Raw genomic sequence first — 57,671 nt, forward strand, 5'->3', positions numbered from 1 at the left:
AAGAAAATCCCCCAGAAAGAAATTAATATAGAAGAAATAAATCCAACAAAAATTAATATTTTTTTTGTCTGTTCTTTTTTAATAAAATTAACTTCCTCAATGAAAAAGAAAAAATATGGAATTGAAATAATGGCAATTATCATGAGAAACCTGTATTGCGGATTAGCATTTACCTTTATTGATTCGTAAATAAAAAAAGACAGATATCCAACAAATAGGACTCCAAGCTCATAACGTTTTCTCTGCAGAAAAGAGAGGAAAATGCCAAAGAACGAACCAACTGCAATAATCGGCCCTACTAATTTTATAAATTTAACAGGATAAATAAAAAACTTTTCCCAGAATCCTCCTATTTTATATCTTTCAGAGGCTACATTAAGCGAATAGTAAGGAAGGATGTCCCCCATTTGCACGAAGGTGCTGATCATCCATAAGGACGGAAGCAAAAGTGTTGAAAAACTGTAAACAAGAGATTTTTTGATGCCAGTTTCCAGCACGCGCAGCACGATAAGCAGCGGGACAAAAACCCAAAATTCTATTCTTATCATTGAAGAAAGGCCAATAAAAAGACCTGCGGATATGGACGTTAAAGTATTCAATCTTTTTTCACATAGCGAAAGGGAAAATCCTGTTATGAGAAAAAATAATGCCGGAGCTTCAGACCATGACTGTGCAGAATAAGAAATATGCACGCCTAATAATGAAAAAAGAATACAGGAGAATAAAGCGTTGGTTCTGCCAAAAATATGTTTTAATAAAAGATATAGCGGGATTACGGTTAATGATCCAAACAATAAGCTTAAAACCCTTGGAGCTATTAGAGGATTATTCCATAACAGGAGCATTCCGGAAATTAGATATGTATGAAGCGGAAGCCAGTAACTGCTTAAAATAAAATGAGGATTTTCAAGCCATTCAAGAGAATTAATAATGCGTTCCCAGGGGTCCCCCGGCCTGTTATCTGTGAATATTAAAAAAATACATCTTGTCAGAAAACAGATTAAAAAAAGGAAAAATAAATCTATGGTTTTTTTGTTTTTAAAAAAAGGTAATTGTTTTGTCACATTAACAGAAAGTACGGGTTGATTATCATAATAAGTTTATTGGGTTAATCAGTGTTAACATTTTTCAACAGGCTTTTCTTTCTCAAAATCAGATTTATATAACGGAGTATTGTATATATGAATTTCATTTTTGAGCTGCCTTTCTTCATATCATATCTTAATACAAGAGGGACCTCATCAATTGATGCACCCAAAGATGATAATTTTATAAGGATCTCGCTCATGCAAACAAAACTTGACTCACTTACCAGATTGTCTCCGTAAATATCAAAAGCTTTTCTTAAAAATGATGGTTTGTAAGCTCTAAACCCGCATGTACAATCTTTTGCAGCGCCTACATTGAATCCTGACTTAATTATTATACTTGCTGTCCTGCTTAAGACTTTGCGAATAGGTGAGAGTCCGACTTCTCTGCCGCCTTTGGCATATCTCGATGCAATAACTATATCAAAGCCTTCATTAATCTTATTAATCATTGGTATGAACAGAGACGGAGGATGAGTATTGTCGGCGTCGAGGGTTATTATTATGTCTCCATTTTCCTTTTTCTTTAAAGCGTGCTTAAGGCCATTGAGAATGGCTTTACCAAGGCCCATATTTTTGCCATGGTCGAATATCTCAAGCGGCATATTATTTTCATATTTATGTGCAACATCGAGTGTTTTGTCAGTACTGCCGTCATTAACAACTAATACTTTGTAGTGGTAATCTTTATCCTGAAATGTTTCTTTTATTGTATTTAAAAGAAGCGGCAAAGACTCTTCTTCATTATAAGCAGGTAATATTATCCAGATCATAATCAGACGGTTAAGGTAACTTACTAATATGTTTAATTGAATATGCCATAGTCATTATGGCTCTGCAATGTTTTTTATAAATAAAATATGACTGACATTATATACATTTCTTAATTCTTTCTATCTCCTTGACATAATAAAAAAAATCATTTTTTATAGGCGGAGTTTCTTTATAAAAAAACTACTGACGAGGAGGTTGTCCGGTGGAGCCGAAGATAAAAGAAAAGATTCCGCTTAAAGGCATACGCGCCCGTATTGCAACCAAGATGACGCAGAGCTGGACAAATGCCCCGAGGGTCGCAGAGATTGTCCTTATCAACATGGAAAATGCCAAAAAAGCAGCCGATGCGCAAAAGCAGGATGGTGTTACGATAAATGACCTTATAATAAAATCCTGTGCCTTAGCACTTAAAAAACAGCCCCTTATGAACTCCGCTATAATCGGCGAGGAAATCCTTGTGTTCGAAAGTATAAATGTTGCCTTTGCGGTAGCACTTGATGAAGGGCTTATAACACCGGTAATACCTGACGCAGATGCACTTGACCTTAAAAGCCTTGCGGCAAAGCGTGAAGATGTTGCAAACCGAGTACGTGCAGGGCAAAGGTCTGCTGACATATTAACAGGCGGCACCTTTACCATTACAAATCTCGGTGGATTTGGTATTGAAATATTTACTCCAATCATAAATTACCCGCAGTGCGGGATATTAGGTGTCGGCAAGGCATTACAGCGCCCTGTTGTGGAAGACGGCAAAGTAGTTCCACAGCTTAACATGTATGCCTCCCTTGTTTTCGACCACAGAATAATAGACGGAGCACCGGCAGCAAAGTTTTTAAATGAAATAAAGACAGGGCTTGAGAAGCCTGAGACACTAATTTAATTGGGGATAATTGAGTCATAAAAATAGAACCACAGAACAGAGATTATAGAACAGGAGTGATTCCTTCTGTGTACTCTGTGGTTAATTCTTTTAAAGGGTGTTTCTATGAGCAAAGAGATTTTTGATCTTGAAGGTAAGGTTGCAATAGTAACAGGCGCAGGGAAGGGTATCGGCAGGGCGCTGTCAATAGGCCTGGCAGAGTTTGGCTGCGATCTTGTCCTTGTTGCGCGCACTCTCTCTGACCTTGAGAGCGTTGCGGCAGAGATTGAAAAGAAAGGTAAGAGGGCACTTGCCTGTCCCACTGATGTCACAAATGAAGACCAGGTAAATGACATGGTAAAAAAAGCCGTGGAAAAATTCGGCAAGATAGACATCCTCGTAAATAACTCAGGTATAAGCGGAGACAAGCCGGTTCTCAAGATGGAAGCAAGCTACTGGGACTGGATAATGTCTGTGAACCTTCGCGGCCCGTTTTTGTGCGCAAAGGCGGCAGGTGCACAGATGGCAAAACAGAAAAGCGGTAAGGTCGTAAATGTTTCTTCGATAACTTTCCAGATGGCAATACCCAACATGACATCATACAGCGCCTCAAAAGCAGGACTCGTTCAGTTTACCAAAGTGCTCGCCCTTGAATGGGTAAAATATAATATACAGGTAAACGCTGTGTGTCCCGGCTATTTCAGGACACCCATGAATGAAGCGTTCTTTTCAAGCGAGGCAGGGAAAAAAGTCATTGAGCAGACGCTTCCTATGAAAAGACTTGGCGAGCCTGAAGAGATTCTTGGCGCTGTCGTGTTCTTTGCATCAAAGGCTTCTGATTTTACGACAGGGGCAGTCCTTGTCGTTGACGGCGGTCAGATCTTAGGTAAATAGTTTTTTTGATGAGGTTATTGAAAAAAGTTTTTACCACAGAGTTCACAGAGAAAAAATACTCTGAGTCCTCTGTGGTTGAAATCATTTTGTAAAATGTTCTAATTGTAAAAAATAACAAATAGCGGAGGCAGGAGATGAGCATCATTATCGGGAGAAATAAGAACCTCAGAAGGCTTCTCGAATTTCAGGCAGAGGTGCGTCCAAACCAGATTTTCATCATATTCATAGATAAAGATGAAAATGTAGAAACCTTGACTTACAGGGAATTCAACCTAAAGGTAAACCAGTTTGCCAATTATCTTCTGGGCATCGGGATAAAGAAGGGGGATTTCGTTACATGCAACCTTCCTAATTCCACGGGTTTCTGCCTTACATGGTTTGCCACATCCAAGATAGGCGCCATAATGATCCCGACCAATACAATGTCGCGCGCTGATGAGATGCAGTATATGCTCGAACATTCCGGTTCAACTACGCTGGTCACAGACCCTGAATTTATGGAGATGATTAACAGCATAAAGCCGCAATGTCCAAAGCTTAGGAATATCATCCTTTACCGCGCAGAAGAAGCGGCACCGGGAACAGTCCTTTTAAACGATATACTGAAGGACCAGCCTGCGGAGCTGAAAAAAATAGTTGATGTCGGTCCCATGGATGTTTCCAACATGCTCTATACATCAGGGACAACAGCAAGACCGAAGGGAGTTCTTTTAACTCACGGCAACTCACTCTGGATAGGGGAGAGCATGGCATGCGAGCAGAAGCTTACGCACGAAGACAGGCACATCTGCGTGCTTCCTCTCTTTCATGTCAATGCCCAGTACATCTCGTTTATGCCGACCATAACAGCCGGGGCAAGCATAATAGTATGCGAACGTTTCAGCGCATCAAGGTATTACAGGCATGTCCGCGAATACGGGGCCACAATCACAAGCTTAGTCGCTACCAACGTAAGGCAGCTCTTAGCCCAGCCGCGCCATCCCCACGATGCAGAAAACAAAATGAGAAGGATATGTTTTGCCATTGCCATCACAGATGAACAGTGGGATGAGTTTGAGGCAAGATTTAACTGCACGCTTCATGACCTTTACGGGCTCACTGAAACGCTCGCTCCCTGCACGTTCACTGCAATGCATGCAAAGAGGAAAAGAGGCTCTGTCGGGCTTCCTGCCTTTGGCATTGAGATAAAGATAGTTGATGATGAAAGAAAAGAAATTCCCATCGGCGAGGTTGGCGAGATTGCGGTTTGCGGAACCCCGGGGATTCAGCTCATGAAGGGCTATTATAAGAACCCGGAAGCCACGGCCGCAGTTCTGGATGAGAACAACTGGTTTTATACCGGCGATTTTGGGAAGATGGACGACGAAGGGTATGTCTATTTCGTTGACAGGAAGAAAGATGTAATAAAACGGGCAGGCGAGAACATTGCCGCATGCGAGGTCGAAAGGGTGCTGAACGAACACCCTGCAATATCTGAAACAGCCGTTATTGGTGTCCCTGATGAAATGAGGGATGAAGCGGTAAAGGCATTTATAATTTTAAAAGAAGGGCACAACCCTACTGAAGAGGAGCTCAAGGCGTACTGCGGAGAAAAACTTGCGAAATTCAAGATACCGCAGTACATAGAAGTTGTTGCTTCCTTCCCAAAGACTTCTATTGGGAAGATCCAGAAAAATATTCTTAAAAAAGCAGAGCTTGAAAAGTTAAACAGAAAGGGTTAATTAGTCATCCGTATGGATTATAAATTTGACCTTCGCGTCCACCGCGTAGAAAAGAAAAATCTTGGCAACAGGGAAGAGCTTGCAAGACTGCTCTCTTCATTGAAGTCAAAAAAAGGAGACTCAACCTGGCCGGAGAAGTTTATAAAGGCAGGGGAAAATCTTTATTTTGGCGGTAAAGTTGAGATTGACACTGACAAGTGTATCGCCTGCGGAGCTTGCGCCGAGATATGTCCCACAGGAGCCATTGAGGTTGTTGACAGGGATGGGAAGCGTTTCATCTCTCACAACCTTCAAATCTGCGTTGGCTGCCGCAAATGTGAGGGAAGCTGCGATGACAAGGCGATAAAAGCTGTTCCCGGATTAGAGCTTAAAGCTTTTTTTGAAGGAAGGTCCGAACCCAAAAAAGAAGCAGACCTCATAGCATGCAAGCAGTGCGGAAGACCAGTAGGTCCTGCCCAGGCAATAGAGAAAATAAAGAAAACCCTTGAAAAAGAATCACACCTCCACAGCGAGCTTGACTTTTGCCAGAAGTGCCGCAAATGGCGTGCCGCGTACGAGGCTGTGCCGCGTCTTTCCATGCTTCTTGGCAGGACGCATTCTGATATAACCGGAAATGAAAGCAGTGACCCGAAATGAAATCAGTAAAAAGACAAGAGAAACAGGAAACGGAAAATAAAGCCGGAGCAGCTCTGCCTCAGAATGCTGTTTTTCTGTGCAGTTGCGCCGGAGAAATAGATAAAGTCATAAACCCGGAACGGGTTCTTAAAGCGCTCGAATCTTCCGGCAAATTCGCGAATATATACCGCCATGATTCCCTTTGCCAGCCCAACGGGATCCGCGCCATAGCAGACAGTGTAAAAGATAGTGGCACGGAAAAATTCCTCATTGCCGCATGTTCACCGCAGAGCATCGGAAAAATATTCAAAGAAGGGCTTGAGCGCGCAGGCATAGATACAAGCCGTTATTCCATAGTTAACATAAGGGAAGGCTGTGCCTGGCCTCATGCGAATGAGCCTGAGCTTGCAACTGAAAAATCGATTTCAATGATAAAGACAGCATGGATGGGGCTTAAATCATCCGTAGAAAAAGACACCGAAGTAAGAGGGATAAATGAGAGCGCCATTGTAATAGGCGGCGGTCCTGCCGGAATATCAGCAGCCTTTGAACTTGCAGAGTCGGGAATAAAGACTACGATAATCGAGAAAAAGCATGTACTTGGCGGATTTGCAAACAAGCTCGGCATTGTGGCGCCTACGAATGACTGTGCCCTTTGTACCGCATTTCTGGATACCGGCAACCTCGAGGTTTGTAGAAAATGTATTTACAGGAGCCGCATAGATTCACAGTCTAATCTGAAAATAGTCACAAAGGGAAAAGTCACAGGGATAAGCGGAGAGCCGGGGAATTTCACCGTAAAAGTTGCAAAAGAGCCGCGTTATGTTGATGTGGATAAATGTATTCTCTGCGGAAAGTGCGAAGATGTCTGCCCTGTGACAGGAATAAAAAGCAAACCCTATTCAACGGTCACAAGGAAAGCTGCATTTCTTCCTTATCCGCAGGCAATCCCCAGAGCCTATGTGATAGACCGCGAAGCCTGCAAAGAAGGATGTACTGAATGTGAAAAAATATGTCCCACCAGGGCGATAGACCTTAATGAACAAAAAACAGAGCAAACCCTGAACGCAGGGGCTGTTGTCATTGCAACGGGAATAAAAGAATATAAGCCAAATGAGATAACGGAACTCGGCTACGGCAGGTACCCTAATGTCATAACACAGCATCAGCTCGGCAATATGTTAAATCCCGAAGGACACACGGCTGGTGAGGTAATAAGACCCTCGGACGGCAGGAAGCCAAAAAACATCGTCATGATGCAGTGCGTCGGTTCAAGGGATAAATATCATCCCTATTGTTCAGAAGTGTGCTGTCTATTTGCCACAAAACATGCGATCCTTTTGAGGGAGCGGGCAGGCGCTGAAGTCACCATTTGTTATATAGATATCAGGACACCCGGATTTTTTGAGAAATATTATGTCGAGGCGCGTGACAAATGGGTAAACTTCATAAAGGGAAGGCCTTCCAGCATTGAAGAAGACCCGGATACGAAAAATCTTTATGTCACGGTTGAAGACATGGCCATTAATTCTGATGTTGTGCTGAATGCAGACCTCATGGTGCTTTCAAGCGCACTTATACCTTCTGAAGATACCGAAGAGCTGTCAAAAGTTTCAGGGATAGAGCTTAATGAATACGGGTTCATAAAAGAGTATTACGGAAAGAACAGGGCTAACGAGACATCCTTAAAAGGAATATATGTTGCCGGTTCTGCAACAGGTCCAAAGAATATTCCTCTTTCAGTATCACAGGGAAGCGCTGCCGCGGCAAAGGCAATATCCCAGATAAAGAGGTTAAAGGCTAAGAAAGAGATCCTTTGTGCTTCCATAGACGAAGAGCTTTGCATCAAATGCGGGATATGCGTGAAGATCTGTCCGGTAAAAGCAATCGAAACCGAGGAATCTCTGACCGCTCTTGATATACTCGAGACCCCCGAAGTAAACAGGATAAAATGCCTTAACTGCGGGCAATGCTCTGCATATTGTCCGACAGGCGCGATCTGGGCGGGAAATTACAGCGGCGAAAATTTCTTCCCGCAGATCGAAGAGATACTTGCCGGCAATACGATAAAACCAAAGATTCTCACTTTCCTCTGCCTTGAATGTGCCTATGCTGCTGTTGACCTTGCAGGGTTGAAAAAAATATCTTATCCAGCTAATATCATTCCTCTCGGAGTGCCCTGTGCAGGGAAGGTTTCACTTGTTGATATACTTAAAGCCTTTGAGTGCGGGGCAGAAGGGGTGTTGCTTGGAGGGTGCGTTACATGCCATTTTAAAAACGGCAAGGATTTCATGGTCTCTCAGGCGGTTTTTGGAAAAGAACTTTTAGCGAGCATAGGAATAGAGCCTGAGCGGTTGGATTACTTTACGGCTGCAATCTCCGACCATGCAAAATTTCTTGACATAGCAAGAGGAATGACTCAAAAGTTGAAAAAATTATGACACAATGTTCCATGTTTATTTTAAGGTTTATTTTAAAGCTCGAAATATGGAAGGGGGTGGGAGTAATTTAAGAAGTTTTGACAATGCAATTTAAGACTAAAATACGTGGACAGTTTTTAGTATCAGGATAGTTAAAATCGAAGGGGGAGACATATGGAACATCAACGTTTTATAATGATTAACCCGGATAAGTGTACCGGTTGCAGGACCTGCGAAATGGCATGTTCTCTTTACAATGAGAAAGAGTGCAGCCCCTCGCTTTCGAGGATTCGCGTGGTTAGAAACGAAGCAATCGGCGACAGTTTCCCGGTAGGTTGTGCCCTTTGCTCAAAGCCGGTCTGTGTTGAAGTTTGCCCTACAGGCGCAAACTCAATAGACCCGGTAATGGGCACCGGTATCATCAACGAAGAGATATGCGTAGGATGCAAGGCATGCGTAAGAGCCTGCCCGTTTGGAGCTGCCGGTATAAGCTATAGGACCGGCAAGGCTTTCAAGTGCAATCTCTGTAACGGCGACCCGCAGTGCGTAAAACACTGTCCGTCAAACTGCCTTGAATATGCACCTGTTGAGCTTACAGTAAGGCACCGCCGCAGGGCGCTTGCTGATGATGTAATCTCTAAGTTGAAAGGGGAGGGCTGATACATGTCAATAAATGGATGGAGAGGTAAAAGGATTCGTTTCAACCTTACAAAAGGGACCTGGGATGTAGAAGAGACTCCTTATGAATACAGGAGAAAATGGCTGGGCGGCAGGGGATATAACTCTGAAGTGCTTTACAATAATGTCCCTGTTGATGTTGACCCGCTTTCACCTGAAAACGTAGTATGTCTTGGCGTTGGTCCGCTTTCAGGAACATTCGGACCTTCAACAGGCCGAGTGACAGTAACCGCAAAGTCACCTTTGACCGGCGGGTTTGGTGATTCCAATATGGGCGGTCACTGGGGCGCAGAGTTAAAATATGCAGGCTACGAGCAGATAATATTGACCGGCAAGGCTCCAAAGCCGTCATACATCTGGATAGACGATGACAAGATAGAAATAAGGGATGGCTCTCACATCTGGGGGAAATTCCCTCGTGATGCTGATGCCATAATTAAAGAAGAGCTTGGCGACAAAGATATCCATATCGTTACAATAGGACCAGCCGGAGAAAATCTTGTACGTTTTGCATGCACCTTCAATGACTGTTACAGGGCGGCAGGAAGAACAGGACACGGCGCGGTAATAGGCTCAAAGAACATAAAGGCAATCGCTGTGCGCGGAACAAGCGGAGTAAAGATTGCAAAGCCTGAAGAATATTACAAGATATGCAGTGACTGGCGCGAGACAATGCGTACAGATCCGATGGCACAGGGGTTGTTCAACTTCGGCAGTCTCATCCTCATCATGCCCTGCAACTATGAGATGGGCTGGTTCCCGTGGAAGAACCTTAAATACGGATATCATCCGGATGCAAGGAACATATCCGGAGAGGTATGGGCAAAGAAACACTTAAGGCACAAGGAAGGTTGTTTCTCCTGCGCAATCTGCTGCGGAATAGTTTCCGAAGTAAGAGAAGGAAAATATGCCGGCGACTACACAGGCGGACCGGAATACGAGGCAGCGGTTCCGACAGGACCGAGGGTCGGTATCATTGATTCTGAAACAACATTGCACAATGCCATGCTTACAAACAACTACGGCATGGATGCAATCGAAGCCGGAGCTTCAATAAGCTGGGCTATGGAATGCTGGGAACACGGGTTGCTCACATCAAAAGACACCGGCGGCATAGATCTTACATGGGGTAATCAGGAAGCCGTTGAACAGCTCCTCCATGACATGACATACAGGAAAGGCTTCGGCGACATACTTGCCGACGGTCCATGGAGAGCTTCAATGAAGCTGGGTCTTGGCGAGGAATACCTCACCGTGACAAGAGGAATGAGTCTTCCCGGCGATGACCCAAGGGGACTTGGTTTCGGTTACGGATTGAGCTTTGCAGTTGGAACAAGGGGCGGCTGCGACCACCTTCGTTCACTCTGCTGCCTTGAGCTCTCAGGCTACCTCTATCCGGGACTCAACATGAAGATAGTAGGGACAGAGGAATGTTCGAAGCCTCTTACCACAATAGGCAAACCCAAGATGGTTTACTGGGAAGAAAACCAGAAGGCCTTTGTTGACTGCCTGCAGGTATGCTGCTTCAACACCCACTGGTCATATGGGTGCAGAAATGAGCACCTTATCCCAATGATAAATGCAGTTACGGGTCTTGATTTTACAGAAGAAGAGCTGATGACCATAGGCGAAAGGATATACAACCTTGAGCGCGCATACTGGTCAAAGATGCTTAGCGGAAAACATGAGGACACTGTTCCGAAGCGCTTTACCCATGAGCCGATGCCTGAAAACCCGGCAGCAAGCTCTGGCAAAGTTCTTCCTTTAGACGAGATGCTTCCGGAATATTACAGGCTGCGCCAGTATGAGCCTGAGACAGGATTCCCGGGAGACAAGAGGTTGAGAGAACTCGGCCTCGAGGATATCGCAGAAGAACTGAAACCTTACAGGAAGAAATACATAGATCTTCATGAAGGGAAAAAGGGAGCGAAACCTCAGCAGCAGCCAAAAAAAGGTAAATAAGATATTTACAAATTTCCCCTTTCCCCCCTTTGTCATTTATCAAAGGGGGGGTGGGGATTTTTAATCAGCTCAAAGAACCAATGATAAAAATCAAATGCCGTTATTATAATCTTACCCTTGATGTTACGAAGAAGATTGATGAGGAAATAGTGCTTCCTGACGGTTCAACTGTTAAACAGGCAGTTGATTTTCTCATTAAAAAATATGGCTACAAATTCCAGCAAAGGGCAATTCTCACAATGGATTCCATGCAGGGTACCGTACAAAGGGCCAATGTATATCTAAACAACCACCCTGCTGACTATGAGTACGATTATCCAGACAAACTTGAAACAAAACTAAAAAACGGCGACACCATCTCATTCGGCTCCCTCATTGGCGGTGGACAGAAAAGGGGGACGCAACCCTTTTAATCTTCATCATTTTGCACCTTTTTGGGGCGGCCCGGTGGACGGAAGGTTAGAGTACGTTTTAATACTTTTTCCAACCCAGAAATAAAAGTTAAATCCCCACAGGGTAAACCTTTTTGGGTGTTCAGTTTCAAAATATCTGTATCTTCCTGTTTATCAGATTCGCGTAACCATTCAGACCAGTTTTCTATTATTCCAGATGGAGGGAAATCAGATGACATAACATTGTCTTTCTTTATTCCGCAATGACTCGCAGCGCTTGACCATTTATAATCCTCCGCAAGTTTTGTAATATGGGAACGAACTGGATTGCGCTCTACATAACGTACTGCTGCCCATAGATAACTTTCATCAAGAGCAGACGAAAAAAATCTACCTTGCCATAAATGACCTGACCATCCTTTTCTCTTGTTAATGTATTGTGCATAGCGCATATGCAAAGGGTGCAATACATTCTCCAATGAATTTCTGTTCATGGGAACGACTACCAGATGGACATGGTTAGTCATCAGGCAGTATGCCCATATCTTTAATCCGTATTTTTCTGAGTATTCCCGGAGCCACTCCAAATATCTCTTGCGGCATTCATCAGTAAAAAAAACATCTTCCCTTCTATTCCCTCGTTGCGTTACATGATAGGGAACTCCTTCAAATACAGCTCGTGAAATCCTTGGCATATGAATTATTTATATTCCCACTAAGCAAGAATTGTCAATAAAAAGCAAATATTATCAACAAAAAGGGTTGCGTCCCCTTTTTGTCGATGCTGCCTTCTTTTTATTGTCTTACGGAAATACTTAGTATTGTTTTCATATAAGGAAAAAGTTATATGAATAATTAATATTGATACAAAAGAAGGGAGTGTTATAAGCGCTTTATGTCTGTTAATGACGGGGGAAAAGGCGTCATTTTTAAACTTGGAACAGCTTCGAAGGCGAGAAATTATCTTATCATAATTTCATCTCTGCTTTTTCTGGTTACCTGTGTTTCTCTTTACACCAATTTGAGGAAAGCCGGAGCAGAGTACGAAGCGCTGGCAACTATGACAGGACGCACATTTTTCAAGTCTATTGTGGCAATGAGGCAATGGAATTCTGACCATGGAGGGGTCTATGTCGTGATTGATGAGAAGGCACAGCCTAACCCCTACCTTGAAGACCCGCTTAGAGATATTACGACTGTGGATGGAATGAAACTCACCAAGGTAAATCCGGCATATATGACAAGGTTCATTTCCCAATATCTTGAAAAAAACGAGGGGATAGAGCTTCATATTACCAGCTTGAAGCCACTCAACCCTTCAAACAAAGCAGATTTCTGGGAAGAAGAAGCTTTGAGAAAATTTGAAAAGGGAAATAGCGAAGAATCAGGAAAAGTGCTTTATGAGGGGACAGAGTTTTTCCGCTACATGGCACCGCTTGTAACAAAAGAATCATGTTTACAATGCCATGCAAAGCAAGGGTATAAAATTGGGGAAGTCAGGGGAGGGATAAGCGTTTCCTTTCCATATTCTCCCTATAAAAATGCGATTACCCTTCGTGATAAAAAAATTGTTATTAACCACACTTTGTTCTTTTTTATAGCTTTGATAATAATCTGGATTTTAGGCAGAAGGCTGGTAAATAACATCTCTCAACTTCAGGAAAGCCTTGTGCGTATAAACAAGCTTGAGGGGATTCTGCCAATATGTTCTTCCTGCAAGAAAATCCGCGATAATAAAGGCGAATGGAACCAGCTTGAAATATACATAAAAGATCATTCAGAAGCTGAATTCAGCCACGGGATTTGTCCTCAATGCGCAGAAAAACTCTATCCTGATTACTACAAACCTAAAAAAAATCAGTAATTGTTCTAAAATTTTATTTCTGTAAAATCATTTGTAGGTTTATAATCTTATTTATAGTTTTTTATTGGTTAACCGGGAACAAGACATGAAGACTTACGATACAATGACAAGAGAAGAACTTGAGGATTTACTGAAATTCTATAAGGATCTCTACGATTTTTCACCATTAAGCTATGCCAGCCTTGATGAGAATGGATATATTAAAGAGATTAACTGGGTTGGTTCTGCGATGCTCGGAATTGACAGGGAACATCTTAACGAACATCCTTTTTCCCAGCATATATGTGAAAGTGACAACGAGAAATTTAATGATGCGCTGGAAGAATGCTTCAGAAAAGGAGAAAAAATTACGGTTGAAATCGAACTCCCCATAAAAGGAGGGGAATCAATCAATGCCCAGATTCTCATGGTGCCGGTTCAGGATATTGATGGAAAGACTCTCTGCAGGACAGCAATTACAGATATCACCGAGCGCAAAATAGCAGAAGCTCACAACGCCAAGAGGTTAAAACTTGCCCATTTGGGTGCTGAGATCGGGGTTGCGCTGAATCATGGGTCTTCTCTTCAGAAAATGCTGCAAAAGTGTACGGAAACGATAGTCTATTACCTTGAAGCAGCGTTCGCGCGTATCTGGACATTTAATGAAGACGAAAACATGCTCGAATTGCAGGCAAGCGCCGGAATGTACACGCATATAGATGGAGAGCACAGCAGAATACCTGTAAACAGCAGATATAAACTCGGATTTATAGCGCTTTCCCGCGAACCGCATCTAACTAACAATGTGATCGGGGATCCGCAGATCAAAGATCAGGAATGGGCAAAAATAGAAGGTATGGTCGCATTTGCAGGTTATCCTCTAATAGTTGATAATTCCCTTGTAGGCGTTATGGCGATGTTTTCCCGCAGACCTTTTGAGGATTTTGCCCTTAAGGCACTTGGCTCTATTGCGAACAACGTAGCCCTCGGGATTAAGAGAAAGCAGGCTGATGAAGAGTTGAAAAAAGTCTTTATTGAACTAAGTGATTCACTCCAGCATTTAAACACATTGAGCGGTATGCTTCCTGTATGTCAGTCCTGTAAAAAAATACGCGATCAAAATGGAAAATGGAATGAACTTGAAACATACGTGAAAGAAAAAATGAAATCAGATCTTGCTCCTGTTCTTTGTCCTGAATGTGAAAAAAACTGGCAATCTGATTAATTTTAAGAGCTGATTAAAAGTGTTATAATTTTAATGTACTCCTTATCCAGAGTGCTATAGTTAAACTCGGTTTCTCGTATTTGATGAAATGATTGGATAAAATGGAAAAAGAGAAAGACGCGGCGGAATATCGAAGAAGTGAAAATAATATACCTCTCCGTATCATTATCATTTTCTTGATTTTTGCTCTATGTGTCATTTCAGGCGGCTATATTTATTACAGCGCACAGAAAGCGAATGTCGTAAGAGAAAAACATAATGAGCTTACCGCGATTGCTGATTTAAAAACAAAACAAATAGTGAACTGGCGGAATGAAAGGATTGCTGATGCCAAAGTTACCTTAAGAAGTCCTCTGATTTACAACCAAATTATAGAGTTTTTGCGAAATCAAAAAGAAGGTGAAACAAAAGAAAATATCCTCTCATGGATAGCTTCTTTTAAAGAAGCCTACAATTACAAGAATATATATTTGCTTGATTTAAAAGGGAACATAGTTCTTCCGGAGAATAGTAAAAAAACAATTGGGAAAGACGACCGTGAAAAGGCTGAAAAAGCTCTAAAAACAAGAGAGATATTTTTTTCTGACATTCAAAGGGACAATGTTTCAAATGCCATCCATTTGGATTTGATTATACCGGTAATAAACCATCCTGAAAAGAATGGAGCAGTCGAAGGTTTTATTCTGCTTGAGATTGCCCCTTATGATTTCTTATATCCTTTGATCCAGCAATGGCCAACGCCAAGCAAAACCGCTGAGACTCTCCTGGTTCGGCGTGAAGGGGATGAAGTCCTTTATCTCAATGAACTGCGTCACAGGAAGAATACGGCAATGACTCTGAGGTTTTCTCTTTCATTGAAAAATTTACCTGCAGCAAGAGCAGTGCTCGGTAAAGAAGGAGTTTATGAAGGGGTTGATTACCGCGGAAAACCGGTAGTTGCTGCAACACACTCCGTACCGGGCACGCCATGGTTTATTGTTTCTAAGGAGGATAGTTCTGAAGTATATGCATCAATGCAAAGGCTTTTCTGGTTTGCTGCAATTGTTGTCATAGTTTTAATTATCGCTGCTGGTTCGGGAGTTGGTTTAATGTGGCGTGGGCAGAGACTACAGTATTTCAGGAAACAGTATGAAACTGAGATGGAAAAGTTGAAAATTGAGGAGCGATATTCAGAAGAATTAAAGAAGAGCAATGAACAACTAAAAAGGTTTGCCTATATCGCTTCCCATGATCTTCAGGAACCTCTGCGGATGATATCAAGCTATTTGCAATTAATAGAAAGACGTTACAAGGGAAAGCTTGATAAGGATGCGGATGAGTTTATTGCGTTTGCCGTAAACGGCGCTGATTCATTGCAGAAAATGATTGAAGGACTTCTTGTTTATTCACGCCTTGATGCACCGGTTTCTTTAAACACTGTTGACTGCGAAGAGGTGCTTCAAAGAGTTATTGCGAATCTCAAACTTGCGATTGAGCAGAGCGGTGCGGAGATTACACATAGCCCTCTTCCAGTTATCATGTCAGACCAGTCGCAGCTTGTCCAGTTATTCCAGAACCTTATCAACAATTCCATTAAGTTTAAAAGGGAAGAACCTTTAAAGATTCACATCTCAGCCAAAAAAAGCGGAGACGAATGGTTTTTTTCAGTAAAAGATAATGCAGAAGGAATTGACCCGCAGTATAAAGACAAAATCTTTCTTCTTTTTCAGCGCCTTCACGGCAGAGAGTATACAGGTGTTGGAATCGGGCTTTCAATATGTAAAAAAATAGTAGAACGGTTCGGAGGAAGGATTTGGGTTGAATCGGAAATTGGGGAAGGCTCTATTTTTTATTTTACAATTTTAGACAAAAGGAGTTAGTATAATGGAAAATGGTAACAATATGATAAAACCGATTGAAATACTTTTAGTCGAAGACAGTCCGGGTGATGTGCGTCTAACACAGGAATGTCTAAGGGAGGCAAAGGTCAACAATCGCCTCAGTATTGTAGGTGATGGTGTTGAGGCTATGGCATTCCTTCGAAATGAGGGAAAGTATGTTAATTCCCCGAGACCTGAACTCATACTGCTTGATTTGAACCTGCCAAAAAAGGATGGCAGGGAAGTTCTCTCTGAAATAAAGGGTGATGCTAATCTAAAACGCATCCCTGTAGTTGTTCTTACTGTTTCAAAGTCAGAAGAGGATATTCTTAAAACCTATGATCTCCATGCAAATTGTTACATAACAAAACCTATAGATTTTGCGCAATTTTTAAATGTTGTAAAATGTATAGAGGAATTCTGGCTTACAGTTGTTAAACTTCCAAAAAATGGGAAACATGAATAATAGCGTAATAAAGATTTTGCTCATTGAAGATAATCCCGGAGATGTAAGGCTTATAGAGGAAATGTTGACGGAGTCAAAGAGTTCTGGTTTTGCTCTTGAATCAACAGATAGGCTTTCGGCGGGTCTTAATCTTCTCGAGAAAAAAAGATTCGATATCGTACTTTTAGACCTCGGTCTTCCTGACAGCCAGGGGATATATGCTGTATTAAGGATAATCGAAAGCTTCCCGGCGATGCCTGTGATTGTCCTTACAGGTCTCTCTGACGAGGTTGTCGGTTTAGAGGCAATTTCAAAAGGCGCACAGGACTATCTTGTAAAAGGTCATATTGAAAGCAATCTGCTTGTTCGTTCTCTCCGCTATTCGCTGGAACGCAAACGTATAGAAGAAGAAAAGGAAAAACTCATTAAAGACCTAAGGGATGCCCTTGGAAAGATCAAGACCTTAAGCGGCATGCTCCCAATTTGTGCCTCCTGCAAGAAAATCAGGGATGACAAAGGCTACTGGAATCAGATTGAATCTTATCTCAGGGACCATTCTGAAGCAGAGTTCAGTCATGGTATTTGTCCTGAATGCGCAGAAAAGTTTTACCCCGACTATTATAAAGGTGAGAAAAAATAAATTTTTCCGCCATTGTAATCAATATTGAAATAAATCAGGAAAAGTTAACAACAAAGAGAATCTTAAATATTCCAATCAGGATCTTTATGTAAAAGAAGAAAGCATGAATAAAATTGATGAGAATGTAATAAAGATTCTGATAATAGAAGATAATCCGGGAGATATCAGGCTTATAGTAGAGATGTTAAAGGAAGCAAATACTTTTCTCTTTGAGATAGAGTCAGCGGACAAGCTTTCGGCAGGGTTTCAACTTCTTGGGGAAAAAGAATTTGATATCGTGCTTCTCGACCTCGGTCTTCCAGACAGCCAGGGGATGAATACTGTCACAAAAACTGTAGAACAATTTCCCGCCATTCCTTTAATAGTCCTGACAGGACTTTTCAACGAGGCTTTGGGTTTAGAAGCAATCTCAAAAGGAGCACAGGACTACCTTGTAAAAGGCCATATTGAAAGCAAACTGCTTGCGCGTTGTATCCGTTATGCCATAGAGCGGAAACGTATAGAAGAATCACAGAAGAAAACAGAAGCATTTGTAAAGAACATATTTGAAAGCATGGGAGAAGGGCTTGCTGTCATAAATCATGATTTAAATATCCTTACTGCCAATAAGGCTTACGGCGAACAGCTTTATATTCCTGTAAAAGAGATTATAGGCAGACATTGTTATGAAGCAACGCATGGCAGGCATTCCCCCTGCTATGAAACCGGAGAAAAATGTGCGGCTATCTCTACCTTCAAAACCGGCATGGCTCATTCATCTATACACAAACATTTAAGAAGCGATGGGAGCAGCTTTGATGTTGAGACAAATACATATCCTGTAAAAGACGCATCGGGGAAAGTAATCTCAATCATTGAAAATGTAAAAGATATTTCAGAAAAAATTAAACTTGAAGATGAGCTAAGGCATTCACAGAAAATGGAAGCCATAGGACAGCTTTCCGGGGGAGTAGCTCATGACTTTAACAATATCCTTACTGCCATTATAGGATATGCGACCATATTGAACGCCAATATTAAAGATAATGATAAAATGAATTATTGCATCGAGCAGATATTGGCGTCATCCGAAAGAGCAACAAATTTGACCCAGAGCCTTCTTGCATTGAGCAGGAAACAGATTATGACCCCAAAAGTTATTAACCTTAATGATATAATCCAGAGAGTTCAAAAATTACTGTTAAGACTGATTGGCGAGAATATAGAGAATAAGTCATTTTTTAAAGATGAAGAGTTATTCATAATCGCTGATGAAGGACAATTAGAGCAGATATTGATCAACCTTGCAGTGAATGCAAAAGATGCCATGCCCAGAGGTGGATTGCTTACCATAAACACAGAAATGGTGAAGCTTGACAGAAAATTTATAAATATTCATGGATACGGCAGGATTGGAAGCTATGCCCTTCTATCGGTTTCTGATACAGGCATTGGAATGGATGAAGAAACAAAAAAGCGGATTTTTGAACCTTTTTTTACAACCAAAGAGGTTGGCAAAGGAACAGGCCTGGGGCTCTCAATAGTTTACGGAATAGTTAAACAGCATGACGGATATATAAATGTTTACAGCGAGCCCGGCAAAGGCACTACTTTCAAAATATACCTTCCATTGATCGAGGCAGAAAAAAAGGAAGAGCAGGAGATTCCTGTATCTGTTCCGCTTGAAGGAGGGAGCGAAGTAATACTTGTTGGTGAAGATGATCAAAGTGTAAGGAACATTGTCGTAAAGTTACTTGAAGAATTCGGATATAAGGTTATTGAAGCTCAAAATGGCAAAGATGCAGTAGAAAAATTTCTTGAGAATAAGGAAAGCATAAAACTTGTTCTTCTGGACGTAATAATGCCGCAGAAAAATGGTGTGGAGGCATGCGAAGAAATAAGAGAAGCAGGCTATTATCCTGAATGTATTTTTATGAGCGGGTATAGTTCAGACATAGTTAGGAAGGCAGGTCTCTTTGATGAAAACATGAGTTTTATTTCAAAGCCTATAAGACCGGATAATCTGTTGAGAACTGTGAGAAGAGCCCTTAACTGTGTTAAGCCCCAACAGACCTGATAGTAAAATAAAAAATAGAGCCTTTCCCCATCTCTGCTTCAACCCAGATCCTGCCGCCATGACGTTCTGCAATCTTTTTGCATATTGCAAGCCCTATCCCTGTGCCCGGATATTTGGATGTGCTGTGGAGGCGCTGAAATATCTCGAATATCCGGTCAACATCATCCGGTGCTATTCCTATGCCATTGTCGCTTACTGAGAATATCCACTCGTTCTCTTTCTGTTCAGCAGAGATGTGAATATGCGGGGAATTATCATTACAAAATTTAATGGCATTGCCAATGAGGTTCTGGAACAATTGAACAAGCTGGGCCTGGTCTGCTGTAATTGTCGGCAGGCAATCGTATGTTATCAAAGCTCCGCTTTTTTCAATTGTGACCTGAAGATTTGATATTGCCTGTTTGATAATGGATCCTGAATCCACGATTCTTAAATCTGACTCCTTTGAACCTATGCGTGCATAAGCGAGAAGATCGCTTATAAGTGTCTGCATTCTTGTTGTTCCGTCTATGACATATTTTATAAGTTCGTTTGCTTTATCATCGAGTTTTTCACCATGAGTGCGCTGTAAACGGCGTATGAAGCTTTCAATTACTATTACCGGTTCTTTCAGGTCATGGGCTGCGGCAAAAGCAAATCTTTCCAGTTCAGTATTTGAACGTGCAAGCTCGTTTGCCTTTTGTTCCAGTTCGTGTTTGGCAGAGTTTAATTCTTTAATAAGGTTTTCCTTTTCTTCTTCTATCTGTTTACGCCCTATGGCATGGCGTATACAGCGCGCAAGAATGCTGCAATTCAAATTCCCTTTTACAAGGTAGTCCTGCGCTCCCTTTGAGATGGATTCAACCCCTGCAGCTTCGTCAGATAATCCGGTAAGAACCACAACAGGAATCCTGGGGAATCTTTCTACAGCTCTTATAATAGTATTCGTCCCCTGGCTGTCGGGAAGGCCGAGGTCTAAAAGCACAATGTCGAATCTTTTTTTTTCAAGAAGTTTAAGACCTGCTGAAAGCCTGTCTGCTGTTTCCAGTTCAAATTGAAAAGCATTAGACTCCCGTAACATTTCCTGAATAAGCCTCACATCTCCGGCGTTGTCTTCTATAATAAGAATCTTTAGAGATGACATAATTTTAAGAGGGTAGTCATATTATATAGTGATTTTATTCTTTTTTATCAGGAATAGTAAAATAAAAAGTAGAACCTTTTCCCATCTCTGCTTCAACCCATATCCTGCCGCCGTGGCGGTCTACAATCTTTTTGCATATTGCAAGCCCTATCCCTGTGCCGGGGTATTTGGATGTGCTGTGGAGGCGCTGAAATATCTCAAATATCCGTTCAGTATCATCCGGTGCTATTCCTATCCCGTTATCGCTTACTGAGAATAACCACTCGTTCTCTTTCTGTTCGGATGAGATGTGAATATGCGGCGAGCTATCAGTGCAAAATTTAATGGCATTGCCAATGAGGTTCTGGAACAATTGAACAAACTGAACCTGGTCTACTGTAATTGTTGGTTGGCTATCGTGTGTTATTACAGCCCCGCTATTTTCAATGGAAATCTGAAGATTTGATATTGCATGTTTGATAATGGCTTCTGAGTCAACAGGTTTTAAGTCGGCTTCTTTTGAGCCTATCCGTGCATAAGCGAGAAGATCGCTTATAAGTGACTGCATCCTTGTTGTTCCATCGATGGCATAAATTAAGAGATCGTTGGCCTTGTCATCGAGTTTTCCGCCATAGATGCGCTGTAAACGGCGTATGAAGCTTTCAATTACGATTACCGGTTCTTTCAGGTCATGGGCTGCCGCAAAAGCAAATCTTTCAAGTTCTGTATTTGAACGGACAAGCTCATTTGCCTTCTGCTCCAGTTCCTCTTTTGTCTTGTTGAGCTTGTCAAGTGTATCCCTTAGCTGGAGGATGACTTTTTCACGTTCATCTTCTGCTTTTTTTCTTTCAATTGTTGCGCGGTCAATCTCTCCTCCTATGGACTGGGCAAGTCTTGTTACGATTATTCCTACTATAATAATTGACAATATTGCCAGTACAGACATTATAAGTGTAGGATTTGACATCTCCCTGGTGATAAAAAGATCAAGCATATCATGAAGCAAAATAACAATGACAGTGATTGGAAGAAATGTGCGCATCAGCCGGGCCCTTACACTTGAGCCGATGAGTAATTTTATGGGCCATAAATCAGGTCCCGCAGAGGTAATAAGTGCAATGCCAAGCAAGATAAAAGCAACAGAAGATGGAAAAGCTATGGGCTTTATTTTCCCGCCATATAAAAATGGTGTTTTGTAAAGATAACCAAGCATAGATACTGTTCCAACGGAAAAAATAAAAGTGGCAATACCGGAAGAAAGAGTTTTCCGGATAGATTTCTCAGCCGGCCATGTAATCATCAGCAGAAGTGAAATACTGGCAAGAAGAAAATTGACAGCAGAAATATAAGACATGTGCTTTAGAGGAACGGGACCTGGCTCTTCCGGAATACCGAGCATAATATGTTCAATATCAGATTTCCTGCCGGTTAAATATTCCATGAGAATTATTGTTACAAAAATTAAAACCACAAATGTAAAAGCTTTAGAAAATCTCCGCACTAAAAGGCTTTGAGGTTGGAGAGTATAAACAAACAATGCTGTGTTTATGATAAGAAAACATAAAGCTGAAGCATTAGACATGAGGATATGACCGCTGCTTATGTTATCAATGATGTTGATTTTAAGCAGTCTGGCAAATAATGAGAACACACTTAAGCATGAAGAAAATGCAATACTCCAGAATGTTATAGCTTTTAACTTTGCTTCTGTGCGGTTTATAATTTCCATGGTTTCAGTAATTTTATACATTTTTAATCAACTTCTGGCAAACGTGGTTATATTTCAATCATTATTTTGCGGCTCAGAACAACTGGTTAATCAAAATTCCATTAATTCATTAAGAAGTTAATGCTTGCATTTTTCCACTGATTTTATAGAAAAGCTGTAGTATTTAATTTTTCTAATACCATAAGCGGAGAGCCTCTATGGATATAAAGTTTGATGAGCTTGATCCGGGTTTTAAATATGAAGTGGCAAAAAGGCCCGGGGGTGACAAGATAAAATACTGTTATTCCTGCGGCACATGCACCGCAAGCTGTCCGGTTCGTAAAATAGACGAGAGATTCAATCCGAGACAGATAATAAGGATGGCGCTTCTCGGGATGAAAGAGAAGGTTTACAAAAGCGAATTCATATGGCTTTGCACTGCCTGCTACAGCTGTCAGGAGAAATGTCCGCAGGATGTTAAGATCACTGATTTAATGACGGTGTTTAAAAACCTTGCCACTGAGGCAGGTTATGTTCATCCGTCTTATCTTCAGATCGGGGATTTCATAAAATCAAGCGGAAGGGTATATGTGCTTGAAGATTTTGACAATAAAAAAAGGGAAAAGGCAGGATTGCCCGCACTTCCCCTAAAGATTGACGAGGTTGAGAAAGTTTTTGAGATTACCGGGTTCAGCAAGTTGATACCGGCAAAACAGGAAGCCGCGCCGGAAGAGGTTAAAACAGGAGATACACAGTGAAGGCAGCGCTATTTCTTGGATGTACGATCCCTGCAAGGGTAAGGCAGTATGAAATCTCAACGCGCCGCGTTGCACGCGAGCTGGGCATTGAATTTGTAGATATACCGGAATTCTCATGCTGCGGATTTCCGCTCAAGGCTGCAAGCTTTGATACGGCAATGCTCCTTGCAGCAAGGAATCTAAGCCTTGTCGAAGAAAAAGGGCTTACCAATATTTGTTCAATATGCAGCGCCTGTACTGAGAACCTCACCGAATTTTCAAAGGAGCTAAACCACGACGAGGAGCTTAGAAACCGGGTCAATGAAAAGTTAAAACCGATAGGCAGGTCATATAAAGGAACAGTTACAGTAAAGCATATAGGCAGGATTTTGAAGGAAGACATTGGCGTAGAGAAGATAAAGGGAACAGTTGTTAAGAGTTTAAACAACCTCAAGGTTACGGCGCATTTCGGGTGCCATTATGTGAGGCCTTCTGCGATATACGGGAAATTTGATGACCCTGAGCTTCCAACATCTTTAAAGGATTTGATCAGGGCAACAGGAGCGGAGTATGTCGAGCACAGCAATGAGATGCAGTGCTGCGGCGGAGGTATTCTTGCCGTGGCAGAGAAGGTCTCCATCGCTATGTCGAAAGACAAGCTTGACCGCATGAAAAAGGCAGGGGCAGAGGTAATATGCCTTATATGTCCATTCTGCGGTGTCATGTATGACGCCAATCAGCGCTCCATCGAAGAGCAGTACCAGACGGAGTACAAAATCCCTGTGCTCTTCTATCCTCAGCTTCTCGGTCTTGCCATGGGTATTCCTTCAAAAGAGCTTGGGCTTAACCTCAATGTTGTTAAGACCAAGGATCTTCTCGAGAGATTAGGCGCAGACGCTTAAAGGCAGGAAGGGGAAAATCCATTCGTGAAATCTTTTGTAGCCATAATAGGCGGAGGGATTGCAGGCATTTCTGCAGCAAATGAGTTGTCGCGTGAAAAGGTCCCTTTTGCACTTATTGAAAAGGAATTCTATGCAGGAGGGAAAAGCTCGCTCCTTTGCTGCAAAGCCTCCGAGAAATGCAACCGCTGCTCTGCCTGTGTCGCAGACCACAGGATAAAGGATTTTTTTTCAGGGAGAGAATCTCCTCTTCATGTAGGTTCATATTTAACCGGCATTGAAAAGGATGAAAAAGGTTTCAATATAAATTTTAAAAAATCTGCTCGAAGCGTAATAGAAGAAAAATGCACTTCCTGCGGGAAATGCGAAGAGGCTTGTCCGGTTGCCGGGAAAGCCATCAAATTGCCGCCTCCTGGAACATTTCCAAAGACAGCTTACATAGATAAATCTCTCTGCCTTCGCTCCAAAGGGGAAAATTGTGAGATTTGCGCAAAGGTCTGTCCTGAGAATGCTGTTGATTACAGTCAAAACCCTGTTAATGAGAAAATTTACGCCTCATCTGTTATTCTTGCCGTAGGATTTGAGCATTTTAATCCGCGCGATAAATCATCATTCCACTATGGCATTTTTAAAAATGTAATAAGCGGGCAGGAGCTTGAAGAGGCTTTAAGGATAAAGGGGAAAGTGGTCAGACCCTCTGACGGCAAAGTCCCTTCTTCGATTGCCTATATACAGTGTGCCGGAAGCCGGGACCCTAAGAATACAAATCCTTACTGCTCTCAGGTCTGCTGCCTTTATGCTATGCGGACTGCATTACATATAAAAGAAGAATCTCCGGACACGAAGATAAAGATTTTCTATATGGATATCCAGAGCGACTGCAAGAAAGAAATGGAGTTTTACAATGATTGCCTCGCAAGGATAGAAATGGAAAGGTCAATGCCGGGAAACATCGAAGAGCTGGATAGCGGAGGCATACTCGTTACATACGAGTCAATAGAAAAGGGCAAAAACATCGCCGAAGAATTTGACATGGTGGTTCTTTCAACAGGAATTGCGGCGACACCGGCGAATAAAATGGTAACTCAAATGTTCGGACTTAAAACTGACAGCTCTGGCTTTATCGAGTCCGGCGATGAGAGCGAGAGAACCAAAACCAAAGACCGCAGGATATTTATTGCAGGATGCTGCCAGTCGCCAAAAAACATAAGCTCAAGCATGGCGCAGGGGGTAGCTGCTGCAAGGAATGCAATAGAGATAGGGTATGGGGAATAATTAAGGTCTGGCAGTCCTGCTCTGGCACTAAACAGCAGGTGCCTTCCGCAGGAACTACCAGACCTTAAAAAAAATGTTAAACAGGTGCAATGCTTCTCTTTCCCCTTTTCATAAAGGGGGATAGAGGGGGATTATTTAATTGAAAAATATGAAAACTGAGAAGACAGATGTTTTGATTGTGGGAGGGGGGCTTGCGGGGATGTCATGCGCAATCAAGCTTTCACGCGCAGGGCTTAGCGTCACTATTATCGAAAAACAGGACAGGCTTGGCGGCAAGCTGAATGAGATAACCTCTTTTTATAATTCAGAGATTAAACCTCAAGAACTATTAAAGGGAAAAATATTACCCCTCCAATCTTCAGATAAGACAGAGGTTCTTTTAAATACAACCTTGTCACAGTTAAGCGGAGAGCCTGGGAATTTTATGGTTCTTTTAAATTCTTCTGATGAAAGCAAGGAAGTGAATTGCGGCGCAGTAATCATTTCAACGGGTGCAGAGCTTGGAATATCTGATAGAGAAAAAGCGAATCTTCCGGCAGATGAAAGAATAGTGAGTCTTTCAGGCTTTGAAAAAGAACGTAAAAAATATTTGGAGTCTGTTAAGAATGGTAATAAAGCCATACTCTTTTTAGGAAGCTACTCAGGCTCATATCTTCCTGTGCTTTCAGCCTCCATGTTTTACAATGCTTCAATCGCCTTAGAGGCTCTTAATGTTCCTGTTATACTTGCAATTCCCAATGCAGAGGTTGCAAGAGAAGGGGTTGAAGAACTTTATAGAGATGCCCGCGAAAAAGGAGTAGTCCTCTTTAAAACCACATCTAAGATGCCGCAGATTACAAAAGAGGCGGGCAATATTATTGCTTATATAGATGACCCCTATCTTAAAGAGGGTGATGCTGATTCTCCAAGAGTGATTGTTGAATGCGGACTTATAGTTTTAGAGGATTCAGTCCTTCCTTCAGCAGAGATTTGTGAATTATCTCAAACGCTCAGAATAAAAACGCACAGCCACGGAAGCTTACAACCTGACAATCCGAATCTTTCAACCGTTGACACAAACAGGTGCGGTATTTTTATTTGCGGCTCCTGCAGGCAGGTCTCTGAAATACAGGAAGTGGAAAGGGATGCAGGAAACGCAGTCGCCGAAGTACTCCGTCTTTTAAAGGGAGAATTGAGGTATTCTGAAGAAAAGATAAAAGTTGATAAAGGGAAGTGTACGCTTTGTCTTACATGCTACAGGGTTTGTCCCCACAGCGCCATAACATGGTCGCGGGCAGCGGAGATATCGCAGTCAACATGTATGGCATGCGGGACTTGCACGAGCGAATGTCCCAACAGGGCTATAACGCTTTCCGGTTACAGCGACGAGGATTTGTACGATGCGATTGAGAGGGTTTTATGAGCAGCACAGGAGCTGAAAAACAGGCAGATGTCCGCAGCATTGTGGCTTTCTGCTGCAATCACTCAGGCTTTGAGGCTTATGAGTCTGCATGCAGGGAATTGAAATTCAGCGATGATTTTTTAAAGATTGTAAAAGTTCCTTGTTCAGGCAAAGTTGATATCCAGCACATTCTGCGTGTATTTGAAAAGGGAGCAGCGGCTGTCATGGTTTTTGCCTGTTACAGGGACAATTGCAAATACATACATGGCAATGTGCGTGCTGAAAAAAGAATGGAAGATGTGAAACTGCTGCTTGGCGAGATTGGGATAGACGCTGAGAGGGTTGCTTTTTGCAATGTGGCATCTAATACACCTCACAGGGTAACCCAGGCTGTAATAAAAATGAGGGAAACCATCAACAGACTTGGTCCATTAACGGTGTAAATATTTAACATGCTGTTAATATGTGTAGGTCAGGCTTGGCTGTTCCTGCTCTGGCACTAAACAGCAGGTGCCTGCCGCAGGAACAGCCAAGCCTTGCAATGACTACACTTTGTCTTTGCGAGCGAAGCGAAGCAATCTCATAATTATATAGATAAAAAGTTATGGAAAAGAAAAATAGTGACAACAAAATCGGCTCAGTGCTCGTAGTCGGAGGAGGAGTCGGAGGTATGCAAGCTGCGATAGACCTTGCTGATTCAGGCTATAAGGTCTATCTTGCCGAGCAGACGCCTTTTATTGGCGGCAAGATGGCTCAGCTTGACAAGACCTTCCCCACCAATGACTGCGCCCTGTGCACCATTTCTCCAAGGCTTGTGGGAGTGAGCCGTCATCTTAATATTGATATTGTTGCCGGCGCAGACATTGTCCGCGTTGATGGCAAAGCGGGAAATTTCAAGGCAATTGTCCGGCAGCAGGAGCGGCTGGTAGACCTTGCGAAATGCACTGCCTGCGGAGACTGTAAAAAAGTCTGTCCGGTAGAGATTGACAGCGAATTCGATTTAGGGCTTTCCAAAAGGACGGCTGTTTATAAAAGCTATTCGCAGGCTGTCCCCAATGCATGGGCAATAGATAAGCGCGGGCTTTCAGCATGCAAGATAACATGCCCGGCAGGAATAAGCGTGCAGGGTTACATTGCCTTGATCGCCAAAGGGAAGTACCGCGAAGCTTATGACCTTATAATGAAGAACAATCCCCTTCCCGGAGTTTGCGGGAGGATGTGCCACCACCCATGCGAGACAGAGTGCAGAAGGCGCGACGTTGACGATCCAATTTCAATCAGGAACCTGCGCCGCTTCCTTGCTGATAAAATATACGGCGATCCTGAGTCTCATGCGCCGGAAAAAATTGAACCCCAGAATCCGGAAAAAATCGCCATAGTCGGAGCAGGGCCCTCCGGGCTCTCATGCGCCTATTACCTTGCAAGGGCAGGCTACACGGTGGAGATATTCGAGCAGCTTCCTGTGAAAGGCGGTATGCTCGCAGTCGGCATACCTGAGTACAGAGTTCCAGCGGACTCGCTTTCAAAGGAGATCTCAAACATCGAAGCCCTTGGTGTAAAAATCCATCTTAATACAAAGATAGGCAAAGACATAAAACTTGCTGATATAAAAAAGCAGTTCAATGCTGTTTATGTGGCAACAGGAGCCCATCTTGCGAACCGCCTTAACATACCTGGCATAGATACGCAGGGCGTGCTCGATGGCGTGGAATTTTTAAGAAACGTGAGCCTTAAGGAAAAAGTTACACTCGGTAAAAAAGGGATTGTGATCGGAGGCGGAAATGTCGCCATGGACGTAGCCCGTACAGCTCTCAGGATGGGACTTGAAGTAGAGGTTATGTGTCTTGAATCCGACACAGAGATGCCATGCCATCCATGGGAAAGGGATGAGGCGATTGAAGAAGGTGTTAAAGTAAACTGCTCGGTTGGTCCCAAAGAAGTAATCGTAAAGAATGGGAGAGTGGCAGGTATAAAGACAATAAAAGTCAAATCGGTTTTTGATGAGAGCGGGGAATTTAATCCTAAATTTATTGACGGCGCTGAAGGCGCTATCGAGGGCGACACTGTCTTCGTTGCCATAGGACAAAGACCGGATATAAGTATATTTGAAGGAGACGGACTTAATGTAAGCATAGGAGAAGGAAACAGGATAACTGTTAGCTCGTCCCTTCTTTTAACAACAGCAGAAGGAATCTATGCAGGAGGCGATGCAGTGCGTGGCCCTGCATCTGCGATCGAAGCCATTGCCGACGGCAGGCGCGCCGCTTTTGTAATAGATGCAAAGCTAAGAGGAAAGCCTGTTCCGGAAGATGTAAGGCCAGAGCCGATAGAGCCTGAGATAAAAGGGAAAAAAATAAAAAAAGAATGGCGCGAGATGCCGCAAATTGTGGAAGCAAGCGAGAGAAAGAAAGATTTCAGGGAAGTAGAAAAGGCATTCACAGAGGAGCAGGCAGTACGGGAGGCGTTAAGATGCCTTAACTGTTCAATATGCTCTGACTGCCGTCTATGCGAAGAAGCCTGCCTTCCTAAAGCCATAAGCCATGACAGACCATTTGAGACAGTACGGGAACTTGACGTGGGTTCAATAATACTGGCACCGGGCTTTGATTATTTTGATGTTAATTTAAAAGAAGAATTCGGGCACAGGCGTTATAAGAATGTGCTTTCAAGCCTGGAGTTTGAGAGGATTTTAAGCGCAAGCGGCCCATTCATGGGAGAGATAAAAAGACTTTCCGACGGGAAGCATCCAAAGCGCATCGCATGGATACAGTGCGTTGGCTCAAGAGAAGAGGAGCGCGATTACTGCTCATCGGTCTGCTGTATGTATGCCACCAAGCAGGCAAGATTAGTAAAGGAACATCTCCCCGAGTCTGAATGCACGATATTTTACATAGACCTTCGCGCCTTCGGAAAGGGATTTGACGATTACTGCACACGCGCAGAAGCGCTTGGCGTAAAGTATGTAAGATGCAGACCATCGGCAGTAAAAGAAGACCCTTCCACAAATGACCTTATGGTAAAATATTTTTCTGAAAGCGGTGAAATGTTAAGCGAAGAGTTTGACATGGTAATCCTCTCAAGCGGTCTTGCCGCAGACGATTATCATAAAGAGCTTTCAGAATCGCTTGGCGTAAAACTTAACAGGTTCGGTTTCTGTGAAACTGAAAAATGGACGCCTCTTAATACTAATGTTGACGGCATATTTGCATGCGGAGCTTTCACAGAGCCGCGCGATATCCCGGAGGCAGTGACACAGGCGAGCGGCGCCGCATCCCTTGCCATAGAGATGCTTTCCGGTGTGCGAAACACCTGTACAAAAAAGAAAGAATATCCTCCTGAAAAAGATGTAATGAAAGAGCCTGTGCGCGTCGGAGTTTTTGTCTGCCGGTGCGGAACAAACATCGGAGGCGTAATAGACGTTCCCTCTGTTGTAGATTATGTGAAAGATATGCCAGATGTTGCCTACGTTGAAGAGAACATGTATACCTGCGCCGCCGACAGCCTTGAGAAAATAAAAAGTAAGATTGCCGAGCACAACCTAAACAGAGTAGTTGTAACATCATGCACCCCGCGCACTCATGAGCCGCTTTTCCAGGAGGCATTGCGAGAGGCAGGGTTAAATCCATATCTATTTGAAATGGCAAATATCAGAGACCAATGCGCATGGGTACACGGAAACACTCCGGACAGTGCGCTTAAAAAAGCCGAGGCTCTTGCCCAGATGGCTGTAATGCGGGCAAGGAAATTAAAACCCCTCTTCAAGCAGGATCTTGACATAAGCCGCGACGTTCTTGTCATTGGAGGAGGCTTGTCGGGATTAACTTCAAGCCTTAATCTTGCAAGGCAGGGATTTAAGGTATTCCTTGTTGAAAAGGAAAAGGAGCTTGGCGGGAATTTAAAGAATGTAAAATTTTCAATTGAAGGGAATGACCCGCAAGCTCTTTTAACAGGACTTCTAGATGAGATTAAAAAAGAGCCAAAGATCGAAGTTTTCACGGAGAGCATGGTTGAGGAAGTAAAAGGCTTCATGGGAAACTTTGATGTGAAAGTGAGCCAGAGAGGAAACGGCGGGATACAGCCTTTTAAATGCGGCACAGTAATAGTTGCAACAGGGGGAGTTGAGTATAAAGGCGATGAGTTCCTTTATGGCAAATGCGATAATGTGAAAACACAGCTTGAGCTTGAGGAGATACTTAAAGACAAACCCCATATTATAAAAAGCATGAAAAGCATTGCCATGATTCAATGCGTCGGATCCCGCAATGAGAAACGACCTTATTGTTCGCGGGTTTGCTGTACAGAGGCTGTAAAAAATGCCTTAAAGATAAAAGAGATTTCACCTCAAACTGATGTAACTGTTTATTACAGGGACATACGAACTTTCGGTTTCAAGGAAAGTTTTTATACAGAGGCGAGAAAGAAGGGGATAAGATTCATAAGATTTGACAAAGATGAACCCCCTGTTGTGGAAGAAAAAAATGGCAAAATCAGAATTTCCTCAACTGACAAAGTGTTAAACCAGACTGTTGAAGGGAATTTAGACATGCTGGTCTTAAGCATGGCAGTAATAGCACGGGAAGAAAATCAGCTTGTTGCGCAGGCATTGAAGCTTCCGCTCACATCGGACGGATTTTTCCTTGAAGCGCATATGAAATTGCGCCCTGTTGATTTTGCATCGGAAGGGATATTCCTTTGCGGCATAGCTCATTATCCAAAATTCATGGAGGAAAGTATTGCGCAGGCACTTGCCGCGGCTGGGCGGGCCAACACTATTATCTCGCAGGACAAGCTCCATGTCGGAGGAGCCATTGCTGTGGTTGATGAGAAACTTTGCGCATCATGCCTTACATGCGTGAGGACATGCCCTTACAATGTGCCGCGCATCTTAGACAGGGTTGCCCATATAGAGGTGGCACAATGCCAGGGATGCGGGACATGCGCGTCCGAGTGCCCCAACAAGGCGATACAGCTTTTACATTACACAGATGAACAGGTACTTGCAAAATGTGAGGCGTTTGAACTAAAAGATAAAGAGAAAGAAGTAAAAATTGGAACACTGGGAAACATTAAATCTTAAAGGCTTGGCAGCCCCGCTTAGGCTTAAAACTTCATGCGCCTGCCGCGGAGCAGCCAAGCCATCAGATATAAAGTGCAATGCTTAATCTTGATTAAGAGATAAAAGAGACAGAAAAAAAATTAACCTCCGGTCATTACGAGGCTTGTCCGTAGTGAAGCGAAGGAACAAGCAGAAGTAATCTCTGGAATAATTATTTAAATAAAGCGAAGATGGAAGAGAAAAAGGAAACAGAAAAAATTAGTACTGAAGGGTATGAGCCGGAGGTGATTGCCTTTTGCTGTTATTATTGTGCTTTTGCGGCGGCAGATATGGCAGGCTCACTGAGGTTAAACTATCCGGCCAATGTCAAAATAATAAGAATACCCTGTACAGGGAAACTTGATGTGATATATATTTTGAAGGCCTTCGAGAACGGCGCAGATGCCGTGTTCGTTGCAGGCTGCCTTGAGGGGAACTGCCATTATCTTGAAGGCAATATCCGGGCAAAAAAACGGGTTATGAGCCTAAAAAAAATGCTTGAGGAGATTGGCATCGAGCCTGAACGTCTTGAAATGTTCAACATGTCATCTTCCATGGGTTTTGCTTTTGCCGAGGCTGCAAAGGAGATGACCGAGCGTGCAAGAAAGCTTGGAAGAAATCCTGTATTTGTCAAAAAAGATGGAGATAGCAGTGAAAAAAATATCGCTTGATGAAAGCTCAAAGGGATTTACCGGGCTAATAGAGAAAATAAGCGATCAGAATGTGAACGTCTGTTATCAGTGTCTTAAATGCACGGCAGGCTGCCCGATGGTAGAGGAGATGGATTACACTCCGGCGCAGATAGTCCATGCCATAAGGCTTGGAGTTGAAGACATGGTGATAAAGAGCAATACTATCTGGATATGCGTTTCCTGCGAGACCTGCTCCACAAGGTGCCCGCAGGGGCTTGATATAGCACACCTTATGGATGCGGCAAGGAACATTGCTTTCAGACGAGGCATAAAACCTCCTGAAAGCTCTGGTGCCATAAAGGATTTCTACAAAGTTGCTCTCGGGAACATAAGGACTTATGGCAGGATGTATGAGCTAGGAATGATAATGTCTTACAAGATGAAAACCGGGGATTATTTAAAGGACATGAAGCTTGGAATGAAGATGGGAATGAAGGGTAAACTCAAGATACTTCCTGTTAAAACAAAGGGTGCAAAGGAGATTGACCGTATATTTGCCAGCGTTGAAAAACTCGAAAAACTTGAGAACGAGGGGAAGCCATGAGTTACGCCTATTATCCCGGCTGCTCGCTCCATTCAACGGGTTCTGAGTATGACATCTCCATAAAATATATCTTTAACTCCCTTGGCATCTCTTTTGAAGAGATAAAAGACTGGAACTGCTGCGGCACAACGCCTGCGCACTGCACATCGAAATATCTGTCTATCGCACTCCCTGTAAGGAATTTAAAGCTTGTCGAGGACTCAGGCAAAAGCAAGGTTGCTGTCCCCTGCGCTTCATGCTTTTCAAGGTTAAAGCGGGCAAAGTTCGAGATATCAAAAGATGAAGATTTAAAGAAAAAAGTTGATGGCATACTTCAAACTACATATGGGAATACAGTTACCATTATCCATCCCCTTGATATAATAAAAAACGAGATTGGACTTAAAAGCGTGCGTGAAAAAATGAAAAGGTCCCTCTCAGGGTTAAAAGTTGCCTGCTATTATGGCTGCCTTATGACAAGGCCGCCTGATGTCACTGAGTTCGACGAATGCGAGTATCCTGTTATCATGGATGAGATACTTACAGAACTTGGGGCAGATGTGAAAGACTGGTCATATAAGACCGATTGCTGCGGAGCAAGCTTTTCCATATCAAGGACTGAGTCATCTATTAAATTAATGGAAAAAGTCATCCGCAATGCCGTTGAATGCGGAGCCGAGTGTATTGCCGTTGCCTGCCCGCTCTGCCATGCAAACCTTGACACAAGGCAGGAAGATATAAACGCAAAATACAGCAAGAATTTCAATGTGCCTGTTTTCTATTTCTCAGAGCTTATGGCTCTCGCCTTCGGCGCTAAGGGAGGCGAGCTGGGTTTGAAGAAACATATCACAGATCCATCAGTATTACTTTCCAGATATAAACTCGCCTGAAACCTTATTAGATTTTGAATTACTAAATAAATTTTCTACAAATTTTTTGTATCATCTTTGCTTTTTACTCTGTTAGTCTTTTTTCATTTTGCCATCCCCTCGAAAAAGGGAAACCAGAAATCATTTTTATTCTCATTATAGAGGATATACAAAATACAGAAGGAATTTAAATGTTTCTGTTTTCTATTTCTCAAAACTTAGGGTATTTTCTTTCATGCGCAAGGCAATGAACTTGGATTGAAGAAATGTTTAAAAAGTTTTGTCTAAATAGATGAGTCAGTTTTAAACTTGGAGAAGCATCATTACAGATTGATGAGCCATTCACATATTGTAGCCAACTGATCGTCATTGGTTAGATTTGCGGCGTTATTTATTGTCCCATTTTGAAGTTGTTTATATATTTCTGATGCCATGCTATTTTCAATCGCAGCACCAATAAAGAACAGTTGAGGTTCTAACTTCATTTTTTTAAAACTATTTCTTATTCTTTCGATGGCTGAATTTGCAGTTTTCCAATGTTCGTCTGCTCCTGCCGGATCGATACCACCTTTCAATTCACCCAAAGCAATGTATTTTTCGTTGTTATGTATTATGGATTGTTTGCCGCGTTTCAAATCATCGATGGTTCCATGTAGAATTGAAAGATCAACATTCTTTTTGACGACTGGGATGGTGATATTCATTATTAAGAGGCGTTGTTTATTGCCTTTTGACCAAGATAGACCCTTGATTCGTTTTTCAATACCAGTATCATCCTTAGGTTTTGTAAGCCAAGACTTTGTATCCGAATCATTCCATTGGTAGTCTATGCCTGATAGGTTAAAAACCGACAGCAATGTCCGTAAAAATTTTCTTTCTCCTAACACGCCTGCCAGATTTCTTGCTTTTCCACCTAAGGCGTCGCCCTTTGTTAGAAGATAACGATAAACAAGTTCATCAATAAAATTCTCTCCGGCAGGTTCAAGAAATTTTTCAATAAGTCCTTTTATTGCGAGGAGCTTATCTTTTTCCGTTAAGTAATTTAGAGATTTTTCGGAGAGCCCTGATGCAGTAAGCAAGCCAACTCTCAAGTCTTCAACTAGTAGCAGCTCTTTTGGTTTCTTAATCCTATTTGCTATTGCCTTAAGAGCCTTGGCTTCTTCGACATAAGGAACAGCAAGATAGTTTTTTTCCAACGCAAGCGCAATGAACCCAGCTCTAGTTTTTTCTCTTGGAGTTACCAAGTCTGCTACATTTTTAATGTGTGTAAGATTTATTTTTTTTGCCATAGATACACACATTTACGGATTTCAGTTCGACCATAGTTCCCCATCTGTTGGCTGCTGTTTCCCTTACCTTTAGGCAAAACAAAGATTTTGTTGATTTTGAAGCCGAAATCTTCCGCAAATTCAGAAAGAATTAAATCAACTGGTATCTCTTCACCTCCGTAACGAACATTATCATTAATCATAACACAATAACCGTTTCTTTTTATGACCCTTGCCATTTCATAAATAACAAAACATAATTCCAAGAAATAGTTTTTTATCATTCTAGGAATGTTGTTATTGTTGAGTTTTTTTAATTTATTCAATATATCCAGAACTGAATTTACCTCACGCATTGCGGCTGATCTGCAGTAAACGTCAAGTACCTTTTCAAAGGTTCTTGTTTTACCTATAGATGCATAAAACTGATTTAAGTGATCAATCTTTTCCTTGTTTTCTACGGTGCAGGAAAGCATTGATTGGCGCAAATCACGTACCTGATCATTGTCAAAGCCAAGATAAACCAGTTCTAAAGCATAGGTTCTTGTGTAATCATACCTATTGCAGTAAGGAGGAGAAGTAATAACAAAATCGAAAAAATTATCTTCAAGCGCTGGTAACTTTTCAAGACAAGAGCCTTCGGTAATAGTCACCGGATATTTTTCTGCTATGTTGTTTTCAAACTGCTCAAATAATTGGCCAGGTTTGTGAGACGAAAGATCATGAACAATATCGCGGAGTTTATGTTTAACAGCTTCTTGAAAAGTTAGGATTCTTCCTTTGTCAAATGGCTTTCCTGCAAGTTGTCTTTTAGAACGATAATCCCAGCGCAAATACTGTCCGTCTTTTCTTGTATAACTGATTTCTTCCAATACGGCAAAAGCTGCAAAACGTAATATAATTTGCACTTGATCATTCTTAAACTTTGAACAATAGCTTAAATACTTATTTAAATAAGTTTCTGTTTCTTCTGGGAAAGCGTTTTTCGTAATTGAAATATGGTTTATCCGGTAGTCAAAATCATGGATTCTTTCAAGATCTGTCCAAATATCTTTTACAGTAGATTTCAACATGTTTGTGTCAATCTCATTAAGTGCTTGACGTGTCTTTATAGCGAAAGTACCAACCGGTAAAAGTTCTATTCCATATGATTGCCATCCAAGTTCTTGCCCTGCAAAAAGAGTTGTTCCAGCTCCTGCAAAGGGATCTAAAACTCTTCCAGTCTTTGGTGCGTATTTGGTCAAGAAATATTTTACAAGACTGGAAGAAAACCCTTCTTTGTATTTAAACCAGCGGTATATTGATTCTTCTTTATTTGCCTGAAAACTTACGACTCTACGACTTAAATTGTAGGCAATCTCCAATTTCTCTTCAAATTGGTGATAAAGTTTTTGTCGTTCGGTAGGGAAAAGTTCTGACGCTTGTTCCATGTTAATAGTTTAGCATTTTGTTATTATATGTCTCATGAATTATAGGCGGTTTTAATTTCTTGTAATTCATGTTTTGCATTTACCATTTATTATTACATTACAAATTAACAATATAGTGGATTTTCTCTATGGTCAATTAATAAAAAAGTAGCTTCTGATAGTAAAGAAATTTTTCGAAGCACACGCTTTCATATAATCATCCCCTATTTTTATTCTGTTACTCCTTCGAACAGGGAGATCCAGAAATAATTACTAAAACTGGATTTCACATCTTGTGCGGAATGACAGCCATTCTATGGTTGGATTGTTACCTTCTTTAAGTCAATTGGCTTGACCAACTATCTTCCGGAAGTGTATAACTCGCACAAGCAATATAAAAAAGAACATTGGGTGGATGCTTCGCTCAATGGCAACATATCAGATAATATCGTATACATATTTAATCAGTCTCAGCAAATTTAGCAGGGAGAGAGGGTTAGTATTAACCGTAACCCTCTGGTATAATGATTGACTATGTAATCATTGCCAGCTCACCTTCCACACAGAAAACACTCTGTCCCGGTTTGGACATGGCAGAGACGGTCACCACGGCACCCGCCCCTTTGCGTTAATTAGCCAGGAGGCAACGAAAAAAGAAGATGGGTTAAACGCAAGAGAGGTCGGTCGGAGATTGTCCTTGTTTGTCAACCCAGGGAGAACTCAAAATTGAAATTTAACAGCTCGGCCATTCTCGGAAATGTGCTCCAGTTGTGGACGAACTTCCGCGGAAAAAGTTTGGCACAAAAATACGCCAGCGACGAGCCACCACTGCGTGCGGAACTATTCACAAGCGACCAGATGAAGCAGCATGGCAAAGCCCTGGCAGACTCACACAAGCTGGCTCCGGGACTCGCTCCTGACCAGCTTCTGGTGAGACTGTCTGAGAATGAAGGTGTCCTGCTGGGAGCCTGTAATCTGCTGACAGCAGCGGTCATGGCAGACCGTCAGATTGCGCCGGCCGGTGAATGGCTGCTCGACAATTTATATCTGATAGAAGAACAGATTCGCACAGCCAGGCGACACCTGCCAAAGGGTTATAGCCGTGGGCTTCCGCGCTTGCTGCATGGTCCATCGGCCGGACTTCCGCGCGTTTATGACATTGCCCTGGAGACGATATCGCACGGCGATGGACGGGTGGATCTGGAAAGTCTCAGCAGTTTCGTTGCAGCCTACCAGACGGGCACTGTCCTGAAGTTAGGCGAGTTGTGGGCAATCCCTATCATGCTGCGTCTGGCACTGATTGAGAACCTCCGGCGCGTCGGAGCGCGGATTGTCGCTGAAAGAATCAATCGAAACCTTGCCGACTATTGGGCAGACCAGATGACGGAGACCGCCGAGCAGGACCCGAAGAATATGATTCTGGTGATTGCAGACATGGCACGAGCAAAACCTCCCATGGTAAGTTCCTTTGTAGCAGAATTTGCGCGCCGGTTGCAGGGACAAAGTCCCGCTCTGGCATTACCGCTCACTTGGATTGAGCAGCACCTCTCCGATTCCAGCCAGACGATTGCGCAGTTGGTGCAGTCGGAGAACCGGCAACAAGCTGCCGACCAGGTTTCTATAAGCAACAGCATCGGCAGCCTACGCTTTCTGGGGGCTACGGACTGGCGCAAGTTTGTTGAGACGATGAGCGATGTCGAGCATGTACTGCGCGATGATCCGATGGGAGCCTACTCAAAGATGGATTTTTCCACCCGTGATCGCTACCGTCATGTTGTCGAGAAGATTGCCAAAAGCAGCCTGCAGTCCGAAAACACAGTGGCGCGCAAGGCTATCCACCTAGCCCGAGAGGCCGCCGCCAGTAAAGGTATAGATGATCGAACTGCACATGTCGGGTTCTACCTGATTGACAAGGGATTGCCGCAGCTCGAACAAACAGTGGGGGCGCGCCTATCTACATTTCAAACGTTCCAGCGAATGTGTTGCCGGGTTCCTTTGTTCATCTATCTCGGTACGATAACGCTGATTACGGCGATTTTAACCGGGGGCTTATTGGTAGAGGCACATGTCATTGACATAAATGATTGGCTCCTCGCACTGATCGGTATCCTCTCGCTCGTGTGCGCAAGTCAGCTGGCGGTGGCGCTGATTAACTGGCTGACTACAATGCTGGTGATGCCGCACACCCTGCCTCGCATGGACTTCTCTGAGGGGATTCCGCCTGAATTGTGCACGCTGGTGGTGGTTCCGACTATGCTCACAGGCGCTCAAAACATCGAGGAACTGATCGAAGCGCTTGAAGTCCGGTTCCTTGCGAATCGGGATGAGAACCTGCACTTCGGACTGCTGACTGATTTCCGGGATGCACCCGAAAAAACGATTCCGGAGGATGAGGAGCTTTTGCGGCTTGCCCGGAAGAGTATCGAAGAGCTTAATAAAAAATACAGTGGAGCAAAGAACGATATATTCTTTCTCTTTCATCGCCCGCGCCTATGGAATCCCCGGGAGCAGATTTGGATGGGATATGAGCGTAAGCGTGGGAAGATTGCGGACTTAAATGTGTTTCTGCGGGGCGGCTCAGGAGCGGGCTTCTCTCTCATTGTCGGGGGAAAGGCAGCCTTATCGAACGTGAAGTATGTGATCACCCTTGACACAGACACTCAATTACCACGCGATTCAGCATGGCAGTTGGTGGGAGCAATGGCGCATCCGCTGAATCGTGCTCAATACGACGCAGATAAGCAGCGTGTTACCGAGGGTTACGGCATCCTTCAGCCACGAGTGGCTGTGAGCCTGCCGGGACTTAACCGGTCGCGGTATTCGCGCCTGTGGGGTGGGGAGCCGGGCATTGACCCGTACACACGCGCTGTCTCTGATGTTTACCAGGACATATTCGGTGAAGGCTCCTTCATTGGCAAGGGGATATATGATGTTGATATTTTCGAACGAACGCTTAAGGGGCGATTTCCCGAAAACCTGATACTCAGCCACGACCTTCTGGAAGGTTGCCACGTGCGAACCGGGCTGTTAAGTGATGTAATGGTGTATGAGGAATATCCATCACGCTACAGCGCTGAGGTGAGCCGCAGGCACCGCTGGATTCGCGGGGATTGGCAGATTGCACACTGGCTGCTGTCAGGCGTTCCAGGCTCCGGAACAACACGAAAGAAAAATCCGCTCTCTTTGCTATCCCAATGGAAGATATTTGACAACCTTAGGCGCAGTATCGTGCCTTCGGCGTTAACATTGCTGTTGCTGCTGGGCTGGCTGGTTTTATCACAGCCCTGGGTATGGACTCTGGCTATGATTGGAACTATCCTGCTCCCTCCATTGATTGCCTCAACACGGGAAACGTTTCAGAAGGCAGATGATGTGCTGCTCCGTCAGCATCTCGCTGCCTCGGTACGCTCGTCCGGGCGGCACTTTGCTCAGGCGGTATTTACGCTCGTGTGTCTTCCCTACGAAGCGTTCTTCAGTCTGGATGCGATTGTGCGCTCGTGCTGGCGAATGCTGTTCACACACAAACGGCTTCTTGAATGGAGCCCCTCGGGCGACCCGGACCGCACTAGCCACACTGACCTTTCCGCTTTCTGCCGGACCATGTGGGTTGCCCCAATTATTGCGGCATCTACCGGACTTTATCTTGCAATATCAAAGCCGGACACACTGTTCATGGCATTACCCATACTTATTCTCTGGTTTGCTTCACCCGCTATAGCATGGTGGATCAGCCAGCCACTCACTCACCACAAAGCCCGGCTGACAGAGGACCAGATCATCTTCCTACGGAAGATCTCCCGAAAGACGTGGGCGTTCTTCGAAAAATTCGTCGGCCCGGAGGACAATTGGCTGCCTCCTGATAACTATCAGGAACATCCGGTCCCTGTAGTTGGGCATCGCACATCTCCGACCAACATGGGTCTTGCGCTGCTGGCGAATGTGACCGCATACGACTTTGGCTACATTTCGGCAGGGCAGTTAATCGAGCGTACGGCCAGTGCACTCAACACAATGCACGGTTTGGAGCGACACCGGGGACATTTCTACAACTGGTATGACACTCAGTCTCTAAAACCACTGCCGCCTCTTTATGTTTCGACGGTGGACAGCGGAAACCTCACTGCACATTTGCTGACATTGAGGCCAGCTCTGCTCGCGCTTCCAGAGCACAAGATTCTTGGAGAACGATTGTTTGAGAGTTTGAGCGACACACTAATAATTCTCATGGACTCTACGGAAGGGGCCGTTCCGGCCCAGCTTGCTCAACTGCAGAAAGATCTGGAGTCTGCCTGTGGTTCCCGGCCACCGACGCTCACAGCGATGCGGGTGTGCCTCGAGCGGTTGGCTGCATCTGCCGCTGAAGTGTCTCTTTGTATAGATGCAGACAAAGAAAGTCAGGCAACATGGTGGGCAGATACCCTTGCCCGGCAATGCCAGGCTGCTCTCGATGAATTGATGTTTCTTGCTCCGTGGACAGTGCTGTCTGCCTCTCCAGATATCTTTAACGAATTTCGCGACATTGATGATATACCGACGCTGCGCAGGCTGTCAAACCTCGAGAAGGAGCTGATCCCTGCAGTCAGTGATCGGCTCGGCTCGGTCGGGACTCCCGCAGAGAAAGAATGGGTTGGTGAGTTTAGCCGGCTAGTTAAGGAGGCAAGCAAGCGGGCCAAAGCGAGGATCGTGACCAGCGAACAGCTTGCCCGACAGGTGGGAGAACTCACCCGGATAGAGTATGACTTCCTCTATGACAAGTCGCGTCATCTGCTGGCTATCGGGTACAATGCTTCCGAGCGGCGGTTGGATGCGAGTTACTATGATTTGCTGGCTTCGGAAGCGAGGTTGACATTCTTCGTGGGCATTGCGCAGGGGAAACTGCCGCAGGAAAGCTGGTTTGCCCTGGGACGCCTGCTGACTAAAACCGGCGGAGAGCCGATTCTCCTTTCCTGGAGCGGTTCGATGTTTGAGTACCTCATGCCGCTTCTGGTGATGCCAACCTATGAAAACACGCTGCTCGACCAGACCTGCAAGGAAGCTGTGGAGAGACAGATTGATTATGGAAAGAAACGAGGAGTGCCATGGGGCATTTCTGAATGCGGCTATAACACAATCGATGTTCAACTCAACTACCAGTACCGCGCGTTTGGCGTGCCGGGGCTGGGACTCAAACGTGGACTTGCTGAGGACCTTGTTATTGCGCCCTATGCATCGGCGCTTGCGCTGATGGTTGATCCAGAAGCGGCATGCCTGAATCTACAGAGACTCTCCGCCGATGGGTTTGAGGGACAATATGGTTTTTATGAAGCAATAGACTACACAGCGTCGCGTCTTCCGCGCGGACAATCAAGCGCCGTGGTCAAATCCTTCATGGCACATCACGAGGGCATGAGTTTGCTGTCGCTGGCCTATCTGCTTTTGGACTGTCCTATGCAGAAGCTCTTCGAGTCTGACCCGTTGTTCCAGGCGACTATACTGTTGCTTCAGGAGCGGATTCCAAAAGCCACGGCTTTCTATACGCACATCGCCACCGAGCTTTCAGACTCTCGTGCGGCTTCCAGTGTCGCCGAGATACCGGTTCGTGTCTTCGACAGTCCGAACACCCCGATACCTGAAGTACAGTTGTTGTCAAACGGCAGATACCATGTGATGGTCACGAATGCGGGGGGTGGTTACAGCCGCTGGAAAGACATAGCAGTCACGCGCTGGCGCGAAGACAGCACCTGCGACAACTGGGGAACGTTCTGCTATATCCGCGACCTTGCGAGCGGCGAGTTCTGGTCAACCTCCTATCAGCCGGCACTCAAACGGTCAGATTACTACGAAGCGATTTTTTCGGAGGCACGCGCGGAGTTTCGCTGCCGCATAAACGGTTTTGACACGCACACGGAAATTGCTGTTTCACCGGAGGATGATATTGAGCTGCGCCGCATCCGTATCACCAACCGGTCACGGACACGCAGAACATTCGATATGACGAGTTACGCAGAAGTGGTTCTCAACTCGGCCGCGGCTGACGCACTGCATCCGGCATTCAGCAATCTCTTTGTTCAGACAGAGATCATTCATAAGCGCCAGGCGATCCTTTGCACGCGCAGGCCCCGCTCCGTTGATGAGCAAGCTCCCTGGATGTTTCATCTCATGGCCGTACACGGTGCGGATGCCGGAGAAATATCCTATGAGACAGACCGGCTGCAGTTCATCGGTCGCGGCAATACACTTGCCAATCCGCACGCGATGAATGATTCCGCTGCGCTGTCGGGAAGTCAGGGGTCGGTACTCGATCCTATTGTCTCAATCCGGCATAAGATGACGCTCGATCCGAACGAGTCGGCGACAATCAATATTGTTTCCGGCATAGGCGAGACCCGCGATGCAGCTTTAAGTCTTGTCGAGAAATATCAGGATCGGCGTCTCGCGGACCGCGTCTTTGAACTGGCATGGTCGCACAGCCTGGTGCTCCTGCGACAGATCAATGCAACAGAGGCTGATGCACAACTCTATGGTCATCTGGCCAGCTCGGTACTCTACGCAAATTCCTCGCTGCGCGCTGATTCAAGCATCATAACCAGGAATCGCCGCGGGCAATCCGGTCTGTGGGGCTATTCCATTTCCGGCGATTTACCAATCGTGCTGCTGCAGATCGCAGACCCGGCTAATATCGAACTGGTACGCCAACTTGTGCAGGCTCACGCGTACTGGCGCTTAAAAGGACTGGCAGTTGACCTGGTAATCTGGAACGAAGATCACGCCGGTTATCGGCAACTTCTGTACGACCAGATCATGGGGCTCATTTCCGCAGGCGTCGAAGTCAGCGTTACCGACCGACCAGTCGGCATCTTTGTGAGACATGGCGACCAGATATCAAACGAAGACCGGATCCTGTTCCAATCAGTTGCTCGTGCCATCATTTCCGACAATCAGGGCTCTTTGGCGAACCAGATCAATCGGCGAGGCATTATGGAAGGAAAAGTTCCGCGCCTTGCAGCGCCCCGTACCTTCCGTGCCGAATCCACGGAAGATGTCAGTTTGCCTCACCGCGATCTGATTTATTTCAACGGGCTTGGTGGATTTACCCCTGACGGGCGCGAGTATGTGATCACGACTGCACATGGTCATGTGACGCCGGCACCGTGGGTGAATGTGCTGGCGAACCCGCACTTTGGAACGGTCATATCAGAGAGCGGCCCTGCCTACACCTGGGCCGAGAATGCCCATGAGTTTCGCCTCACTCCCTGGTGCAATGACCCGGTGAGCGATCCGAGCGGAGAAGCTTTTTACCTCCGTGATGAAGAAAGCGGCCGTTTCTGGTCCCCAACGCCACTGCCCAGCCGCGGTCAGCAGCCCTATGTCAGCCGGCATGGATTCGGTTACAGCGTTTTTGAGCATACTGAGGACGGCATCTATTCTGAGATGTGGGTTTACGTAGCTCTGGACTCATCGATCAAGTTCTCTGTATTGAAGGTGCGAAACGATTCTGGCCGGGCGCGCCGGCTTTCAGCCACTGGATACATGGAATGGGTGCTTGGAGACCTGCGGCCAAAATCAATGATGCACGTGGTTACCGAATTTGACCCTATTAGCGGTGCGCTCTTTGCGCGTGATCCATTCAATACAGAGTTTGCTGACCGGGTTGCCTTTTTCGACGTGGACGATGCAACGCGGACTGTAACCTGCGACCGGACTGAATTTATTGGACGCAACGGTACGCTTCGGAGTCCGGCTGCTATGAGACGGATGCGACTCTCGGGCAGGATAGGGGCTGCTCTGGATCCCTGTTCAGCGATTCAGGTTGCATTCGAACTTGCAGACGGGCAGGAGCGTGAGATCATATTCACACTCGGTGCCGGGCGAGGCGCCGGGCAAGCCAGCAACCTGGTGCAGCGCTTCCATGGTTCAGCAGCAGCACGCGGCGCGCTTGAAGCGGTGTGGCAGTACTGGAACCACACGCTCGGGGCAGTGCAGGTGGAAACCCCGGACCAGTCCCTCAATGTGCTGACCAATGGCTGGCTTATGTACCAGACTATCACATGTCGTCTCTGGGCGCGGAGCGGATACTATCAGTCGGGAGGTGCTTTCGGGTTCCGCGATCAGTTGCAGGACTCTATGGCCCTTATATATGCCGAGCCGCACCTTATGCGTGAGCACTTGCTCCGCTGTGCAGCTCATCAGTTCCCTGAGGGAGATGTCCAGCATTGGTGGCATCCTCCTCAGGGGAGGGGTGTGCGTACTCACTGTTCGGATGATTACCTCTGGCTGCCGCTTGCGGCATGCCGCTACGTTCTGAGCACAGGGGATACAGGTGTGTTGGATGAACCTGTCCACTTCATCGAAGGACACCCGGTAGGTGCGGAAGAAGACTCTTATTACGATCTGCCCGGCAGGTCTGAAAAAGCGGCTAGTTTATACGAACACTGTGTGCGGGCGATTCTGAAAGGCCTCAGCCGTGGAGTGCACGGACTTCCGCTCATCGGCTCCGGTGACTGGAATGACGGCATGAACCTGGTGGGCAAAGAAGGAAAAGGTGAAAGCGTCTGGCTGGGCTTTTTCCTTTTTGAAGTGCTCATGCGCTTCAGCGAGGTTGCCCGCACATATGGTGACATAACCTTCGCTGAACAATGCATCAGGGAGGCGGAGGAACTGCGCCTGAATATCGAAGAACAGGGCTGGGACGGTGCCTGGTACCGCCGCGCGTACTTCGACGACGGCTCGCCGCTAGGGTCGGCAAATAACCCCGAATGCCAGATTGACTCGATTTCTCAAAGCTGGTCTGTTCTGTCCGGGGCTGGCGATACCGGGCGCGCGCAGATAGCAATGGAATCGGTGGATAAGCGCCTCGTGCGCCGGGAGCATGCGCTGATTCAGCTCATGGACCCGCCGTTCGACACATCGGATTTGAATCCTGGCTATATAAAAGGCTACATCCCCGGGGTTAGAGAGAATGGCGGACAGTACACGCATGGGGCAATCTGGTCAGCGATGGCATTTGCTGAATTAGGCGACAGCAAACGCGCATGGGAACTGCTGGCAATGATCAACCCGGTGAACCATACGAAATCCTCGGATGGGGTTGCGACATACAAAGTAGAACCGTACGTTGTCGCAGCCGACGTATATGCTCTCTCGCCGCACACTGGCCGTGGCGGATGGACATGGTACACTGGGTCGGCTGGCTGGATGTACCAGCTTATCGTGGAATCCCTCCTGGGGCTGAGACTGGAAAAGGACAAAATGCATTTTGCGCCGTGTCTCCCTGCGGATTGGAAAACATTCAAGATACACTACCGGTATCGCGAGACTGTCTACCACATTGCTGTCTTGCATCTGCATGATGGTACTGTCGGTATCAGAGTGATCGTTGATGGGGTTGAGCAACATAACAAGGCTATTAACCTTGTTGACGACGGCCAGGAACACACAGTCGAGGTGATGATTATAGCTCCTCTAAAATTTTAGACAGATTAATTAAGCTTTATGATAGAATATCATAACGAGTGCTGAGGGCGGAAGTATAGGAAAGTTCGCGAACCACTCCGCTACCAGCCATTTGTGGTTGACTGGTAAAATTAGGAGACAGAGTCTATGGACAAACCCATAGAAAACCTAACGAGACAAACCAAATCCCGCTCTCTGTGGTTTACCCCAGCCATTTTACTGGCTGCATTCATTCTCATTTCCATAACAGTTCTCTGGATCATTCAGACAAAAACCTATGTGACAAAGCGGAATCAGCTTGTTGAAATGGCAGAATCATCGGCAGAGAGCATACGTCTGCGGCTGAACGGGAACCGGGATTATTTACTTTTGCTGGCAAAAGAGCGCAGCGAAGGGACTATGAATGAAGAATTGTTTCAGGAACGGGCTTCGCGTTATGTGGCGGATCATTCGGAATTTATCAACATTACATGGGTAGATGCAAATTTTGTTGTTCATGATGTGGCACCCATCGCCTCAAATAAACAGATATTGGGGCTACGGCTCGAACTGCCCGAACCCAAGCGCGCTTCGCACCTGGCTGCCGAGCGGAGACAACCTGTTTATACCCAGCCATTCGAGGCAATTCAAGGCAAACCAGCCTTTGAGATATGGGTGCCTGTATTTCATGGCGACGAATTCCTTGGATTGTTCGCCGGGGTCTATTCATGCGAAAATGTTTTGCAGGAGCTAATTCCGCATCAACGTCTTCAAAACAATCAGGTTAGCCTGGTAGATGTGTCAGGAAATGTTTTTTGTGAGTTGCCTGCAACAAGAACTCTGGATGAAAAGCTGCTCCACCGAGCTTCATTGTCTTTGCCGGAAAATGACATGTTGTTACAGTTCAAAGGATATGGGCCTGGGGTTCTTGAACAGAGCTTGTTATTGCTGGAATTACTCTGTCTGGCATTTGTGATCGGAATAGTTTTCGCAATGTGGAGACTGAAACGTGAAACCGAAACAAGTAAGCGGGCGGAAGAAACACTGGCAGAAAGTGAAGCAAAATACAGGGCGGCTATCGAGAGTTCGTTAGACGGCTTCTGGATTAATGACATGGAAGGACATATCCTAGAGGTTAATGACACTTATTTAAAACAGTCTGGTTACAACCGCGAGGAACTGCTTAACATGTGTATAATGGACATTGATAGTATTGAGTCACCGGAAGAAACAGCTGATCACATTCGGAAGATTAAGAGTGATGGCAACAGCCTTTTCCAGACCAGGCATAGAAAAAAAGATGGAGCTGAATGGGATGTTGAAGTGAATGTTATTTACTGGCCCGCTATTGGCAACCGGTTATTTTGCTTCTTCCGTGACATCACCGACCGCAAGCAGGCAGAAGAAGAAATCCGCAAGCTCAATGCCGAACTCGAACAACGGGTTAAGGACAGAACCGCCGAGCTTGCAGACAAGAATGAGGAGCTGGAAAAAATGAACAGTGTTTTTGTGGGCCGGGAGCTTAGGATGATTGAGCTGAAAAAAAAGATAGAAGAACTGGAGAGAAAGACAAAGGAACTTGAAGGAAGCTGAAAATAGTGGGCACCAAAGTTGAGTATAATATTATAAAAACTAAGGTGAACGTATGAGACTGATAAAACCACCCCTCCGGCACAGCTTTATTGTGACACTCCTGATCGTTGCGGCAGCCACTATCATCCGCGCTGAGTTCTTTGCAGATTTGGGAAGAGTAACCCCTTACATAACGTGTTATCCCGCTGTGGTGTTCGCGGCCTTATACGGCGGAGCGTTTGCAGGCATCCTCGCCACCGTACTTTCGTCGGGTATCAGCTTCTTTTGGACCCAGCAGGGCTTTTTGTCTTCAGTAGAAGTGCTGTCGCTGGGAGTTTTTTTCATCAGTTGTACCATAATCTCCCTGGTCGCCGAGGCAATGCACCGCGCCCGCATCCAGGCAAGGGTGGCCCAGGAGAAAGCCGAGGAGGCCAACCGCGCCAAAAGTATTTTTCTGGCGAACATGAGCCACGAACTGCGCACCCCGATGAACGCCATCATCGGATTTTCCAACTTGCTGCGGAACGACGCCACCGTTTCCGCTGAGTGCAGGCGGAAGCTGGAGATCATCAACCGCAGCGGAGAACACCTGCTGCAGATCATCAACAACGTGCTGGACATGGCCAAGGTCGAGTCCGGGAGGACCACTCTGCTGGAAACCGTCTTTGATCTGCACGCGCTGATGCGGAACATCTCCGACCTGTTGCGTGAGCGTGCCGAATCCCGGGGGCTGACTTTGACGCTGGAGATTGACGGGACGGCGCCCCGCGCCGTGCTGGCAGATGAAAGCAAGCTGCGGCAGGTTGTCATCAACCTGGCCGGCAATGCCATCAAGTTTACCCAAAAAGGAGGAGTGACACTGCGTCTCCGGAGCCAACCATTGGACGAACCCAGGCGTGTCACACTGGTGATTGAAGTCAAAGACACCGGCATTGGCATCGCCGCCGAAGACCAGCAGCGCATTTTCGAGCCGTTCACCCAGCTCGGCAACCGGTCCGACCAGAAAGGAACAGGGCTGGGGCTGACTATCACGCGCCAGTTTGTAGAACTGATGGGTGGCAGGATTAGCGTCGAGAGCGTGCCGGACCATGGCTCGACATTCACGGTTGAGATGCAGCTAGAGACCACAGAAACTGCCGAATCGGCGGCCGGAAATGTGCAGTCGGGCATGGCGCACCTTGCGCCGGGCCAGCCAGAACAACGGATACTGATTGTCGAAGATCAGGAGGAGAATTGGCAGTTGCTGAGTCAAGTGTTGGAGCAGGCAGGCTTTCCGGTGCGCGTGGCAAAAAATGGCGCGGAAGGGGTCGAGATGTTTCAATCGTGGCGGCCGCATTTCATCTGGATGGACTGGCGGATGCCGGTGATGGATGGACTGGAGGCCACCCGCTGCATCCGAGCCCTCGAAGGCGGGATCGAGGTCAAGATCGTCGTTCTCACCGCCTCGGTGCTTAAGGAGGAACGCGAGCAGGTGCTGGCGGCTGGGACAGATGATTTCGAGCTCAAGCCGATCCAGTTAGGGAAAATTTACGATTGCCTGGCGCGTCACCTCGGAGTGCGGTTTGTCCCGGACGAAACGCCGTCACCCCTGGCCGCAGAGCCGGTCCCTGATTCGTCGCGCCCCGAGTCTCCGGCAGTTCGCGACGGGGAGTTGCAAGATGCCGCCGCCAGCGGCAAAGTCACCATCCTGGCTGTGGACGACACTCCCGAATCGCTGGCGTTCCTGGTGGAGATACTGACCCCGGCGGGCTACGCAGTGCAGACCGCCGCCAGCGGCGATACGGCACTGGCCGCTGTGACCGCCAACCCATCGGACTTGATCCTACTGGACATCTGCATGAAGGGCATGGACGGACTGGAGGTTTGTCGGCGAATCAAAGCAAACGATCAGACACGGCACATTCCCATCATCATGCTCAGCGCTTTTCCCAAGGTTGAGGATTGGAAACAATTTCTGGAAGTTGGAGCGGCGGATTACATGGCCAAACCGTTCCAGACCGCGGAACTCCTGGCGCGTATCCAAACTCACCTGGCCTTGAGCCAGGCGAGCGATGAGCTCAAACAACGGGCGGTCATGCTCGGCCAGCTCAACGAGCAATTGCAAGCCGAGCTTGCAAAGCGCCAGTGCGCGGAGGATGAACTGCGCCAAAGTCTTGACCTGGCCGCACAGGCCCGGTGCGAAGTACTCGACATGCTTGAGGACCAGAAACGGGCGGAAGCCGCGTTGCGGAAGAGCGAGGAAAGATTCAAGGCGCTGGCAGACACCTCGCCGCTTGCCATCTATCTGTCGGTGGGCCTCGAACAGAAAGCGGACTACATCAACCCAACTTTTGTCCGTCTGTTCGGCTATACGCTGGATGAAATCCCGACAGCGGAACACTGGTGGCCGCTGGCCTATCCGGACGAAAGATACCGCTGTCAGATAGAAGATGAATGGCAGAAGAGAGTAGCGCAAGCCATCGAACGCCGCTCAGAGATCGAGCTGATGGAGGCCATGGTCACTTGCAAGGACGGCTCCCGAAAGAACATCCTTTGGGGTTTCAAAGCCATCGGTGAAGAAAACTGGGCGTTCGGCCTTGATATCACTGAGCGTAAGCAGGCGGAAGAAGAAATCCGAAAGCTCAATGCCGAACTAGAACAACGAGTAGCGACACGTACCGCTGAGCTTGAAGAGAAGAATGAGGAGCTGGAAAAAATGAACAGTGTTTTTGTGGGCCGGGAGCTTAGGATGATTGAGCTAAAAGAAAGGATCAAGGAGCTTGAAGAAAAAATTGGAAGCTAACGACTTGTCACGGATTGAAACACCACGGTCCAAAACAGATCATGGCGAAAGTACAAAGAGCCAAATCATACACTGGGCATCTTTCTACGATGTAGTGTTCGGGTGGCTCCTCCGGCGTACGCACGACGAAGTTGTCCGCCTTGCTACGTCAAGCCCGGGGGAGCGGGTGCTTGATGTGGGCTGTGGGACCGGGAGCCTTGCGATCGCATTAAAGGCTTCGGTTGGTCAGACAGGTTTGGTGCATGGAATTGACGCTTCACCGGAAATGATCGAAGTGTCGCGCCGCAACGCATCAAGAGCAAGCGCTGATGTGAACTTCACGGTAGGTTTAGGAGAAGCAATACCTTTTCCCAATGAGACATTCGACCTGGTCGTTAGCCAGCTTGCGATTCACCACTTACCAGACGACCTTAAGCAGTCTGCCATCAAAGAGATGCATCGGGTACTGAAGCCGAACGGAAGGTGCATGATTGTTGATTTTGAGCCTCCCAAATCCATCACCGGCCGCTTCGCGACACGGATGTTTCTAAGACCAATGATAAAGATAAACGTAAAAAATTATCTCCCTCTTATGGAAGAAGCCGGCTTTACTAATATCGAAACCGGCGAAACCCGGCATCGCCTGCTGTCCTTTATCCGTGGACAAGTTGCGGGGTGTTAGGTAATATTAAGAAAACCTTACATCTCTTCTTCTTTCTTTGTGTGGTTCTCTAAGACAATTTTATTGACCAGCTATCGGCGGGGCATATATAAAGCAACTAAGAATGTTATTAACTTAAATTTCAAGGAGGGGAGTTATGGCAAAACATGTTTTGTTTTTACTGAAACCAGGCTTTAATGATGAAAAGGGTGGACCTTATTTTTGTCCGGAGTGCGCGATGGTAGAGGGTTTATTAAAGTATGCACCGCAAATCGAGAGTAAGCTTGATATACGGAGAATCGATTTTCCGAGACCCCGTAAGGAAATTATTGGATTAATCGGCGATGCCAATCAGGGATGTCCTGTACTCGTGATTGCCGGAGATTCTGCTCAGCCTGCTGAAGCCAAAAAAAGCTCGGAGACAGGGAAAGCATTCATCTCAGGCGGTACCGAGATATGCGAGTTTTTGGGCAAAATATTCAGTGTCGTAAGACCTCATTAATAATTTTGATATATCGGCGAACAGCGGGCTGGACAAGGATGCGCGGAGAAGATACCCACGCACCTGTCAGCCTACGTTGCTGCTATAAAAAATGTTTAAGCTGTTTATTCCCTGAAAAAAACTTGAAAAAGTGCAATTGGCGTCTTACGATATAAGACATGAAGACAAACACACTTACCATAAGGTTAGATGAAGACTTGGACAAGCTCTTGACCAAGGCAGCGAAGAAATCCGGGAAAAATCGCAGTGAAATTGCTCGTGAGGCACTTCGCCGCCAACTCCGAGTCAGCCAGTTCGAAGCACTTAGAAAGAAGATTTTGCCTTTTGCTGAAGCAAGGGGATATCTGACAGACGAGGATGTGTTCCGCAAAGTTTCTTGAAAGTGTTTCTGTTCACTAATGTCACTGTATAACTACTTTTTTAATATGCTTTCAGAAGTGTTTTGATCAACTGTGCTAATAAGTGAAAAATTTACATTGAATTCCGGGTTGGCAAAATGTATTAATTAAATATAAGCCACAGAAAGGAGGAAGCATGAAATATCAGGTTGTAATTAATAAAACTAAGTATGGATATGATGCTCATTGTCCTGCACTTCCTGGATGCCATAGCCAGGGTGAAACATTAGAAGAAGCCATAGAGAATATCAAAGATGCTATCAAGACATTTATGCAAATGGTATCTGAGGAAACAAAAAATTCCACTGTTTATGAAGTAGAGGTATCCGCTTAATCTTTTTTTCCACTCCATTCCCCCCCGTTTGTATTCTTTTGCTTGATATATTTTAAAGAAAAGATAAAAAAGGCTGGGTTTAATTTTTAGGTTCCAGCGGAATTTTATTTTTTAGGAGGAATACCATGTCCAAGATCGAAAATTTCGAAATGCCCGACGAGCTTTACTACCACTCAGAGCACAGCTGGGCAAAAGTTGAAGGCGGCAAGGTGAGAGTGGGGATGACAGATTTCTTCCAGTCCCAGGCAGGAGCAGTTGTTTATGTGGATCTCCCCGACGAGGACGACGACGTTGAACAGGGTGAAGTATGCGGAAAGATTCAGACAAGGAAATGGATTGGAAAGCTTGTTGCCCCTGTAAGCGGAACTGTTGCAGAGATAAACGAAGAGTTAGACGAGGACAATACACTCATTAACAAAGACCCTTACAACAAAGGATGGGTACTTGTCATTGAGCCTTCAAGCTTAGAGGAAGATCTTGCAAACTTAATTCATGGTGATAAGGTTGTTGACTGGATCAAATCCGAAATTAAGAGAGCAGAAGATCTAAAAGCTAAGGGCGCCAAGGAGTAAGTAGGAATTGCAATATTTGGCGGCATGCTTTGTCAGCGATCGGTTCGAAAATGCTCACATCACATGCATTTAAAAAAATTAAGGATGAGATCGCCACGCTCACGTTGTTCGCTCGCGATGACAACCCCTAGAGTCATTGCGAGCAAAGCGAAGCAATCTCATCTTGGAAAATAAATGAGGAAAGAATAAATTGGAAAAGTGGCGCTACATAAAAGAATATGACCGGCAGGTTTCGCCCGGTGTGGGGCTTTCAGTTGACGACACCCTGCCATTCTCGGTGATTGAAAAAAATTCGCCTCCCATACTTCATCTTTACAGATTTCAGCCTTCAGCAATAGTCGGGAAATATCAGGACATAAAGGCTGCGCTAAAGATTGACCGCTGTGATGAGCTTGGCATCCACTACAACAGACGAAGCACAGGCGGCGGTACGGTTATAATGGCGAAAAAGGCAGTAGCCTTAGGCTTCGGCATATCCTTAAAGCACCCAAAGATGACAGGCGGGATTCGCGGGATTTTTGATGTGATGAGTAGGATACTCATTAAAACGTTGGGCAAGTACGGGATAGAGGCAACATTCCGCCCAAAGAACGACCTTGAGGTAAATGGGAAAAAAGTTGCGGGGCTTTCTGCATCTGCTGATGTGGGCGATGCGATTCTCTTTCATACGAGCCTGCTTATTGATTTTGACATACCCCTCATGCTTGAAATAATGAAAACCCCTGCGGAAAAGATATATGACAAGGGATATAACTGTTTCAGCCAGAGAATGACCACCATGGAAACAGAGCTGGGGCATGAAATAGAGATTGCTGATGTGATGGAGACTATCAGGAAATGCTATGAGGATGAATTTGAAATAGAGTTCAAGGAAAGCTCTCTTTCGCCATGGGAAAAGCAGAAATGTCTCTGGTTTGAAGAAAAAAGATACAAGTCAGATGAATGGATATTCTCCAAACGCCATCCTAAATACAAAATGGGAGAAGGTTTGCTTAAAACTCCGGGGGGACTTCTTCAGGTCTATATCTCCCTTGCGGGCGGTGTGATTGACAATCTTATGATAACAGGCGATTTTTTCTCAACAGGGAAAGACTTAAATCTCATTGAATCGAATCTTAAATATACTGCCGTTCAAAAAGACGACATAGAGAAGGCTTTAAATGAAGTGTGGAAGAAAGACCTTATCTTCGGAGTTGATGTCCCTACGCTGACTGAGGCGATACTTAAGGCAAGTGCGAACTGCGTATAAAAAACTTTGTTGGGGTAATGGATTGGCAGTCCAGCTCTGGCACTAAACAGCAGGTGCCTGCCGCTGGAACTGCCAATCCACTCAATAGTTTATAGTTAATACTTTGTTAAACTACGGCAGTTAGCAAGGGAGAACTTCTTAAACGCAGAGTATAAACTGCCGGAGTTTAGCAACAACTGATAATGAATGAGGGAAAAATGATGATTGAACCTGTTGAACTTGAAAGCCCTGGGACGGTAAAATTAAGCCTTGCCTCCGCCATGGCACTTGACCTTAAGCCCGGGCTTTTCTGGAGGGGTGCCGTAAACTCATGCATAAATATCCTCCTCAATTATAAGACGGGATGTATTGCAAGGTGCGCATACTGCGGCCTTTCAAAGGCGCGTGACGGCGAGTATAACGAAAAATCTTTTATAAAAGTTGAATGGCCTATCTTGAAACTCGAAACCGTGATAAGCGCCATTTCAGGAAAGAAAGGACTCGTAAGAAGAATCTGCATTTCCATGATAACAGAGAGCCGCGCTGTCTCTGACACTAAGGCAATCCTGCGAAAACTCAAAGAGGGTGTTTCCGATATTCCGGTATCAATACTTCTTTCCCCCACCATAGTTAATAAAACTGATATGAAAGAAATGAAAGCTCTCGGTGCTGACAAAGTAGGTATTGCCGTTGATGCTGCGGACGAGCTGATATTTGATAAATTCCGCGGAAGCAAAGTAAATGGGCCCCATAAATGGGAGCGTTACTGGCAGGCGATAGATGAGGCGGTTGATGTGTTCGGCAAAGGGAATGTTGGGATTCACATGATGGTGGGGCTTGGCGAGACTGAAAAGCAGTTCGTTGAAACCATGTTCAAAATAAGAGGCATGGGAGCAAAGACCCATCTTTTCTCTTTCTTTGCAGAAGACAACTCTCCCCTTGATAAAGTGGCACAGCCGCCAATGGGAAAATATAGAAGGTTACAGCTTGCAAGATACCTTATAGATGAAGAGAATGTGGAAGATGACAGTATTACATTTCGAAATGATGAGGTTTTTGGATTTGGGATACATTTAAAAACACTGGAAAACATAATTGAAACCGGCATTCCTTTTATGACGAGCGGATGCACAGGGAAAAATGGCAAAGTTGCATGCAACAGGCCTTATGGCGACAGCCTTCCCGGCGACAATATCAGGAGTTTCCCCTTTAAGCCTGAAGCAGAAGATATTGAGAGGATAAAGAAGGAGATATTTCAATATTAGAGATGTGATTGAGATGGCTGCCGCTGGAACTGCCAAACCAATAAATTGTAAACTAGGTTAGAATGTTAGGAACTATTGAAAGAAATTTAGATGGTCTTCTCGAAGAGGCAAGGCTTCTCTCATGGAAGAGGTTTGGGAAGAAGATAACCCTCTATCTGCCCGGCATGATAAGGTGCGGAAGCGAAACAGGGCTTTATCCTGCTGTCTCTGTGTCAGGGGGGGAGTGCACTCTTTCCTGCGAGCATTGCCGGGGAAAGGTGCTTGAGCCTATGATCGAGGCGACTTCCGGGGAAAACCTCCTTTCTGTATGCAAGCGACTTAAAAAGGGAGGCAATCTTGGAGTCCTCCTTACAGGCGGCAGCGACTCACTGGGCAGGGTCGGCTGGGAAAGATTTGCCGGCACAATAAGAAAAATAAAAGAAGAAACAGGACTTCATGTTTCTATCCATACGGGATTTCTTGATTTAAAGACTGCCATTCTTCTGAAAGAAGCAGGCGTTGATCAGGCGCTGACAGATGTAATTGGAAACTCCGAGACTTTAAAAAACGTATATCATCTGGAAAACGGCACCGGCGTTATAGACAAAACACTGGATGCCCTTTATAAAGCCCAACTCCCGATGGTTCCCCACATCGTTGCAGGTCTTGATTTCGGAAAGATAAAAGGAGAGTTTGAAGCTGTTAACATGCTTAAGAAATATAATCCTCCTACACTTGTGATAGTTACTCTTACGCCCTTTGCCGGCACTCCAATGGAGGAATGCAAAAGCCCTGAGGTCGATGATGTTGCAAGGCTTATGGCTTATGCGAGGTTAAGCCTTCCACAGACTGAGATATCTTTAGGCTGTGAACATCCAAGAAACAGGATGGGAATAGAGTTAGAAAAGTATGCCATTCTTGCAGGTGCAAACCGGATAGCCGTCTATTCTGATGAGGCGATAGAACTTGCGGGAGAACTGGGCATTGAAATCCGCTATGCAAAGACCTGCTGCTCGGTCATGTCTTTAACGTAAACTTGCATAACCGGAAAGTATAATGTAATAAAGATTAAAACAATCTTGGAGGAAAATGGAAATGCCGCGTAATGAAAATATAGAAAAAGGTCCGTTTATTAAAGCCACTGTGGTAGGAATCAAGGGAGAATGCAGGGCAGGGCACAAAATCGGCGATGAATTTATTATGTCGCTTTATACGCCGGAAGGCCTTTGTGTTGATGCCTGTGTGAATATTGTGATTAAACTCCGCAACATGCTTTTCAAAAAAGACCCTTTCTTTTCAGAAAAGAATGCAAAGGTTATGGCCAATTGTCCGGATTTGCAAAACTTTGTAGAATTTGAGCTTGAGAAGATAGAAGAATAAAAAAAACCATGAAGTGAACATTTTTTCAGTATATTCAGAAAACTGTTGACAATCTCCCTCTGTTGAGAGATATCCTCATTTGTTCAGTTTTGCAGTTTGCCTTTCAAATAAAAAAAGTTCAGAACCGTATTTATTCAGGAAGGGGTAGCTATGCTGAAAAAATGGGGGTTGTTTTTTTCTTTAAGTTTTCTTCTTGTTTTTCTCGTCGCCAATATCTCATCAGCGGATACAGGCAAAGTAGTCGGCAAAGTAGTTGATGCAAAATCAAAATCTGCTCTGCCGGGAGTAACTGTCAACGTTGTAGGCAGAAACGAGATGGTATTTACAGATGAGAAAGGCGAATTTGAGATAGACCTTCCTGAAGGCAATTATACTATACGGGCTGAATTCCTCGGATTTAATCCTGTCGAAGCAAAAAATGTAGTAGTAACAAGCGAACAGCCCAATAGCATTACTCTCACACTAAAAGAAGTTGAAGCTGTCCAGGGCGAGGAAACTGTAGTCACCGGTGAGAGGCTGAGCGTGCCAATCTCAAGAGCTACGGCTTCTCTTTCTATGGTCTCATCGAAGAAATTTGAAACTATCGCAGGAGCCGATGATGCTGGCGCCATACTGAAAAACACCCCCGGCGTACAGATGGAGAGCATAGGGGGTCCCGGTTCAAAGAAAATCATAAAACTGCGCGGACAGGGTTCACCGATTAACAGCACCAGGGTCCTTCTTCTGATAGATGGTGTTCCTCAACAAAGCCCGAGGGTTGGAACCGCAGACCTTTCAGACTTTGATGCGGAATCAATAGAAAAAATTGAGGTAATGAAGGGTGCATCATCAGCTATTTATGGTGGAAATGCACAGGCGGGCGTTATCAATGTAATCACCAAAAAAGGAAGAAAAAATGCCGTATTCAGGTTTGACACAGGCATAAGCACTTTTCAGCACAGGACAGGTTCAAATCAGGATTGGACACAAACATACAGCGTGTTCCATAGTTGGGGCGGAGATAAATGGGATTATACGATAAGCGGCTCATATCTCTTCTCAAAAGGGGTAACTTATGCTGAAAAAGCAAAAATTACTACTCAACCGGCAAAACTAAAATACATAAAGGTCAACTATCCTGGTTATCCTGATTATGACCCGAAAGCCAAAGTCAATGCTCCTCCATTCTTTAATCAGAAC

The 57,671-nt window shown here is 45.1% G+C and carries 43 protein-coding genes (2 of these 43 running past the window's edge); 36 read left to right on the forward strand and 7 right to left on the reverse strand.

All coding sequences use genetic code 11. The features are described 5' to 3' along the window. Both HZA77_04600 and HZA77_04605 read right to left on the reverse strand, forming a co-directional pair. On the reverse strand, positions 1–845 hold the 5' portion of the coding sequence (locus HZA77_04600; protein MBI5374688.1) for a glycosyltransferase family 39 protein. Its footprint begins 415 nt before the window's first position; 845 of the gene's 1,260 nt are visible here — the first part of the coding sequence; it begins with the start codon at positions 843–845; its stop codon lies off the left edge, out of view. Positions 846–1,108: 263 nt separating this feature from the next. After that, complete coding sequence (locus HZA77_04605; protein ID MBI5374689.1) at positions 1,109–1,861, reverse strand: glycosyltransferase family 2 protein; 753 nt, start codon at positions 1,859–1,861, stop codon at positions 1,109–1,111. A 203-nt stretch (positions 1,862–2,064) separates the two neighbouring features. Between HZA77_04605 and HZA77_04610 the strand changes: the two genes are divergently transcribed. The 8 genes from HZA77_04610 to HZA77_04645 all read left to right on the forward strand — a co-directional run bounded on the left by HZA77_04610 (position 2,065) and on the right by HZA77_04645 (position 11,424). Next, entirely contained in the window at positions 2,065–2,742 is a 678-nt protein-coding gene (locus HZA77_04610) for a 2-oxo acid dehydrogenase subunit E2 (protein MBI5374690.1), read from the forward strand. Positions 2,743–2,847: 105 nt separating this feature from the next. Next, a complete protein-coding gene (locus HZA77_04615) occupies positions 2,848–3,615 on the forward strand; it encodes a glucose 1-dehydrogenase (protein MBI5374691.1) in 768 nt (255 codons plus the stop codon). Between the two features lie 134 nt (positions 3,616–3,749). After that, a complete protein-coding gene (locus HZA77_04620) occupies positions 3,750–5,336 on the forward strand; it encodes an AMP-binding protein (GenBank protein MBI5374692.1) in 1,587 nt (528 codons plus the stop codon). A 12-nt stretch (positions 5,337–5,348) separates the two neighbouring features. Further along, positions 5,349–5,972 carry a 4Fe-4S dicluster domain-containing protein gene (locus HZA77_04625; protein MBI5374693.1) on the forward strand — a complete coding sequence of 208 codons (624 nt, stop codon included), beginning with the start codon at positions 5,349–5,351 and terminating at the stop codon, positions 5,970–5,972. Beyond that, the gene (locus HZA77_04630) at positions 5,969–8,392 is read left to right on the forward strand and encodes a hydrogenase iron-sulfur subunit (protein MBI5374694.1); all 2,424 of its coding nucleotides are present in this window, start codon (positions 5,969–5,971) and stop codon (positions 8,390–8,392) included. The genes HZA77_04625 and HZA77_04630 overlap by 4 nt, the downstream gene beginning before the upstream one ends. Before the next feature lie 153 nt (positions 8,393–8,545). Beyond that, the gene (locus tag HZA77_04635) at positions 8,546–9,031 is read left to right on the forward strand and encodes a 4Fe-4S dicluster domain-containing protein (GenBank protein ID MBI5374695.1); all 486 of its coding nucleotides are present in this window, start codon (positions 8,546–8,548) and stop codon (positions 9,029–9,031) included. 3 nt (positions 9,032–9,034) lie between these two features. Continuing rightward, positions 9,035–11,011 (forward strand): aldehyde ferredoxin oxidoreductase family protein, encoded by a 1,977-nt coding sequence (locus tag HZA77_04640; GenBank protein MBI5374696.1) that lies wholly within the window; start codon positions 9,035–9,037, stop codon positions 11,009–11,011. A gap of 50 nt (positions 11,012–11,061) precedes the next feature. Continuing rightward, the gene (locus tag HZA77_04645) at positions 11,062–11,424 is read left to right on the forward strand and encodes a MoaD/ThiS family protein (GenBank protein MBI5374697.1); all 363 of its coding nucleotides are present in this window, start codon (positions 11,062–11,064) and stop codon (positions 11,422–11,424) included. Here the strand turns inward: HZA77_04645 and HZA77_04650 are convergent. After that, positions 11,421–12,098, reverse strand: coding sequence for a transposase (locus HZA77_04650; GenBank protein ID MBI5374698.1), 678 nt, complete (start codon positions 12,096–12,098; stop codon positions 11,421–11,423). The genes HZA77_04645 and HZA77_04650 overlap by 4 nt on opposite strands. 200 nt (positions 12,099–12,298) lie before the next feature. Here HZA77_04650 and HZA77_04655 point away from each other — a divergent pair, with 200 nt between their 5' ends. From HZA77_04655 to HZA77_04680, 6 genes are all read left to right on the forward strand, one after another. Further along, the gene (locus HZA77_04655; protein MBI5374699.1) at positions 12,299–13,267 is read left to right on the forward strand and encodes a DUF3365 domain-containing protein; all 969 of its coding nucleotides are present in this window, start codon (positions 12,299–12,301) and stop codon (positions 13,265–13,267) included. 85 nt (positions 13,268–13,352) lie between these two features. Further along, the gene (locus HZA77_04660; protein ID MBI5374700.1) at positions 13,353–14,471 is read left to right on the forward strand and encodes a GAF domain-containing protein; all 1,119 of its coding nucleotides are present in this window, start codon (positions 13,353–13,355) and stop codon (positions 14,469–14,471) included. Between the two features lie 101 nt (positions 14,472–14,572). Continuing rightward, complete coding sequence (locus HZA77_04665) at positions 14,573–16,330, forward strand: hypothetical protein (protein ID MBI5374701.1); 1,758 nt, start codon at positions 14,573–14,575, stop codon at positions 16,328–16,330. A 4-nt stretch (positions 16,331–16,334) separates the two neighbouring features. Continuing rightward, positions 16,335–16,796 carry a response regulator gene (locus HZA77_04670; protein ID MBI5374702.1) on the forward strand — a complete coding sequence of 154 codons (462 nt, stop codon included), beginning with the start codon at positions 16,335–16,337 and terminating at the stop codon, positions 16,794–16,796. Then, complete coding sequence (locus tag HZA77_04675) at positions 16,789–17,415, forward strand: response regulator (protein ID MBI5374703.1); 627 nt, start codon at positions 16,789–16,791, stop codon at positions 17,413–17,415. Before HZA77_04670 ends, HZA77_04675 begins: the two co-directional genes overlap by 8 nt. Before the next feature lie 103 nt (positions 17,416–17,518). Continuing rightward, positions 17,519–19,471, forward strand: coding sequence for a response regulator (locus HZA77_04680; protein MBI5374704.1), 1,953 nt, complete (start codon positions 17,519–17,521; stop codon positions 19,469–19,471). Here the strand turns inward: HZA77_04680 and HZA77_04685 are convergent. Then, entirely contained in the window at positions 19,452–20,594 is a 1,143-nt protein-coding gene (locus HZA77_04685) for a response regulator (protein MBI5374705.1), read from the reverse strand. The genes HZA77_04680 and HZA77_04685 overlap by 20 nt on opposite strands. A gap of 34 nt (positions 20,595–20,628) precedes the next feature. Then, a complete protein-coding gene (locus HZA77_04690) occupies positions 20,629–21,141 on the reverse strand; it encodes a GHKL domain-containing protein (GenBank protein ID MBI5374706.1) in 513 nt (170 codons plus the stop codon). A 1,358-nt stretch (positions 21,142–22,499) separates the two neighbouring features. Between HZA77_04690 and HZA77_04695 the strand changes: the two genes are divergently transcribed. The 9 genes from HZA77_04695 (at position 22,500) to HZA77_04735 (ending at position 33,773) form a co-directional block, all read left to right on the forward strand. Further along, the gene (locus HZA77_04695; protein ID MBI5374707.1) at positions 22,500–23,039 is read left to right on the forward strand and encodes a 4Fe-4S dicluster domain-containing protein; all 540 of its coding nucleotides are present in this window, start codon (positions 22,500–22,502) and stop codon (positions 23,037–23,039) included. Next, positions 23,036–23,920: a hypothetical protein gene (locus tag HZA77_04700; protein ID MBI5374708.1), complete on the forward strand. Its 885-nt coding sequence runs from the start codon at positions 23,036–23,038 to the stop codon at positions 23,918–23,920. The genes HZA77_04695 and HZA77_04700 overlap by 4 nt, the downstream gene beginning before the upstream one ends. Before the next feature lie 24 nt (positions 23,921–23,944). Then, positions 23,945–25,192: a CoB--CoM heterodisulfide reductase iron-sulfur subunit A family protein gene (locus tag HZA77_04705; protein ID MBI5374709.1), complete on the forward strand. Its 1,248-nt coding sequence runs from the start codon at positions 23,945–23,947 to the stop codon at positions 25,190–25,192. Between the two features lie 139 nt (positions 25,193–25,331). After that, entirely contained in the window at positions 25,332–26,594 is a 1,263-nt protein-coding gene (locus tag HZA77_04710; protein ID MBI5374710.1) for an FAD-dependent oxidoreductase, read from the forward strand. Further along, positions 26,591–27,016 carry a hydrogenase iron-sulfur subunit gene (locus HZA77_04715; protein ID MBI5374711.1) on the forward strand — a complete coding sequence of 142 codons (426 nt, stop codon included), beginning with the start codon at positions 26,591–26,593 and terminating at the stop codon, positions 27,014–27,016. Before HZA77_04710 ends, HZA77_04715 begins: the two co-directional genes overlap by 4 nt. Before the next feature lie 161 nt (positions 27,017–27,177). Further along, a complete protein-coding gene (locus tag HZA77_04720; GenBank protein MBI5374712.1) occupies positions 27,178–31,650 on the forward strand; it encodes an FAD-dependent oxidoreductase in 4,473 nt (1,490 codons plus the stop codon). A gap of 209 nt (positions 31,651–31,859) precedes the next feature. Beyond that, on the forward strand, positions 31,860–32,339 hold the full coding sequence (locus tag HZA77_04725; protein MBI5374713.1) for a hydrogenase iron-sulfur subunit: 480 nt from the start codon (positions 31,860–31,862) through the stop codon (positions 32,337–32,339). Then, complete coding sequence (locus HZA77_04730; protein ID MBI5374714.1) at positions 32,320–32,904, forward strand: 4Fe-4S dicluster domain-containing protein; 585 nt, start codon at positions 32,320–32,322, stop codon at positions 32,902–32,904. The genes HZA77_04725 and HZA77_04730 overlap by 20 nt, the downstream gene beginning before the upstream one ends. Continuing rightward, the gene (locus tag HZA77_04735) at positions 32,901–33,773 is read left to right on the forward strand and encodes a CoB--CoM heterodisulfide reductase iron-sulfur subunit B family protein (GenBank protein MBI5374715.1); all 873 of its coding nucleotides are present in this window, start codon (positions 32,901–32,903) and stop codon (positions 33,771–33,773) included. The genes HZA77_04730 and HZA77_04735 overlap by 4 nt, the downstream gene beginning before the upstream one ends. 302 nt (positions 33,774–34,075) lie before the next feature. Here HZA77_04735 and HZA77_04740 read toward each other — a convergent pair whose 3' ends face one another. Both HZA77_04740 and HZA77_04745 read right to left on the reverse strand, forming a co-directional pair. After that, positions 34,076–35,041 (reverse strand): restriction endonuclease, encoded by a 966-nt coding sequence (locus tag HZA77_04740; protein ID MBI5374716.1) that lies wholly within the window; start codon positions 35,039–35,041, stop codon positions 34,076–34,078. Then, on the reverse strand, positions 35,026–36,450 hold the full coding sequence (locus tag HZA77_04745) for a site-specific DNA-methyltransferase (GenBank protein MBI5374717.1): 1,425 nt from the start codon (positions 36,448–36,450) through the stop codon (positions 35,026–35,028). The genes HZA77_04740 and HZA77_04745 overlap by 16 nt, the downstream gene beginning before the upstream one ends. An 837-nt stretch (positions 36,451–37,287) precedes the next feature. On the opposite strand from HZA77_04745, the gene HZA77_04750 reads away from it, so the two are divergent. From HZA77_04750 to HZA77_04810, 13 genes are all read left to right on the forward strand, one after another. Further along, positions 37,288–45,882, forward strand: coding sequence for a cyclic beta 1-2 glucan synthetase (locus HZA77_04750; GenBank protein ID MBI5374718.1), 8,595 nt, complete (start codon positions 37,288–37,290; stop codon positions 45,880–45,882). Between the two features lie 126 nt (positions 45,883–46,008). Next, complete coding sequence (locus HZA77_04755; protein ID MBI5374719.1) at positions 46,009–47,433, forward strand: PAS domain S-box protein; 1,425 nt, start codon at positions 46,009–46,011, stop codon at positions 47,431–47,433. A gap of 52 nt (positions 47,434–47,485) precedes the next feature. Beyond that, positions 47,486–50,194, forward strand: a complete 2,709-nt coding sequence (locus HZA77_04760; GenBank protein ID MBI5374720.1) for a response regulator — start codon at positions 47,486–47,488, stop codon at positions 50,192–50,194. Further along, positions 50,172–50,855 (forward strand): class I SAM-dependent methyltransferase, encoded by a 684-nt coding sequence (locus HZA77_04765; protein ID MBI5374721.1) that lies wholly within the window; start codon positions 50,172–50,174, stop codon positions 50,853–50,855. Before HZA77_04760 ends, HZA77_04765 begins: the two co-directional genes overlap by 23 nt. Positions 50,856–50,991: 136 nt before the next feature. After that, a complete protein-coding gene (locus HZA77_04770; GenBank protein ID MBI5374722.1) occupies positions 50,992–51,336 on the forward strand; it encodes a DUF3088 domain-containing protein in 345 nt (114 codons plus the stop codon). Positions 51,337–51,494: 158 nt separating this feature from the next. Further along, positions 51,495–51,716, forward strand: coding sequence for a CopG family transcriptional regulator (locus tag HZA77_04775; GenBank protein ID MBI5374723.1), 222 nt, complete (start codon positions 51,495–51,497; stop codon positions 51,714–51,716). A gap of 154 nt (positions 51,717–51,870) precedes the next feature. Next, on the forward strand, positions 51,871–52,068 hold the full coding sequence (locus HZA77_04780; GenBank protein ID MBI5374724.1) for a type II toxin-antitoxin system HicB family antitoxin: 198 nt from the start codon (positions 51,871–51,873) through the stop codon (positions 52,066–52,068). A gap of 125 nt (positions 52,069–52,193) precedes the next feature. Then, a complete protein-coding gene (locus HZA77_04785) occupies positions 52,194–52,640 on the forward strand; it encodes a glycine cleavage system protein H (GenBank protein ID MBI5374725.1) in 447 nt (148 codons plus the stop codon). Between the two features lie 190 nt (positions 52,641–52,830). Then, entirely contained in the window at positions 52,831–53,889 is a 1,059-nt protein-coding gene (locus tag HZA77_04790; GenBank protein ID MBI5374726.1) for a hypothetical protein, read from the forward strand. A gap of 197 nt (positions 53,890–54,086) precedes the next feature. Beyond that, positions 54,087–55,133, forward strand: a complete 1,047-nt coding sequence (locus HZA77_04795; GenBank protein MBI5374727.1) for a radical SAM protein — start codon at positions 54,087–54,089, stop codon at positions 55,131–55,133. A gap of 62 nt (positions 55,134–55,195) precedes the next feature. Beyond that, on the forward strand, positions 55,196–56,146 hold the full coding sequence (locus HZA77_04800) for a hypothetical protein (GenBank protein ID MBI5374728.1): 951 nt from the start codon (positions 55,196–55,198) through the stop codon (positions 56,144–56,146). Between the two features lie 61 nt (positions 56,147–56,207). After that, on the forward strand, positions 56,208–56,492 hold the full coding sequence (locus tag HZA77_04805; protein ID MBI5374729.1) for a TIGR04076 family protein: 285 nt from the start codon (positions 56,208–56,210) through the stop codon (positions 56,490–56,492). Positions 56,493–56,642: 150 nt separating this feature from the next. Next, positions 56,643–57,671, forward strand: partial view of a TonB-dependent receptor gene (locus HZA77_04810; GenBank protein ID MBI5374730.1) — the 5' end (the start) only. Its footprint extends 1,719 nt past the window's final position; the window shows 1,029 of its 2,748 coding nt (coding positions 1–1,029); its start codon is at positions 56,643–56,645; its stop codon lies off the right edge, out of view.

The sequence above is a fragment of the Candidatus Schekmanbacteria bacterium genome (assembly GCA_016219965.1).
Taxonomy (GTDB): domain Bacteria; phylum Schekmanbacteria; class GWA2-38-11; order GWA2-38-11; family J061; genus JACRJM01.

Coding starts and splice junctions, on each gene's coding strand:
- HZA77_04620 (MBI5374692.1), top strand. CDS start 3,750: ATGAGCATCATTATCGGGAGAAATAAGAACCTCAGAAGGCTTCTCGAA.
- HZA77_04720 (MBI5374712.1), top strand. CDS start 27,178: ATGGAAAAGAAAAATAGTGACAACAAAATCGGCTCAGTGCTCGTAGTC.
- HZA77_04695 (MBI5374707.1), top strand. CDS start 22,500: ATGGATATAAAGTTTGATGAGCTTGATCCGGGTTTTAAATATGAAGTG.
- HZA77_04750 (MBI5374718.1), top strand. CDS start 37,288: ATGAAGCAGCATGGCAAAGCCCTGGCAGACTCACACAAGCTGGCTCCG.
- HZA77_04755 (MBI5374719.1), top strand. CDS start 46,009: ATGGACAAACCCATAGAAAACCTAACGAGACAAACCAAATCCCGCTCT.
- HZA77_04740 (MBI5374716.1), bottom strand. CDS start 35,041: ATGGCAAAAAAAATAAATCTTACACACATTAAAAATGTAGCAGACTTG.
- HZA77_04680 (MBI5374704.1), top strand. CDS start 17,519: ATGAATAAAATTGATGAGAATGTAATAAAGATTCTGATAATAGAAGAT.
- HZA77_04605 (MBI5374689.1), bottom strand. CDS start 1,861: ATGATCTGGATAATATTACCTGCTTATAATGAAGAAGAGTCTTTGCCG.
- HZA77_04670 (MBI5374702.1), top strand. CDS start 16,335: ATGGAAAATGGTAACAATATGATAAAACCGATTGAAATACTTTTAGTC.
- HZA77_04690 (MBI5374706.1), bottom strand. CDS start 21,141: ATGCAGTCACTTATAAGCGATCTTCTCGCTTATGCACGGATAGGCTCA.
- HZA77_04660 (MBI5374700.1), top strand. CDS start 13,353: ATGAAGACTTACGATACAATGACAAGAGAAGAACTTGAGGATTTACTG.
- HZA77_04715 (MBI5374711.1), top strand. CDS start 26,591: ATGAGCAGCACAGGAGCTGAAAAACAGGCAGATGTCCGCAGCATTGTG.
- HZA77_04635 (MBI5374695.1), top strand. CDS start 8,546: ATGGAACATCAACGTTTTATAATGATTAACCCGGATAAGTGTACCGGT.
- HZA77_04625 (MBI5374693.1), top strand. CDS start 5,349: ATGGATTATAAATTTGACCTTCGCGTCCACCGCGTAGAAAAGAAAAAT.
- HZA77_04665 (MBI5374701.1), top strand. CDS start 14,573: ATGGAAAAAGAGAAAGACGCGGCGGAATATCGAAGAAGTGAAAATAAT.
- HZA77_04675 (MBI5374703.1), top strand. CDS start 16,789: ATGAATAATAGCGTAATAAAGATTTTGCTCATTGAAGATAATCCCGGA.
- HZA77_04725 (MBI5374713.1), top strand. CDS start 31,860: ATGGAAGAGAAAAAGGAAACAGAAAAAATTAGTACTGAAGGGTATGAG.
- HZA77_04630 (MBI5374694.1), top strand. CDS start 5,969: ATGAAATCAGTAAAAAGACAAGAGAAACAGGAAACGGAAAATAAAGCC.
- HZA77_04685 (MBI5374705.1), bottom strand. CDS start 20,594: ATGTCATCTCTAAAGATTCTTATTATAGAAGACAACGCCGGAGATGTG.
- HZA77_04785 (MBI5374725.1), top strand. CDS start 52,194: ATGTCCAAGATCGAAAATTTCGAAATGCCCGACGAGCTTTACTACCAC.
- HZA77_04780 (MBI5374724.1), top strand. CDS start 51,871: ATGAAATATCAGGTTGTAATTAATAAAACTAAGTATGGATATGATGCT.
- HZA77_04650 (MBI5374698.1), bottom strand. CDS start 12,098: ATGCCAAGGATTTCACGAGCTGTATTTGAAGGAGTTCCCTATCATGTA.
- HZA77_04640 (MBI5374696.1), top strand. CDS start 9,035: ATGTCAATAAATGGATGGAGAGGTAAAAGGATTCGTTTCAACCTTACA.
- HZA77_04800 (MBI5374728.1), top strand. CDS start 55,196: ATGTTAGGAACTATTGAAAGAAATTTAGATGGTCTTCTCGAAGAGGCA.
- HZA77_04805 (MBI5374729.1), top strand. CDS start 56,208: ATGCCGCGTAATGAAAATATAGAAAAAGGTCCGTTTATTAAAGCCACT.
- HZA77_04735 (MBI5374715.1), top strand. CDS start 32,901: ATGAGTTACGCCTATTATCCCGGCTGCTCGCTCCATTCAACGGGTTCT.
- HZA77_04770 (MBI5374722.1), top strand. CDS start 50,992: ATGGCAAAACATGTTTTGTTTTTACTGAAACCAGGCTTTAATGATGAA.
- HZA77_04760 (MBI5374720.1), top strand. CDS start 47,486: ATGAGACTGATAAAACCACCCCTCCGGCACAGCTTTATTGTGACACTC.
- HZA77_04655 (MBI5374699.1), top strand. CDS start 12,299: ATGTCTGTTAATGACGGGGGAAAAGGCGTCATTTTTAAACTTGGAACA.
- HZA77_04615 (MBI5374691.1), top strand. CDS start 2,848: ATGAGCAAAGAGATTTTTGATCTTGAAGGTAAGGTTGCAATAGTAACA.
- HZA77_04795 (MBI5374727.1), top strand. CDS start 54,087: ATGATGATTGAACCTGTTGAACTTGAAAGCCCTGGGACGGTAAAATTA.
- HZA77_04775 (MBI5374723.1), top strand. CDS start 51,495: ATGAAGACAAACACACTTACCATAAGGTTAGATGAAGACTTGGACAAG.
- HZA77_04745 (MBI5374717.1), bottom strand. CDS start 36,450: ATGGAACAAGCGTCAGAACTTTTCCCTACCGAACGACAAAAACTTTAT.